Origin of the sequence: Agrobacterium sp. GD03872, assembly GCF_029840625.1 — a bacterium.
GTDB lineage: Bacteria > Pseudomonadota > Alphaproteobacteria > Rhizobiales > Rhizobiaceae > Agrobacterium > Agrobacterium fabrum_A.
Window position 1 is genome coordinate 114,840 of sequence record NZ_JAOCCY010000007.1, and the last position, 57,671, is coordinate 172,510.

A 57,671-nucleotide genomic window follows, 5' to 3' on the forward strand; every position below is an offset into this window, starting at 1 on the left:
GCAACATACGGATCGCGGTCGTCTCATCGGGCTCGCGCACATGCACGGGCTGGAAACGACGCGTCAGCGCCGCATCCTTTTCGAAATATTTCTTGTATTCGCTCCAGGTCGTCGCCGCGACGGTGCGCACTTCTCCGCGTGCGAGAGCGGGCTTGAGAATATTGGCCGCATCGCCCTGTCCGGCGGCACCGCCCGCGCCGACAAGGCCATGCGCCTCGTCGATGAACAGGATGACCGGTTCGGCCGAGCGTTTTACCGCATCGATCACGCCATGAAGGCGGCGCTCGAACTCGCCCTTCACGCCGGCGCCGGCCTGCAGCAGCGAAATATCGAGGTTCAGAAGGCGGACGTTGCGCAATTTTTCCGGCACGTTGCCGGAAGCGATTTCCAGCGCCAGCGCTTCGGCGACCGCCGTTTTGCCGACCCCGGCTTCGCCCACCAGAATAGGGTTGTTCTGGCGGCGGCGCGTCAGAATATCAACGAGTTGGCGCAGTTCATCGTCGCGCCCGATCACCGGATCGACCTTGCCATTGCGGGCGTCGGCGGTCATGTCCTGGGTGTAAAGGCGCAGAAAATCGTTCTGGCCGGCGCCTGCCGCCGCGGAAGGAACCTCTTTTCCGCCGCTATCCTCGACGGAACTGCGAAGCCGTTCGAGCGCCGCACGATCCATCGCCTTCAGCGACGGAAATGCGGAGCGGACGAAAGAACGGAGCGAGGTTTCCTCATCCATCGCCAGAAGCAGGTCGCAAAGCGTCACACGGTCGCGACCGGCCTCCAGCGACGCAAGAACCCATGCCTCGCGACCCGCCGTCAGAACGTTCTGGGAGAGCGACAAGGCCTCGCCGTCACCGATCACGGCCTCTTCGAGGCTACGGCTGATTTCCGCCTGCAATACCGGAAGTGGAATTTTTAATTCTTCGAATGTTTTCGCATAGATGCCGGCATCTGCAACCGCCAGCAGCCAATGCGGGATATCCACGTACCTGTGCCCCATACGCACCGCGACGGAAGCCGCAGCTTCAAGGGTGACGCGCAGGTCAGGCTCAAGCGCTTCAATGAGGCGATTGAGATCGATATGCGACATGCAATGAGCCTCCTGCCCCGGGTTCATTCCACAACGTGACGTGGAATAACTATGATGATGAAACCGGGTTGTCCACCCCGAAGTTTATTTTTTATCGGGTTAGATTAGACAATAGACGCCACAATTTAGACACATTTTGAATAAGTCTGTCTGATCAATAGCCTCACGTAAGGGAAGTAACTACGAAAAATCCATTACAATTTTCTGGGGATAGACTACTCTTGGATACGCAGCATGTTAAAAGAGATATAGAAATTTTGGGGAATTGCGGAGATAATATCCGCAACGATTCAAGAACCCGTGAAATATACTATAGAATTAAGGATGAAAGAAACCAGGCGCGCACAGAAGAGCGCGCCGCATCCCCCCAGGATAACTTAAGGATCTCCAGTAGCTGGGACAGTGTCAGCAATCTTGGATTGCAGATTATATATTCCGAAAGCAAGGACATAGAAATATTGGCGTGGCTTGCCGAAGCAAGCCTGCGGCTGCGCGGCTTTCCTGGACTGCGCGAAATCTATGAGCTTTGTAATGATCTTTTTTACAACCACTGGGACTCATTGCGCTCAATCAGCGGCGACAATGATGAGGAAAAATTTGCACCTTTTGCGGGATTGAACGGCATCGGCACCGAGGGAACGCTTGTACAGCCGCTCCGGCTTGCGCCGCTGATCCCCGGAGGGAAATTTGGAGAGCACAGCCTCTGGGATTTCCAGCTGGCGCAGCGACCGAACGAGAGCAAGCGGCGCGAAGAACTGTATCGGCTGGCATCCGAAGCGGGCGTTGCCGCCATGTCTTCCCATCTGGCCGAGGTAAACGCCTGTCTCTCCAGCTTCGACGCCATCATGGCGGTTCTTTCCGAACGCTGCGGCCAGTCCGCGCCCCCCAGTTCAAACATCCGCAACACGCTCATCGAAGCCGCCGCCGCCATCCGCACGCTCGGCGGACGCGAGCAGGAGCCGGCCCCGGTTGAGCAGCCGGCAACGGCTGTTGCGGGCACTGATGAGGGCCGGCAGCCGTCCGTTCGGGCCTCCGCAGCCGCGCCGGAGGGCATATCTTCACGCGATGAAGCGTTTGAAACTCTTCTTTCGGTTGCGCGTTACTTTCGCCGGACCGAACCGCATTCGCCGATATCGCTCTCCATCGAAACGCTGGTTCGCAGGGGGCGCATGGATTTTTCCGAACTGCTGGCGGAGCTTCTGCCCGAAACGCAGGCCCGCAACGCAGTTCTGACGGCCGCCGGGATCAAGCCCGGCGGAGACAACAACGGAAAATAACGAGGCAAGGGACGGAGACGCCGTCCCCTAACAGTCAGCCATGCCAAGGGGCATCAAGGAGGTTGAAATGGCAAGTGTACACGAAAAGCTGGAACGGGTTCGCAAGCCCCGCGTCCACATCAAATACGAAGTCGAAACCGAAGGCGCGATGGTGGTCAAGGAACTGCCCTTCGTCGTCGGCGTTCTCGGCGATTTCTCGGGCAATCCGACCCAGCCGCTGAAACCGTTCGGCGAACGCAAATTCGTTCAGATCGACCGTGACAATTTCGACGAGGTGATGCGCCGCATGACGCCTGGCCTCAACATTTCCGTTGCCAACACGCTGCAGAAAGACGGCACGGACATGCAGGTCAACCTGAAATTCGAAAGCATGGACGATTTCGAACCCGGCGCCGTCGTGCAGCAGGTTCCTGCCCTCAAGGCGCTTCTGGACGCCCGCAACGAGCTGCGCGACCTGCTTTCCAAGGCCGACCGTTCGGAAGATCTGGAACGGATGCTGGAAGATATTCTGCAGAACAAGACCGATCTCGCAACGCTGGTTTCCGAACTGAAGGAAAAGAACGGCGCGAGCGAATAATCGCCTGTGCGGAGGAACACCTCCCCGAACGGCCCCGCTGCGGGGCTTCAACTGTTCAAGCGGCATTTAAAAGCCGCATGTGGAAGGACTGAAACATGAGCGCTGAAAGCCTGCTGAAAAGCGAAGCACAGGCAACGACCGCCGAAGACCAGGGACTGCTGTCCAAGGTGGTTGCCGCAACCCGCCAGACCGAACCGGACCGCGCGCAAAATCTTCTGCGCACGCTGACCGACCAGGCGCTGAAGGGAACGGTCAAATATGACCGCAACCTCACCGTCACCCTCAACCATGCGATTGCCGAACTGGACCGGACGATTTCCGAACAGCTCGCCGCCATCATGCAGGCTCCGGAATTCGCCAAACTCGAAGGCACCTGGCGCGGTCTCAACTATCTCGTCAAGAATTCCGAAACCAGCGTCAACCTGAAGATCCGCGTCATGAACGCCGGCAAGCGGGAACTGGCGCGCGATCTCGAAAAGGCCGTGGAATTCGACCAGTCCCGCCTGTTCAAGGCAATCTACGAAGACGAATTCGGCACCCCCGGCGGCGAACCGCTCGGCGCGATCATCGGCGATTACGAATTCGACAATTCCTTCGATGACGTGCAGCTGCTGCAGGGCGTCTCGTCGATTGCGGCGGCGGCTTTCGCGCCGTTCATCTCGGCGGCAAGCCCGCATATGTTCGGTTTCGAGGATTATCGCGATCTCGCCCGTCCGCGCGATCTGGAGAAGATCTTCGATACGGTGGAATATGCCAAGTGGCGCAGCTTCCGCGAAAGCGACGATTCCCGTTTCGTCACGCTCGCTTTGCCGCGTGTTCTCGCGCGCATGCCCTATGGTCCGAAAACCAACCCCATCGACGATTTCGCCTATGACGAAACCAGGGGTGCGGTGAATGGCGACCTGCAGCATGACGAATATTGCTGGATGAACGCCGCCTATGTCATGGGAACGAAGCTGACCGACGCTTTTGCAAAGAGCGGCTGGTGCACGGCGATCCGTGGTGCGGAAAATGGCGGCCGGGTGGAAAATCTGCCCATGCACGTCTTCTCCAGCGATGACGGCGATCTCGATCTCAAATGCCCGACGGAAGTGGGCATTACCGACCGCCGCGACGCCGAACTCGGCAAGCTCGGCTTCCTGCCGCTCTGCCACTACAAGAACACTGACTATGCGGTGTTCTTCGGCGCCCAGACCGCGCACAAGCCGAAGCTTTACGACAAGCCCGAAGCCACGGCCAACGCCGCCGTTTCGGCTCGCCTGCCCTATATCATGGCCACGTCGCGCTTCGCGCATTATCTCAAGGTCATGGGCCGCGACAAGATCGGCTCCTTCATGGAGGCGTCCGATTGCGAAGTCTGGCTCAACCGCTGGATCGCCAACTACGTCAACGCCAATGACGAGGCGGGCGAAGAAAGCCGCGCCAAATATCCGCTGCGCGACGCCAAGGTGACCGTGCAGGAAGTGCCGGGCAAACCCGGCGCCTACAATGCGGTCGCATGGATGCGGCCCTGGTTGCAGATGGAAGAACTGACGACCTCGCTGCGCATGGTCGCCCGTATTCCGTCCAAGAACTGAACCCGGACCGGGGTGGTCCGCCACCCCGGCCCCGTTCGTCACCCGGAGCCCGCTCATGGCGCATCAGTCCTTTCCGGACGCCCGCATTTTTGCCGACCAGCTCATCGCCCTCATCGACGATGCTCTGACCGGCCAGGTGAACGCCATTCTCCATCACCCTGATTTTCAGGCGATGGAAGCGAGATGGCGCGGGCTGGCCATGGTCGTTCGCGAGGCTGGCCGGGGTGCAGACGTCAAGGTGAAGCTGCTGAATGCCAGCTGGCACGATCTTGCCCGCAACACGGAACGCGCCACCGACTTTGACCAGAGCCATCTTTTCGAAGTCGTCTATAATCGCGAATTCGGCATGCCGGGCGGCGAGCCGGTCGGCCTGTTGATCGGCGACTACGCCTTTTCCCCCGATGATCTTCAGGGCGCCGATTCCATCACCACGCTGTCGCAGATCGGCATGGTGGCTGCGGCCGCCTTCTGCCCCTTCGTGGCGGCGGCCTCGCCTTCCACCGTCGGCCTGCAGGATTTCGCCGAACTCAGCCGGGTCCACGACTTTTCCTGGCTGAAACAGGAGAAATCACGGCTGCGGTGGAACGCGCTTCGTGCACGCGACGATTCCCGCTTTGTCGGCCTTGTCGCGCCGCGCGTTTTGCTGCGCTCTCCCTACAGGCCCTATGCGCGCGGACGCGATGACGGTTTTCCATTCCGCGAGCATGTGGCGGAAAGCGGCGAGACCCTGCTGTGGGGCAACGCCGCCTTCGCCTTTGCAACGGTGGTGGTGCGCAACTTCGTCGATTCCGGCTGGTTTGCGGATCTGCGCGGTGTGACACAGGACGCCGTGGATGGCGGCATGCTCTCTTCCCGGCAATTGCCGCCGCTCGATCTAGGTATCGAAAGCAACGGTCTTTCCGCGCAGCCACCCGTCGAAGTGCAGCTGACGACCGGGCAGGAACAGCAATTTTCCGATCTCGGCATCGTGCCCGTCTCCACCACTTACCTCTCCGGCATGGCGATCTTCAACGCCAACCAGTCCCTGCATGCGCCCGGCCATTATTCCAGCGAAGCGGCAAGACAGAACGCCCGCCTCGCGGCCATGCTGCAATATGTGCTGTGCGCCTCCCGGTTCTCGCATTACCTCAAGGTCATCATGCGCGACGATATCGGCCAGCTGAGCGACGCCTCGACGATAGAGCGCAAGCTGGAAGGCTGGCTTTCCTCCTACACGCTCGGCAATGACGATGCGGAAGCGGCGCTGCGCACGCGCTACCCGCTGCGCTCCGCCGGGATCAACGTCTTCGAGGTTCCCGGCAAGCCCGGAACATTCTCCTGCACCGTGCGCCTTCAGCCGCATTTCCAGCTCGATGACGTCTCCACAAGCTTCCACCTCATTGCCGAAACCATGATGCCGCCCGCCGCCGCATCCCGGTCTTCGGCCGAGCCGCAAAGGATACCCGCATGACGCTGCGCGACGATATTTCCCGCCTTCTCGACGATGACCGGCTGCAGGACGCGGTCGGGCTTGCGCGCGAACACGTCAAGACGAAGCCTACCGACAAGGATGGCCGCCATTTCTACATCGACCTGCTGGTCCTTGCCGGCGACTACGAGAAGGCCGATGCGCAATGCAATCTGGCCGCAACATTCTCGCCGCAGGAAAGCGTCGGCTTTTCCCTCTTTCGCCATCAGCTGCGCGCCATGGCCGCACGCAATGCGTGGTTCGAAACCGGCGCGGTGCCGGATTTTCCCGGCGGTCCGTCCGAATTCGATCAGCTGGCCATCCGGGCGAATATCGCCGCACGCAGCGGCGACGCGGATGCCGCCAGAACCGTACTGGCTGAACTCGATGATAAACGCGGCAATGTGCCAATTGGCCATAATGGCGCGACCGCCGCCGACATTCGCGATCTGGACGACCGGGTTCCCCACGCGCTGGAGGTGCTGACCAATGGCGGTCGCTACCTCTGGATCGATTACGGTCGCATAGAAAGCCTCACCATCGACCCGATGAGCCGCCCGCGCGACCTCGCTTTCCGCGGGGCTGAGCTGACGTTGCGCGATGGCGCGGTCGCATCCGTGCTGCTTCCGGCGATCTATCACGGTGCGAAGGACGATGTCAGCCTCCTTCTCGGTCGGGAAACCAGATGGAGCGAGGATGACCAGCCTCTGGCAACCGGGCAAGGCCAGCGCTGCCTGCTGATCGGCGACGATGTGGTGCCGTTCCACGAGATCGGTTCCCTTTCCGCCGCCTCCGACGATGAAAGGCAGATCGCCCGTGGTTGATCCGCTCGAGCAATATCGCGCGCGGCAGAGAACGCTGTCGCGCTCCGTTCTGGACCGGCTGCTCGATGACGCGCCGGATGCGGAAACGGATATGCTCGTCAGCCTGAAGGATCAGGCGCGCGAGATGCGCGAGGTGATCCGCCGCGATCTCGAGGCATTGCTCAATACCCGCCGTAACCCCGCCGGCCCGCCGGCGGCGCTGAAAGAGCTTACCGATGCGCTGGTGAGCTATGGCGTGGACGGTATTCTCTCGGCCAATCTGGTGACCGACGCCTCCAAGACGCATCTTGCGCGCAGCATCGAACGGCGGATTTCCCTGTTCGAAACCCGCCTTGCCGACGTGCAGGTGACGATCCTGAAAAACCGCACGGATGGCGACCGGGCGCTGCGCATGCGCATACAGGCAAGCTTCCGCCTTCAGGAAGGCATGCCGCCGATCAGCTTCGAATCCCGGATCGATCCGTCCACGCAGCGTTTCCTGGTGGAGGCGACGAATGGCTGACGGCTTTCTCGAAAAATACAATGACGAACTCTTCGCGCTCCGAAAACGAGCATCGCGTTTTGCGGCGGCGTTTCCGAAGATCGCCGGCAGGCTGCGCATGACGGGCGATGTCGCCGACGATCCGCATGTCGAACGGCTGATCCAGAGCTTCGCCTATTCCGCCGCCCGTGTGCGCCAGAAGCTGGACGACGAATTTCCGGAACTGTCGGACAGCCTGCTGGAAACGCTCTACCCGCATTATCTTGCGCCGATCCCGTCCATGAGCGTGGTTCAGTTCACCCCAAGCACGGCGCTGGCAACCGTGCAGACGCTTCCACGACACAGCGAAATCCTTGCCGAGCCGGTGGGCGGTGAAAGCTGCCGTTTTCGCACCACGCAGGCGGTGGAGATCGCGCCGCTGCAAATCGCAGCCGCAACGCTGTCCGGCCAGCCGATCGACGCGCCTTTTTCGGCCTCGTTTGCCGGCGCCGCCAGCTGCCTGCGGCTTTCACTGCGCAGCACGGCGCCGCGCGGCGGCACTTTCCCGGAAATGGGCCTGACGAAGCTTCAGATTTTTCTGTCCGCCGCATGGCAGCAGGCCACGGCGCTTTACGAGCTTTTGACCAATCATTGCGTGGGCATGGCGCTTGCGCGGCACGCCGAGGACAGGGAAGCCGTTTTCCTGCCCGCCGGCAATCTCACGCCATCCGGCTATACGCGCGATCAGGCCATGTTGCCCTATCCGGCCAACAGTTTTGACGGATACCGGCTTCTCACCGAATTCTTCGCCTTGCCGCAGAAATTTCTCTTTCTCGATATCGACGGGCTACAAAAATGGAGCGGCGGCGATTGCGAACTTTACATCTATCTGGATGCGGCGGACACGCAGCTTGAGCGCATGGTATCGGTCCGGGATTTCGTGCTGAACGCCTCGCCGGTCATCAACCTGTTCAAACAAAGCTGCGAACCACTGAGCCTCGATGGCACGCGCACGGAATACCGGCTGCTGCCGGATGCACGACGGCAGCGGACCCGCGAAATCTATGCCGTCGAAAACGTTCAACTGACCAGCCGTTCCGGGCAGACCGAAAAGACCTCCCCGTTCTTCGGCCGCACCCAGCGCAACAACGGTGCAAACGTGTTCTGGCAGATACAGCGCCGTTTCGATGACGACGGTTCTTCCGATACGGACATTGCCTTCGTCGATCAGAAGCGCGGACCGCTGGGACCGCTCGACATGGTGGCGAGCATCGATACGCTGTGCATCAATCGCGAATTGCCAAGCCAGCTTCCCTTTGGCGGCGGCCACCCCTTCCTGCAGCTTTCGACCGGTAACGAGGCGGTGAAATCCATCCATGCGCTGATGCCGCCGACGGCGGCGATCCGCGTCAACGAACGCTCGGCGCGTGAATGGCGGCTGATCTCGCATCTCCTCCTCAACCATCTCTCCCTCACCGACAGCGGCGGCGCGCCGCTGAAGGACATTCTCTCGCTCTATTCCTTCAGAGACAGCCCGGAAACCCGGCAGCTCGTGGAGGCGATCAGCAATGTCGAGGCGCAGAATTCCCATGCCCGGATCGGCTCGGCCATGGTGCCGGGAACTGACATCACCGTGGAATTCGACCCTGCGCTGATCGCGCGGCCTGCCGCATTTGTTTTCGCCAATGTCCTCAATCATTTCTTCGGGCTCTACACCTCGATCAACAGTTTCACGCGGCTGACGGCGACGATGCGCGGCCACTCCAAACCGATTGCCCGCTGGCCTGCCCGCGCGGCCGACCGGCCGCTGCTCTAGGAGACCGGGATGGAACAGCAGACGCCAACCATGAAAGACCGGCAGGCGGCGCTTCTCAGCGACGATCCCGGCCGTTTTGAGCCCGCCACCGCGTTTCGCGTCGCCCAGCTCGTTTCGGCGGATGACGGGATTGTCGTCGGCGCCCATGGCGGAACACAGCCAACCTCGCTGGCGATCAGCGGTTTCAACCGCAAACGCGGCCAGGCCGAACTGAAATCGGCCTTCGCGCCCATCGTCGGGCCGCTCGGTTCGCTGCCGCCGGCCTATGGCGAATTGCTGCAGCGGGAGGAGCGCAATCGTTCCGGCGCGCTGGCGAGCTTCTTCAATCTGTTCGCGGCAAGGTTCAGCGAGTTGTTTGTATCCGCGACGGAAAAATACCGCCTCGCAAGGGGATTACGCTGGTCGGCCGAGCGGCAGGAGAACGGTTTTCGCAAAACCCTGCTCGCACTCACCGGGTTCCGCACTGCCGGTCTGGTGGAAAAGGCAGGCGTGAGCGAAGATGCGCTCCTGCGTTTCAGCGGTCTTCTGGCCGGCCGCAACCGCAATGTTTCGGCCCTGACCTCGATGCTTTGCGAATTCACGGGACTTCCGGTGAATGTCGAACAGTTTCGCCGGCGATGGGTGGCTTTGCCGCTTCACGAACAAAGCCAGCTCGGACAGGCATCCGGGTTGAGGCTCGGACAGAACACAACGGCGGGAAGCGCTGTTGAAGATATGAGCGGCGGCTTCCGGATCGTGATCGGTCCCGTCGACTATGCGGATTATCTGGCCCTGACGCCAGGATCGAAGCGACTTGCGGAGATATTTTCGCTGACACGCCTGTTCGCCGGAAGCGCCTTGCATTTCGATGTGCAGGTGATCCTGAAAAAGGAGGACATTCCCTTTTGCCGCCTCGGCCAGTCCGATGCCCCTGCCCGCCTCGGCTGGAACAGCTGGGCTCGCGTGGCGCCCGCAGAAAAAGACAGCGCCGATGCTGTGGTGACCGAGCGGGAAGGCTCGGCGATTTCCGCGTGAGGGCATGGATATGAAGCTTGCACTCAAGGACACACGAAATATCGGAGCCGCAAGAGCCAGTCAGTGGAGCTTCGAGCGCGGCCGCCGCGTCATCGGCCGGTCACGCGATTGCGACTGGCAGATAGACGACAATGAGCGGCGCGTTTCCAAGCTGCACTGCACGCTCAGCCGCGATGGTGAAGGTTTTACGATCCTCGACCAGAGCGCGAACGGCACGCTGGTCGATGGCCGCCTGCTGCTGGAAGGCGAAAGCGCGCGTCTCCGCGACGGTTCGCAGATCGATATTGGCGGGCAGGTTTTTCAGGTCGCCATCAGCGGCGATGCCGAGCTGGATTTTTCCGATCCCGATGCTTCCCTGCGCATGAGTGACGAGCCGCTGACCATTTCTGCGATCCTTGCCGACATCGCCCCGAACGGCCGCTCGGCCGGCGGCGTGATGGGCAACACCGCCGCCGCCGACGACTGGTCCGAAACATGGCGCGAGGGCGCGAAGCGGAAGGCAAAATCCATTTCGCGAAATGTCGAGATCGGCTGGAGCGAACCGCCCGCGGCGCGCGGAATAGGTGCCGTTCTGCCTGATAACTGGGACGAGGAGCCGGTTGCAAGCAGCGAGCACGAACATACCGACGCACTGAACACGCCGGTGATGATCTCTCGTCCGGTTCCGGCCTCAGGTAACGAGGATTTCGACAGCGTTTTCCCGGAAGCAGGCGAAGACCTGACCCTGGAGAACGCATCAACTGCCGATGCTTCGACCGCGCAGGAGATCGGCGATCTTCTGACCGCGCTGGAGCAGGAAAGCGCCGATTGTCTGGCCATTCTCGACATTGAAGGCGAGCGCGCCGGCCACGGTTCGTCGGCCTCCCTGAGCGAGCGGGTGGAAACGCTCATCCGCCAGCAGCGGCGGCTCGCCGCCTCTCTCGAAACCCTGATCCATGGCTGCACGCAAAAGCTTGAGCCGAGGCTTCTCGAAGCCTCCGTCGATGCCGGCAACGATCTCCGTGCCAAAATCGAGCGCCGCGACTGGCAGGGACTGATCATGAAGACCGATTATTGGTCCACTTACAAAAAGCAATTTGAGGAAAACGGCCGTCCATTGCCGATCAGGCAGTTCCTGCAGCGGGCAGCGCGGGGTGAGGCCGCGCCCACGCAGGAACCTGACGCGATAACGGCCGATGCAAAAGGGGTAAACAACCACGATGAGACATGAGAACCGTGTTGCCTGGAGCGAGGGCATGTTTCTTCGCGTTCAGCATTTTCAGCAATCCGACCGCTGGACCGAACGGCTGGTGCGCAACACCACGCGCAACCTCTCACCTTACCCGTGGGGCATCGCCGAAATCGGCGTGGACCGCAGCGCGCTGTCGATAGGGCAATTCGCCCTGTCGAACCTGCGCGGCGTTCTTCCCGATGGAACACCTTTCGAAGCGCCTGAAGATTCCGACCTGCCGCCGCCGCTCGATCTCGACGAAAGCGTCAAGAACGCCGTTATCTATCTCGCCCTGCCGGCCCGGCAGCCCGGCAAGGCCGACATGTCCGCCAGCGGCCGCAACGATGCGAACAATGTGCGCTTCACCGCCTCCAGCTATGAGGTCTCCGACACGAATATCGAGACGGATTTCGTGGCCCCCATCGATGTCGGCCGTCTCAGCCTGAAATTCCTGAAAACCGGCGACGATCTTTCCGGTTACGATCTCATCGGGCTGGCACGGGTCATCGAGGTCCGCTCGGACCGCGCGGTCATTCTGGACCCGGATTTCATTCCTCCGAGCCTCAGCTGCGCGGCGGCGCCCCGCCTCAACGAATTGCTGACGGAGCTTCTGGGGATCGTGCGCCACCGCGCCCAGGCGATTGCCGAACGCATCGGCGATCCGACGATCAGGGGAACGGCGGAAGTGGGCGATTATTTCCTGCTGCAAATCCTCAACCGGGCCGATCCGCTGCTGGCGCATCGCTGCGCCAACGCCACGCGTTTTCACCCCATCCGTTTTTACGAAGACTGCATCCAGCTTGCCGGCGAGCTTGCAACCTTCACCACGGACAAAAAACGCGCGACGGATTTCCCGCCCTATCGGCACGAGGACTTGAAAGCCACCTTCGGGGCGGTTTTCGACGATCTGCGCACATCGCTGTCAGCGGTTCTGGAACAGGCAGCCGTGGCGATCGAGCTGGTGGAACGCCGCCACGGCGTCCGCGTCGGCACCATCCACGACCGCACGCTGCTGCGCGATGCCGGCTTCGTGCTTGCCGTGCGCGCGGATATGGCCGCCGAAGACATTCGCCGCCGCCTGCCTGCACAGATCAAGGTCGGGCCGGTGGAGCGGATTTCCGAACTGGTCAATGTGGCTCTGCCCGGCATTCCCGTGCGCTCCCTGCCGGTCCTGCCGCGGCAATTGCCCTATCGGTCCGGAACCGTCTATTTCGAGATCGACACGCAATCACCCCTCTGGAAGCAGCTTGAGACATCAGGCGCGATTGCCCTGCATCTGGCGGGCGAGTTCCCCGGGCTTGAGATGGAAATGTGGGCGTTACGCGAATGAGCAACGAAAACCCCTCTTCCTGGCAGGATTTGCCGACGGTGGTCGAAATCACCGAGGAAAGCCGCAGACGCAACCAGAACGCCCGCAACATGGCGGCGATCCTCGAAGACATTGTCGAGACCGACGCCCCGGCATGGCGGCCGAAGGCAGGCGCGGCCGCCATGCCGGTCGATCAGCTGCTCTCCGGTTTCCATTTCGGCGGCGGCGATGTGCCGACGCTCGTGCAATCGGCCGCTCCCCTTCTCAACCTCGCGCATCTCCTGCGCTTCAGCGATGCGGAGCCTGATACCGATCAGCTTCGCCGCGCCTGCATTGAGGCGATCACCCGCTACGAGCGCGACCTTGCTTCCGCCCGCATCAGCCCCGAGCGGGCAAGAGCGGCGCATTATGTCGTCTGCGCCACGGTGGATGATGTTGTTCTCAGCAAGCCCTGGGGCGTGCGAGCAGGCTGGGCGCGCTCCGGCCTTGTCTCCACCTTCCACAATGATGTTACCGGCGGCGACCGGGTTTTCGACATTCTCGACCATTTCCATCAGTCGCCCGGCGCCAGCAAGGATCTGCTGCTGCTGATCTATCTGTGCCTGTCGCTGGCTTTCGAAGGGCGCACCCGCGTTTCGCCGAAGGGTGCGCTGGAGCTTTCGCGCATCCGCGACAGCCTCTACAAGACGCTGATCGGCCAATACGGCACATTCGAACGGGAGCTTTCGCCGCACTGGAAAGGCGTGGAAGCCCGTCATACACCATTGCGGACGATGGCTGCACTGTGGACCCTGCTGTCCCTGATGGCGCTTGCCTTCGCGCTTGGTTATCTCTTCTTCACGCTGTCGCTCAACAACGCATCCGATGTCACCTTCGAGAGGCTCGCCCATTTGCCGCCGAACGAGACGCCGAGCGTGCTGATCGCAAGCCCGCCCCAGCCACCGACGCAGGTCGAAACGCCCAAGGTCGTGGAACCGCCGAAGCCGGTGGAGCCACGGCAACCCTCCCGGCTTGAAAAGCTGATGGCCTTCCTTCAGCCGGAAGTCGAAAAGAAACTCGTCACGCTGGCGGATGTAAACGGGCGGCTGCGCATTCGCATCAACAATTCGGGCCTGTTCTCCACCGGCAGCGCCGATGTCAGCCCGCAGTTCCGCGATCTCATCCAGCGTATCGGCGGTGCGCTTGCGGCTGAGAAATTCCGCGCCGTCGTCATCGGCTATACCGATACCGTACCGATCAAGACGGTGGAATTTCCGTCCAACTGGCACCTTTCCGAAGCCCGCGCCAAGGCGGTCGGGGACATTCTTTCACAATTCACCGGCCCGGAAGCGATCCTGACGGAAGGCCGTGCCGACAGCGACCCGATCGCCGACAACAAAACGGAGGAAGGCCGCCAGATCAACCGCAGAACGGAAATCATGGTCCTGACCAATCCCGATGAAAAACTGAGCGACGCCGGCATTCTCTCGCCGACCATAGAGAACAGTTCGGGACAGCAGCCGCAAGAGGCACAGCCATGAATCCATTGAGCTATTTTTATACGATCCGATCCTATGTCGAGAGCTATGCCGCTCTCATCGGCCGCCGTTTCCTGTCGCTATTATGGGTGGTCGCGCTCTGCATCGTCATCTGGTTTTACGGCTATCTGATCGCGCTGGGCGATTTCAAGCCCTTGGGAACGACGCAGGCCCGGCTCATCGCCATCGGCATCGTTCTCGCCATATGGCTGATTTATATCGCCGTCACCATCTATCGCGGGCGCAAGCAGGACAAGGAACTCGTCGACAGTATCGAGCGCGAAGCCCTGGCCAACCGCCAGGCCGAAGTCGGCGAAATCCAGATGCGTCTCAAGGAAGCGCTGGCGCTGCTGCGGCGGGTCACGAAAAAACGTTTCGGTTATATTTACGACCTTCCCTGGTACGTGATCTTCGGCGCACCCGGCTCAGGCAAGACGACGGCGCTCACCAATTCCGGCCTGCAATTTCCACTTGGCGATGCGCTCGGCGAAAATGCGGTGAAGGGCATCGGCGGCACGCGCAACTGCAACTGGTGGTTCGCCGATGAGGCGATCCTGATCGACACGGCAGGGCGCTACACGACCCAGGATGATCTCGACGGCTCGTCGAAAGCCGGATGGGAAGGCTTTCTCGGCCTTCTGAGGCGGTATCGCCGTTCGCAGCCGATCAACGGCGCATTGGTCACCCTGTCCATTCCCGATCTCCTCAGCCGCGATCCCGAGGAACAGCGGCAGGAACTGCGTTCCATACGTCAGCGGCTGTCGGAACTCGATGAATATCTGCATGTGCGCGTTCCGGTTTATATCGTGCTGACCAAGGCCGATCTGCTGCATGGTTTCGTGGAATTCTTCGACGGTTTCAACAAGACCGACCGCCAGCAGGTATGGGGCACCACCTTCAAACTGGATGAGAGCTATACCGCCGAGAACCTGCCGCAACGCCTGACGGAAGAGTTCGAACTGCTGCAACAGCGGGTCGATGCGATGCTGATCGAGCGCCTGCAGCAGGAACAGAATGCCGAGACGCGCGGCCGCATCTTCCGTTTCCCCGCCGAACTCGCGCGGCTGAAAGACCGGCTCCATGAGGCCCTGACCGAACTTTGCGCAAGCTCTCCGCTGATCGAAGCGCCGCTTTTGCGTGGCGTTTATCTCGCTTCGGGAACGCAGCCGGAAACGGAAAGGTCTCCCGCAGCGGCCAGAACTCGCCGAAGCTACTTCCTGTCGCGGCTGTTCAAGGATGTCATCTTCCCCGAAGCCGCGCTGGTGATGCGCGACAAGCGCCTTTCCGGACGGCAATTGCTGGTGCGGCGCATCGCCTATGGCATATCGGCCGCCGCGGTCGCCATCGTCTTCACCGGCTGGATTTTCACCTATTTCGCCAATACGCAGGCGCTTGCCGAAGCGGATCGCAAACTTGGCGCTTATGAACAGCTCGTTCAGGGCATTCCCGTGCGCGATGTTTCCGACGCCGATTTTCTCCGCATCCTTCCGGCGCTCGACAATCTGCGCGACGTCAATTCCGGCTTTGCCCGCGAGAGAGTGTGGAATGTCAGCTTCGGGCTCGATCAGGAAGACAAGATCGCCGGACGGCAGCGTGACGCCTATCAGCGCGCGCTCAACGCCCTGCTCCTGCCGCGCATGATCGTGCAGCTCCAGAAACAGCTCAAGGACGAAAAGGATATCACGCGCACCTTCAATTCGCTGAAGCTCTATGGAATGCTTGGCGGCATGGGTGCGCTGGACCCCGATTTCCTGACCGTGCAGACACACCAGATGTTCGCATCCCTCTATCCCGGCGATGGAAGGGCGGCGGCGAGAGAAGCGCTCGACCAGCATGCGAAAGCGCTGGCGGACGGCGTGCTCGCCCCGATTGAGCTCGATGCGCGGCTCATCGCAACTGCCCGTGAAACCATCCGCAATCAGGCTGTCGGCACGCGCGCCTATGATATTCTCGCCGGTCTTCCGCAGGCGCGGGAACTGATGGAATGGACACCAGCCACAGCCTTCGGCCCGCTGGGAGAGCGCGCCTTCGAGCGGCGCAGCAAAGCGCCGATGGCGGCGGAAGGCATCGAAGGTCTTTTCACGGCGGAGGGATATCGCAGCGTCGTCATTCCGCAGGTCGCCCATGCGGCCCGTATCGCACTTTCCGAAGGATGGGTGCGCGGTTCCGATGATGCCATAAGGGGTGCCACGGTCGAGCAGGTGGCGCAGGCCGCGCTGCAAATCTATTTCGACCGTTTCGAGAAAAAATGGGCCGATACGCTGGCCGACCTTCGGGTCAAGCCGTCCCAGACCCTTGGCGACGCGGTGGAGACAACCCGCGCGCTTGCCAATGAACGCAATATCGTGGTGGAGGCTGCCAGATCGATTGCGGAAGCGACCGATCTGCGCCCCGGAGCAAACCCCGCCGCACTCGCCTCCGCCGCTGAAGGCGACGCGACGGCAGCCGTTCTGGCCGCCACGGTGAACGCAGCCGATCCCTATGCGAGACTGCAGGACATGCTGGCGGCGAAAGGCGCGGCCACCACGGGCGAGCAGGCCAATGGCGGCAAGGCCGGAGGCTCGCCATCGGAACAGTTGCTTGCGCATTTCAAGATGCTGAACGAGCAGCTTGCCCGCTCGGCGACCACCTCCGATGAAGTCGCCAGAGTGTTCGACGTGGATAGTCAACTCACCAAGGCCAATCAGGATCTGTTGCAGCAGGCCCGTGAGTTGCCGGCACCCCTCGATGTCTGGGTGGCGGGTGTGGCGGCGGATGTCGGCTCGCTTGCGGTCAAATCCGCCCGCAGCCGCATTGCCGAACTCTGGGCGGCCGATGCGGCATCCCTGTGCTCTTCCATCGTGACCGGGCGTTATCCTTTCGACAGGTCGTCTTCCCGCGATGTCGCCATCGCGGATTTCACCCGTCTCTTTGGGCCAGCAGGGGTTTTCCAGTCCTTCTTCAAACAGCGAATGGAAGCCTTTGTCGACAAGACGACCAACCCCTGGGGCTGGAAAGGCACCTTCGGCGCCGCCGGCATTCCAAGCAGCGCCGTCGCCCAGTTCGAAAATGCCGACAAGATTTCGCGCGCCTTTTTCCCGAATGGCAGCGAGACGCCGGCGGTGTCGATCAATGTCAAACCCGTTTCGCTCACCAATGCCTCCAGCGCGGTGATGCTGGAAATCGAAGGCGAGCGGGTGGTTTATTATCACGGCCCCATTCAGGCGAAATCGATCACCTGGCCGTCGCGTGAAAACACGGCGAGCCTGTCGCGCATCGCTTTCCAGCCGGGCGGCTGGCAGCAGGCGAAAACCGAAAACGGCGACTGGTCGCCATTCCGGCTGTTCGACGGCGCCGATATCGAAAACCAGTCGGGTGACCTGCTGCGGGTGCGATTTGCGAATGGCGGGCAGGCTGCCGAATTCGATATCCAGTTCGGCTCGGTTCTCAACCCGTTCCGGCTGGACGCCATCGCCAGCTTTGCCTGCCCCGCACAATTTTAGCGGCGGGGCGGCGCACCGTTTTTTTAAGGAGGGGATCTATGATGAAAGCAACGACGAAAAGCACCGTGGTCAATAACGACTGATGGCCAATCAGGCATCGAGGCCCGCGGAAACCGCAACGGAAAGCGATCGCATCGGTTTCTTCGGCAAGGTCCCCAGCCATGGCGACTTCATCTCCGACGGGCTTGAACGGGAGCTGATCGGGACCTTTGACGACTGGCTGCGATCCGGCCTACACGCCTGCGCGGACCTGTTTTCAGGCCGATGGCCCGCAATATTTACGTCATCGCCGCCCATACGCTTTATCATCGAAAGCGGCATATGGGGCAACAGCGCCTATGCCGGCGTGCTGGTGCCCAGTGCAGACCGGGTGGGACGCAAATATCCGCTTGCCATCATTGCCCAGCTCAATAGCTTCCGGAAACATCCGAGAACGCTCTATCTCGACGACACCTGGTTCATGGCCGCCGAGGCGCTGGCCGAGACATCCATGACGGGCGATTTCGACATGTCCCGGTTTAACACCGCCGTCAAAAAACTGCGCCTGCCGAAACCGCGGGAAGAGGATGACGCGCCGGAAATGGTGCGCAGCCGCGTGCCGACCAGCCTCTGGTGGCGCATCGATCCTGTCAGCCGCCGCGCCCGCGGCCTCAAATTCGACGGCAAACCGAAAGCTTCCGATTTCCTGCGCCTCTTCAGCGACATGGCAGGCAAGGGCGATGAGGACGGCTCGATACCCGTACAGGCGCAGGAAAGTGCAAAACACAAAACTCCGCCCGTGATGACGCCCGCGCCCGCGCCGGCAACCGAACAGCCGTCATCGGTCGTCTACAGCTATGCCACGCACCCCGGAACACGGCTTTCCCTGAACGCGGATTCGCTTTTCGTTTCCCAGACCCCTGCCCTCTTCGCCATAGCAGATGGACAGGGCGACACGCACAGCGCCGTGGAAGCCGCACGTCTGGCCACAAATATTCTTGCCGAGACGCCCGATGCCGAAAACCCCGAGGTGATGGCGCAGCAGATCAGGGGAAAACTCGGCACCGTCAACAGCCTGCTTCTTTCCCGGCAAACCATGGGCGCCGACGGCAGGCCGATGGCAAGCGTCATCATTGCCTCCATTATCGGTCGCAGGTTGAGCGTCCTGTGGTCCGGCGACGCGCGCGCCTATCTCCTGAAAAACGGAACCATGCATCAGCTTTCGCGCGATCACGTCGTTGTCGGCATGAAAAGGCAGCTCTCGCAATGTGTCGGCCTTTCCCAGCAGTTCCGGCCGGATATCGTCGGGGAAGACTGGGGGTCGCAGGACAGGCTGCTCCTGTGCAGCTATCCGCTGGTGCAAATCCTGAAGGAACGGGCCATTGCCGAGATCGTCGGCAACACCCCGATCAAGGATTGCGCCAGCGCCCTGATCCAGGAAGCGCTGATCGAGGACGCACGCGAGAATGTCAGCGCCATCGTGATTGGAAACCGGCTTGAGCAAGGGTAAACAACCGGGCGATGGGCCTGCCTACCCGCAGGTCGCCGAGCGCTTTTACGATCTGTGGCAAAGCATTCGCCATGACGGCACGCGGGAAAGGCCTGCCAAAGAACAGAAAGACCTGATCGATCAGGTCCGAAATGCGCTGGACCGGAAAATCTCGCATTTTTCCGATGCGAAACCCGGCTGGATCGCTGACAGTTTTGCCCTTGAACGGATTGCCTACGAAAGCGAAAACACGCTGCTGCTGCAGGTGCGGCACCGCGATCTTGGCTCCCTTCACGCCCTGAAAACCACGCCGCCGGCGTTGAGAAACGACGCGGCGCTGCTGCAAAGATTACGCGAGGAGGCGCAGCTCGGCCTGACATTGCGCCATCCTTGCCTGGTGGAAACATCGGCGCTGCTGAGACTGGCCGATGGCCGACCGGGACTGTTACAGCCGTGGTTCCAGCAATCATTGGCATCGCTTGCATCGCAGCCGCCGGTTAGCGCGCCGCAGGCGATCACAATCCTTCGCCGCCTGCTGGAAGGGCTGAGCGCCATGCATGCACGGGGGTATGTCCACTGTGATGTCACGCCAGCCAATATTCTGCTGGAGGATGGCGATTTCGAAACGGGCAGGCTTGGCGATTTCGGCATTGCGCTGGAGATCGGCCGAAAACACGCGGACCGGGGCATGAGCTTTGCCGCCTCGCGCGAATTTGCAGCACCGGAACGGATGCGGGACGCAACCGCAAAGCCGGATCAGGATATATTCTCCGTGGGGCGGCTTGCCCGGCGGCTTATCGCTACGGATGAGATGCGAACAACGCAAAGGCTGGCGGATTTTGCGGACGCCTGTTCCCACGACGAACCCGCGTCGCGGCCGCAATCGGCAATGGAAGCGCTACAGCTTCTGTAGCGCCTCATGGGTCAGTTGCCGCTGCCGGGAAGCGGTGCTGCCGCCGTCGGCACGCTCTTCTGGAACACGGTCAGGAGCTTGGCCGAATCCACCAGCGGCGCGTTGCTGGCATAAAGCACATCGCCCTTCTGCATCTGGAAGAGCTGCATGAGGGCAATGCTGGAAGCATCGCGCATATTGACGTGATAAATCACCGGCCGCATGGTCGTGGCGGTCGCAGCCGGGCCTTTCGCGCCCGATACGGTTGCGGCGGGAACCTGAACGATCTCGTTGCGGAAGACATAGACATTGCGCGCGTCCGCACGGTCATCCAGCAATCCGCCGGCGCGGCCGACAGCCTGCGCCAGGGTGAGTTTTCCGGCTTCGAACTGGAATTCGCCGGCGCTCTTGAAGGCGCCGAGCGCGGTGTAGCTCGCCGCATCGCCATCGATCATGATCTGATCATCAGGCGACAGGCGGATATTCTGGCGGTCTTCCCGCATGACGCGGTCAAGCGGCGCGCTTGCCCTTTGCGAGCCGCGAACGACGGTAACCGTGGCGGCGCCCGCAGCGACGGTCGGGCCGCCGGCCTGATTGAGCGCATCGAGCACCCGCTCCTGACGGGCAGTGAGCGTTATTTTTCCGGGATTTTTCACCGCACCGCTCAGCATGACGGCGCTCGTCGGCTTGTCGACGACGGTGACGACCGCCTGCGGGTTCACGGCCGATCCCTTCAGCCCGGCAACGACCTGCGATTGCAGCCCCTCGGGCGTCGAATCCACCACCCGCTGCTTGCCGACGAAGGGGATATTCACCGAGCCGCTCTGATCAACGGTGAAGCGCCCGAGATTAAGCGTCTTGCTTTGCGTCGGGGAGAAAAGCCCGTCTTCGCCGGTATCGAGCACGGTGATGTCGATCACGTCGCCGCGCCGCAATCTCTGGGCGTTGTAGCCGGTGTTGCGAAGCGCGGTAAGGCCGGGGCCCGAGGCGCTTTGCGGGCTGCCGGCGGACACCGTGGAAGCCGGCGCATTCGCCAGCTCGATAACTGGGATTTTTTCGTTGGTTCGAGGGAAGGTCGCAGATCGGATATTGCCTGCGGTCGGTCCGTCAGATGGCTTTGCACATGCACTCAGGAGAGCCACCAGCAAAACCGCCCCCAACTTCTTCATCCCTCATCCCCTCGATGATTCAACCTGACGCAGAGATAACATCCCGACACGTCATCGCAACAACTTTAGCGGTTGCAATTTAGCGAAAACTTGTCTTCCAGAGAAAAGGTGTGACCATTCCGCAACCTTTTCCGAAGTGTTTCACCGGGAACCCCAACAATGTACCGATGAGAAATCAGCAGCCCGCGCCGGCCGATGACGACGACATTGGATGGAACGGTTTTGCGACGGGGGAGTTTGTTTTTTGCAAACCAAGACAGGAGCAAGAACAATGGATCACACCAATCACGTACGCCTGGTTGAAACGGAACTGACGCCGTCCGTTCTTGAAGGCGCCACCGTTTATGGTGCAGACGATCACAAGGTCGGCAAGGTCGACCATGTCCACGGCGTCGGGGCCGGCAGCACCGCCATCATCGATGTCGGCGGCTTTCTTGGTATCGGCGCAAAGCCGGTCGCAGTACCGCTCAGCGATCTTGATTTCATGCGGGATGAGGACGGCGATGTCCACGCGGTCACGTCATGGACCAAGGACCAGCTGAAGGACATGCCCAAGCATCGTCATTAACAGCATTGTCATTCATCAAGAGGAGCGCCCGGCTCTTTGCCGGGCGTTCTTTATTTTCGGGCAGACGTTTGCGCGTCAGACTTTCCCTACGCACATCAAACGGCGAGGAAACCGCCATCGACCGGCAATACGGCTCCGGAAATCATGCGGCTGTCATCCGACAGGAGCAGCGCGATGCTCTCAGCCACCTCTTCCGCTTCGGCGAACCGGTTGAGCGGATGGCGAACCATCATCGGCTGGCTTTTCGCCGGGTCGTTCCATGCTTCCGCAGCCAGTTCGGTAAGGGTGATGGTCGGCGCAACCGCGTTGACGCGAATGCCGTGCGGGCCAAGCTCCTTGGCAAGAACGCGGGTCGCCCCTTCAAGCCCGGCCTTGGACGCCGCGTAGCAGAGATGATCCTGAAAACCGCGGTGACCGGCGATGGAGGTGATGTTGACGATGGCGCCGCCGCCGCCCTTCGCAACGCGGGCACGGGCAAATTCCTGACATGTGACCAAAGCCGCGCGCAGGTTGACGCCGAGAACGGCTTCATAACCCGCATCGCTCATATCCAGCACACTTTCGAGCACGTTGATACCGGCGCTGTTGATCAGGAAATCGCAGGGGCCTGCTTCGGCCATGGCGGCGCGGGTGGCGGCGACATCGGCAAGATCGACGCGGATCGAACGGCCGCCGATCTCGCCTTTCAGGCTGTCGAGATCGGACTGGGTGCGGCTGATTGCCACCACTTCCGCACCGCGCGCGGCCATCAGGCGAGCGCAGGCGCGGCCGATGCCTTTGCCTGCGCCGGTGATGATGACGGATTTTCCGGAAAACTGCATGGAAACCTCGTTAATTGCGGCCAGTATGGCCGGACGGTCTAAGTGTCTGGTTCAGGAATGGCTGGCGGATCGAATGGCGCGCGCCGCATTCTGCAGCGCCAGAAACGCATCGTAACGCGACTGGTGAACCGTCTGAAAAGCGGGATCGGGCGTAGCACAGCTGGCGATCCGCGACATGGCGGGCATTGCCGCCATGAGATCCGGATAGATTCCGGCGGCAACCGCGCCGAGCATCGCAGACCCGAGAAGCACCGGCTCTTCGCACGCGGTCAATTCGACGGGAAGACCGGTCGCATCCGCCAGCAATTGCCGGGCGAGCGGATGAGCGCCCGCCCCGCCGCTGACGCTGATGGTTTCCACCGGCGCGCCATTGCGGGCCTGCGTCTCGATGATCTGGCGAAGCCCGTAACCGAGGCCAAGAAGCCCCGCCACATAAAGCGCGACGAGAGAATCCACGCCCGTCTCCATGCCGTAACCGGCAATGACCGCGCGGGCATGGGGATCGGCGAAGGGGGCACGGTTACCGAGAAACTCCGGCACCACATGAAAATCCTCGGCGATCTCCGCCGCAGCGGAAGCGGATCCGGCAAGGCCGAGCGCCCGGTCAGCGAGCCATACCGGCAAGGCTTTGCCTTCCTTGCCGGCAAGCGACTTCGCGTCCGCATATGCCGGGTGCAGCTGCACTAGGTAATCGATGGCAGCGCCGGCGGCGGACTGGCCGCCTTCATTGAGCCAGGCGCCGGGAACCATGGCGGAGTAATAGGGACCCCAGACACCGGGCACGAAGGCGGGTTCGGCGGTGGTCGTCATGGTGCAGGATGAGGTGCCGAAAACATAACCGAGGCATCGCGACGCATCGCCGCCCGCAGCCACGGTACCGACGCCGCCGGCATGGGCGTCGATCAGACCTGCCGCAACCGCGGTGCCCGCAACCAGACCCATGGCTTTTGCGGCGTCTTCCGTCAAACCGTTACCCAGCGCCGTGCCGGGATGGACGACGCTTTCACCGATGCGGCGAAAACCCTGTTCGGCGAGATCGCCAAGCCCGATGCGGGTGAAATATTCCGCATCCCAACGGTTTTCATGGGCCAGATAGGTCCATTTGCAGGTCACCGTGCAGGCGGAGCGATCAAGCGCGCCCGAAGCCTTCCATGTCAGAAAGTCCGTGAGGTCGAAGAAGTGCTCGGCCCGGGCATAGATCTCCGGCCTGTTTTCGCTGAGCCACAGCAGTTTCGGCGTCTGCATTTCCGGGGAAATACGGCCGCCGACATATTTCAGCACGGCGTGTTCGCCGGCATTTATGCGTTCCGCCTGTTCGACGGCGCGGTGATCCATCCAGACGATGATGTCGCGCTCGGGATGATCGGGTGCGCCCACCGGCAGGGTCTCATCTTCCGGTCCACGCACCACCAGCGAGCAGGTGGCATCGAAACCGATGCCGGCGACCTCGGCGGGATCGATGCCGGCGCGGGAAACGCTTTCCCGGACGCTATCGCAAACCGCCTGCCATACTTCGCCGCTCGATTGTTCGGCAATGCCGCCATCCTCGCGATGCATGCCGATCGGGCGTTTGGCGGTGGCGAGAAGCTTTCCCGCGACATCGAAGACACCGGCGCGCGCCGAGCCGGTCCCGACATCGACGCCAACAAGATAGGAAGCCATTTGCGATACTCCTCGGAGCGGATCATCCGGTGCTTGAACAGATTTTAAGCGGCGGGACCGTTTCCGGTCTTTCCGCCGCTCCAGAGATTTTTAAACGCGGTCGAAGTTGGTCGGCAAGACCAGCATGTCACGGATGGTGACCGTGCGCTTGCGCGTCAGCATGTAGATGACGGCATCGGCCACTTCGCTCGCATCGATGAGGCTGCCGGATTCCTTGGCCTTGCGGAGATTTTCCTCCGGCCAATCGGCGAGAAGCGCTGAGACGACCGGGCCGGGAGACACCTGCGCGACACGCACGCCGTGCGGGATCATCTGGCGGCGCATGCCCTGTACGAAGCTGGTGATCGCCCATTTCGAACCCGAATAGACCGGCTCCCAATAGGTCGGGAAATGACCGGCGATCGAGCAGGTGACGACGATATCGCCGGTCTTGCGCTCCGACATATGCGGCACGACGGCATGAACGTTCTTCATAACGGCGTTGACGTTGAGGTTCAGCATCTTGTCGATGGCTTCCGGCGTCGTTTCGGTGAGATCGCCGCCGATATAGGTGCCGGCATTGCAATAGAGAATGTCGATATGATCGACCTTCCCGAGGATTTCGGGGATCATCGCATTGCAGCTGTCGGCATCCAGAAGGTTCGTCACCTGCGGAATGGCGCGCTCGCCGAGCTTGGCAGCGAGTTCATTCAAGGCTTTCTCGTTCCAGTCGACCATGACCACGGTAGCGCCCTGTTCCAACAGCGCTTCCGTTGTGGCAAGCCCGATGCCGGATGCGGCGCCGGTGATGACCGCGATCTTGCCTTGCAGCGATTCAGACATTTAATTCTCCTGCGTTTATGAAGATGTTTCCGGGCCGGCTCAGCGCCATTCGCGCCCGATATAGATGGCCAACAGAATGATGCCGCCCTTGATGACATCCTGCAGATAGGGGTTGATGCCCATCAGGTTGAGGCCGTTATTGAGGATGCCGAGCAGCACAGCACCAATCAGCGTGCCGAGGATGAGACCCCTGCCGCCGGCAATCGCCGTGCCGCCGAGAACGACCGCCGCAATAGCGTCCAGCTCGAAACCGACGCCGGCATTCGGCTGACCGCTCATCAGGCGACCGGTAAGGATGAGGGCGGCAAGTGCTGCGGTGACACCCGAGATACCATAGACGGCAAGCTTGACACGCTGCGTCTTCACCCCCGAAAGGCGGGCCGCCAGTTCGTTTCCACCGAGCGCATAGACATGGCGACCGAAAGCCGTGCGCTGCAACAGCACCCAGGCTACCGCATAGATCACCACCATGATGACGACCGGCACCGGAACGACGCCGATACGGCCGACGCCGAACCAGGAAATCCAGCTCGGAATGCCGCTGACCGGATAACCGCCGGAATAGATGAGGCCAAGACCACGCGCCATGCCCATGGTGGCGAGCGTGACGATGATGGCGGGCATCTTGCCCCAGGCGACCAGCGCCCCGTTGAAGATGCCGATGCCGAGACCGATGAAGAGGCCGGCCGGCAGGGCGACCGCGGGCGACAGGCCGGTATTCACCATAAGCCCGGCCGACAGCGTGCCGACAAGCGCCATGACCGCACCGACCGACAGGTCGATGCCGCCGGTAAGGATGACGAAGGTCATGCCGACGGCGAGGATGCCGACGACGGAAACCTGCCGCAGCACGTTCATGATATTGTTGAGGTTGAAGAAATTGTCGCTCGCAAGCCCCATCAGGATCGATACGACGATGAGACCCGCCAGCGGCAGGGCGAGCGGCGAACGCAGCATGGCACTGAAGCTGAAACCGCCCATTTTCGCGGCAGTGCCGGTGTTTGCATCAAGCGACATGTTCAACCCTCCCGGTGGTGGCGTTTGTCATTATTGTTTCTGAATTGATGTCTTCGCCCTCGACCGTGGCGACGATGCCGCCGGAACGGAAGACGCAGACCCTGTCGGACATGCCGATCACTTCCGGCAGCTCCGAGGAGATCATGATGATCGAATGGCCTTTGGCGGCGAATTCGCGCATCAGCGAATAGATTTCCGCCTTTGCGCCGACATCGATGCCGCGTGTCGGCTCGTCGAAGATCAGCACGCGCATGTCATGGTTCAGCCAGCGGGCGATGACGATCTTCTGCTGGTTGCCGCCCGATAGCGTGTCGACGCGGGCAAAGGGACCCTGCGCCTTCACCTGCACCTGCGCCATGGCCTTCGTCGTGTGTTCCAGTTCCTTTTTGAGATCGAGGAACCAGTGGGCCTTGCGGTATTTGCGATAATTGTTCAGCGAAATATTCTGCAGGATGGAGAAGCTGGTAATCAGCCCCTCTTCCTTGCGGCTTTCAGGCAGCAGGCCGATGCCGCGCATCAGCGCCTCATCCGGGCCGGAAAACCGCGTACCCACGCCATCGACCTTGATCTTGCGGCGCGAGGCGGAATGCGCGCCCAGCATGGCGAGAACCGTTTCCGTGCGGCCCGAGCCGACAAGCCCGGCAAAGCCGAGGATTTCGCCCTTTCGCAGCGCAAAGCGCGAGACGGGACCGCCCTTCTTCAATTGCAGCTCTTCGACTTCGATCACCTTTGCGGCGGAAGGATCGAGCGGCGGCTTGGGCGGGAAGCTCGCTTCGATGCGCCGGCCGACCATCATCTCGACCAGACGGTCGTTGTCGACCTCCGACGTCAGGCAGGAGCCGATCAGTTCACCATCGCGCAGAACGGTGATGCGGTCGCAGATCTCGAATATTTCCTCGAGGTGATGCGAAATGAAGATGATCGCCACGCCCTGACGCCGCAGCTCGCGCATGACCTTGAAGAGATGCTCGGTCTCGGAGGGCGTGAGCGTTGCCGTCGGCTCGTCGAGCACGAGGATACGGGCATCCAGCGACAGCGCCTTGGCGATTTCGACGAATTGCTGCTGGGCAACGGAGAGGCGGTGCACCGGCACGTCGAGCGGTACATCCACCGCCAGACGGCTCATGATTTCAGCCGCACGCTTGCGCATCGCGCCCTTGTTCAAAAGGCGGAGCGGCCCGCGAATCTCGCGGGCAAGAAACATGTTTTCAACAGCATTGAGATAGGGGATCAGGCTGAACTCCTGAAACACGATGCCGACGCCGGCGGCAATCGCCTCATCATAATTGGCGAAGCGGCGATCCGTGCCATCGATGCGGATGGTTCCCTCCGAGGGCTGCAGAATGCCGCAAAGGATCTTCATCAAGGTCGACTTGCCCGCGCCGTTCTCGCCCAGAAGCGCATGCACCTCACCGGCGCGCGCCTCAAGGTCGACGCCGCGCAGGACTTCGATCTTGCCAAAGCTTTTTCTTATTCCATTCAGTTCCAGCATTTCACCCTCCTCGATGGTCGGGATTTAACCCCGCCCCCGTACAAGACGGGGACGGGGCCTGGGAGGAGTTCTTACCAGCTGAACTCGCCGGCGTTCTTGCTGTCAACGACCATGACGTCGATCGGGACTTCCTTCGGCACGACGCGTGCGCCCCACTTCTGGGCAAGCGCCATGGCAAGGCCGACACGCACCTGGTCACGCGGGAACTGCGCGGTGGTTTCGATGAAAGGGCCACCGTCGGCAATCGCCTTTACCGCTTCCGGAGCGCCGTCCACCGAGGTCAGTTTGATGTCCTTGCCGGAACCCTGGATCGCCGCGAGTGCGCCCATCGCACCGCCATCGTTGACCGAGAAAATACCGGCTAGGTTCGGGCGCGACTGGATCATGTTTTCAACGACGCCGAGAGCAACGGAGCGGTCCTGACGGCCGTTCTGCGTATCAACCAGCTTGATCTCGGGGAACTCGGCAAGCGCCGCCTTGCAGCCTTCAACGCGCTGCAGGATCGGCACGACCGGGATGCCGTCGAGGATCGCGACCTCACCCTTGCCGCCAAGGGCTTCGCCGAGATATTTGCACGACTGGTAACCCGCGTCGCGGTTCTTCGAACCGACGAAGGTGTCGACCGGGCCGTTGGCGTTGGCGTCAACGGCAACGACGGTCACGCCCGCAGCCTTGGCGGCATGCACGGCGGCTTCGATGCCGGCGCTGTCCGTCGGGTTCAGAAGCAGGATGTCGATCTTCTGCTGAAGCATGTCTTCAACGTCAGAAATCTGCTTTGCCACATCGTGGCCGGCATCGGTGACGATGACGTCGGCGCCGATGCTTGCGGCGGCTTCCTTCAGGGCTTCCTGCATCGATACGAAATAGGGGTTGTTCAGCTCCTGAAAGGTCATGCCGATCTTCAGCTTTTCCTGCGCCAGCGCCGGAGCGGCCATCATTGCAATTGCGGCTGTCGCCATCAGAAACTTGGATTTCATTTTCATCTCACTCTTCCTCCCGGTTGGAAAATTGGGGCAACAAGACCCCGTTTCCGGACAGCCCTCTGCCCGAATTCTTGGAAATCGGCGATGTGTCGCTGGTTTACTCCGCCATGACCGCTGCCTTCTGGGCTGCGAATATGGTGCGGAACCTCGACGGCGACATTCCCTTCAACTTCAGGAAATGCCGGTTGAAATTCGAAAGGTTGGAGAAGCCCACATCATAGCAGACCTCCGCCACCTTCACGTCCTGATCCGCCAGCAGCATCTGGCAGGCGAGATCGATGCGTAACTGATTGCGATAGCGCACCAGCGTCGTTCCCGTATGGCGTTTGAAGGCGCGGGAAAAGGCGCTCGGGCTCTGGCCCACCATGTCGGCCAGATCGATTTCCTCGACCTGTTCGGTCAGATGCTGGCGCAGATGCGACAGGGCGCGGTTGATGCCGCTGTCACCGATGCCGGTCAGATCAAGTTCGTAGCTCAGGCTCGCCAGCACTTCGGAAGACGGCGCGTTGACGAGGAGATCGAGAATTTCCCAGAAAAGCGCCAGACGCGTCAGCCCCTGCGCCTCGATCAGCCGAAGGATCAGCGGGCGAACGCGGTCGCTGGTCTCATCGTCGAACAGAATGCCACGGCGGCTGCGATCCAGCAGCGCACGCACCACATCCATCTCCGACATGGAAGCGCAGGCGTCCTCGATAAAGCTCTCCGGAAACTGGATCACGAGAGAGCGTGTCGGCACGATTTCGTCCGGCTCGATCTCGCTGATCCAGTTCTGGGGGAGATTGGGGCCGGTCATGATGAGCTGACCGGGGCCGAAGCGACCGACGAAATCACCAATATAGAAAGTGCCTGATGTCGCCACGACCAGATGGATTTCGTATTCGGGATGATAATGCCAGCGCACGGTACGGAACGGATAGCCATGCCGCCAGGCGGCGAAGGATTCGCCCTTGCGGATGTGCACCAGTTCCAGATCGGGCTGCATCATAATTCCTCCCATCGACACGTCCGCCGTATTTGCGGACAAGAGCCATTTCCTCTTTATGGCTCGTCCCAGGCGTTGATGAGGAGCATATGGCGGGCGGCGGCAGTACATCCACATCACGCCGAAGAAATTACCGATACTTTTTTGACTGTTTTTTGTCGAGAATTGAATAGTCGCCGGATGGGACTGCCGACAAACTCGGCGGTTGTGCCGATTTTTCCGCTCAATTTGGTGTGATGCGCCCAAACAATGCTCAGGGAGAGGCGAAGTCTGGTGATTTTTTGATGTGCGGCCTGCCTGATGCCGGCAGGCCGCACTCATACTTTTCCGCAATGTCTCTGCTGCTCAATCATCAGCGGCAGCCATCAGTGGCAAACATTCGATCCTATTTATTGCGGCATCACGATCTGCAGTTTCACATCCGTTTCCCGCGCCTCCACCGCACGGTCGAAGCCGGCGATGCTGTCTTCGAAGGGAATGGCTGCGGAAATCAGCCGCTTCAGATCAACCTTGCCGGAGGCGATCAGCGCAACTGCCCGGTCGTAAACATTAGCGTAGCGGAAAACCGTCTCCACCCGCAGTTCCTTCGCCTGCAGGCCGACGATGTCGACCGGAACCGGATCGACCGGCATGCCGACGAGCACGATGGCGCCGCCTGGCCGCGCCAGCTTCGCCATGCCAAGCACGGCGGGTGCTGCGCCCGAGCATTCGAAAACGATATCGCAGCCCCAGCCGTCCGTGGCCTCGGCAACCGCTTCGGCAAGGTTGCGTTCGCGGATATTGACGGTCTCGATACCATCATAGGACGCGATGATATCGAGCTTGGGCTGGGCCAGATCGGCAACGATGACCTTCGCGCAACCGCCGGCGAGCGCTGCCAGCGCCACCATCATGCCGATCGGGCCGGCGCCCGTGACCACAGCGATATCGCCCGGCTGGATACGCGCCCGGAGCGCCGCCTGCATGCCGATGGCGAAGGGTTCGACCATGGCGCCTTCGGCAAAGGACACGTTGTCGGGCAGCTTGTAAGTAAAGGCGGCGGGATGAATGACCTCAGGCGTCAGGCAGCCATGGATCGGCGGCGTCGCCCAGAAGCGGACAGCCGGATCGACATTGTAGATGCCGAGTTTCGATGCGCGCGATGTCGGATCGGGAATACCCGGCTCCATGCAGACGCGGTCACCCGCCTTGAGATGGGTTACCTCGGAACCGGTTTCGATCACCGTTCCGGAAGCTTCATGACCGAGCACCATGGGTGCGTTGACGATGAAATGACCGATCTTGCCATGGGTGTAATAATGGACGTCCGAGCCGCAGATGCCGACCGTATGGGTGCGGATGCGCACGTCCTTCGGTCCGAGTTCACCCGGAATGTCGAACTCCCTGAGCGAGAGCTTGCCTTTTTCTTCCAGCACCAGTGCCTTCATCTCATCCTCCATGTGGTTTGCGATACGCCCGGCAGCGAATTCAGTGAGCGTGAGATGGCGTGCAACTCCGGCAAAAGTAAACAGAAATCGGTCGGATCGGCCGGTTTTTCTTCGCGCCGGAAAAACTGTATCGGGCAGCCCGCGATTTCTCATCACCGGCGGCATGACGCGACCTTGGAGACGGGAGAAGGCGGCATGATTCGCCCGCCCATGCGGCGATCATCGCCCGGTTAGGGGCTACGGAACCAGCAAAGCACTCACATTTTTTCACCGGGCAATATGCTTGCCTGTCTCACCCAGTCCGCAAATTGTGTTTCGTCAAATGGCCCCTCATGGATATCGAGGTATCGGACGCTCGGATGTTTGGAGACGCCGGGCGGTAAAGGCGTCAAGGATGCCCCGTTCAGGAATGTCACCTTGATATATTTCGTAAAGCAGTGAAGGCTGAGAAACCACACGTCGTCTTCCATGCCATAGAAGGGGGAGTTCCACTTCACGGCCTTGCGCACGCCGGGCACGACCTCCGCGATCAAGCCATCGATACGGCCCCCGACCGCGCTTTTCCAGCCGGGCATGGCGGCAATATAGGCCTGCACCGGCGCATCGCCATATGCCTTTGCAATCTGGGGATTGCCGCCCGAAAGAAGTTTCGGTGCGGCAGCGGATGCCCCGGTCTGCTGGGATGCGGCAGTTTTATCCGGTTTCTTTTCGGCCATCTCAGTTTCCTCCCGCCATCATGCGGCTTGCCCTCTCCCCGAGCCAGGGCGTCAGCCTGCCACGAAAAGCGACGCAGTAAAAACCATATTTATGTGCGCCTTTCCTGCCCACCCGAAGCGTATGTCCGAGGCTAGGCTCTGCGGCGCACCCCGATGGTTTGGCTCTAAAAAACGGGCAGCAGCGTGCCGGGACCCGGTTGACCATCATTCGAGACATCGTAAGAGCATGAACTGCGGTTGCCTGAACTCAGGCCCGGAGGGCGGCGGCCGGAGACTGGCGATAGGCAAGCAGCGCCGGTATCGCCGCAAGAATGGCAGCAAAACCCAGCAGCAGGAATGCAAGGCGCAGATCCTCGCGGGTGAAGCCAACCGGCAGGATCACACCGCTTTTTGCGGTGAAGAGCTGCGCGCCGATATGGGCGGCGCCCAACCCCACCAGAAAACCGATGCCGACACCAAGCGCCACCAGAAAGAAAAGCTCCAGCCAGACAATGGCGAAAACCGAGCCGCGGGGCGCACCGAATGCCCGCAATGCGCCGATCTGCCGGCGCCGTTGCCCGACATGGATCACCGTCACCAGCACCAGCGCCGCCGCCACCAGCCCCTGCGAACCGGCGGCAACCGCGCTCAGCACCATCTTGGCGTCGCCGAGCGTGGCATAAAGGCCGGTCAATACCTCTCCCGGGAAAACACCCAATGTATTGCCGCTACGATATTCCTGTCGCAGGCGATAGGCATCGGCAATCGTCTTCGGCTTGACGAGAATGGCCGGCAGGCCGGGCAGGCCTTCGCCGAATGTCTCAACGATCGGCGCATCGGGATCGATATTGCCGTGATGCTCCGATTCCGCATGCGCCGCGGTAGCCGGGCCGAGGGCAAGAGCGTGCTCTTGCTCCGATGAGGCCGCGAGCTGAACGGCAGCTTCGGCACGGCCGGCCTCGCCTTCGGCATCCATTCCGCCATCCTCATGGCGCTCCGCGCCCTCATGGGCGTGATCGTGGCGGGCTTCCGGTTGCAGCGCATCGGCAAAGCCCTCATCGTGCCCTTCTTCATGATCATGACTGTCATCCTGGCCGAGGCCATGGACGTGCCAGATGGCCTGGATCGGCACGAGAATGGCGCGATCCCAGGGTGTGCCGGTCGGCTGCAGCTTTCCGACGACATTATAGGCGATTTCGGTATGGGTGCGGCCGCCGGTCTCGGCGGTGCCATGCATCGGCTTGATTTCAGCACCGACGGACAGGTTGACGGCGGCGCCGAGGACGGCTTCGCCTTCGAGCGCGAACATCCTGCCTTCGGCAAAGCCGGGCGTCGTGTTCCTGACAAGGTTCGTCGTTGTGCCGACGATGGGGTAGCCGGCGAAGGAATCGCCAAAGCCGACCGGCGCCGCCCAGGCGACGCGCGGATCGGCGGCAAGCCTGCTCAGGACCGCGCCATCCACCAGCGGCAGGGGCGCCGCCTGCAGAAAGATGGACGAGAGGATCAATTGTGTTTCGCTGCCGGCTGCGCCGATGACGAGGTCGAATTTATCGGCGGCGCGGGCGCTGCCGAGACGCAGCGACCGTTCCTGCAGCGTCACCGCAACGCCGAGCGCAGTGGCCAGCGCCACCAGCAGAACCACAACGATGCCACCGAGCCACAGGCGACGCAGGTCGGCAAGGATGAAGCCGATCATGCCGCTATCTCCTTCCGCTCGGTATCGGCGACGATACGGCCGCCGCTGAGGGTCAGACGCCGGTCGAGGCGACCGACGAGATGCTGGTCGTGGCTGGCGACAATCAGCGTGCTGCCGGTGCTGGCCGCAACGGAAAGCAACAGATCGCCGACCGCCTCGCCGCTTTCGAGATCGAGGCTTGCGGTCGGTTCATCGGCAATGATGACGCCGGGATTGCGCAGCAGCGCCCGGGCGATGGCGACACGCTGCATTTCACCCCGCGACATGGTCTCGACATGTTGGCCGGCGCGTTTGAGGCCGACGGTTGCAAACAGGGATTCCGCCCGTCTTATGAGGTCTGCATTGGCCACGCGCGACAGGCGCGCGGGCAGCAGGATATTGTCCAGCGCGGACAATCCGGGGAAAAGATGAAATTCCTGCATGACGAGGCCAATATTGGCCGCCCGCCAGCGGTCGCGACGGCCTTCGGGCAAATCCGCCATGTTCTGCTCGCCCCAGACAACCCGGCCGGCCTGCACACGCTCAAGGCCGGCGATGATGTTGATGAGGGTGCTCTTGCCCGAGCCGGAACCGCCCGTGAGCGCGACACGGCTGCCGGCGGCGATTTCCAGATGATCGACAACGAGAACCGGTGCCGAAAGACCGGGAAAGGATACGGCAAGATGATCTATCGTCAGGGGCAGCATGGTCTCAAACCGTCGCGTATTCAGCCCGGCGAATGCGCAGCAGGCTGACGAAGCCGGTATCCGGATCCGTCCAGGAGCCCGTTTCCAGCGTGCCGCGCACTTCGATCGTCTGGCTCGGCTGAGTAAAGGTCTGCTTCTCGCCGAGATAGACAACGACGATATTGTCCGGCCAGTCGGCATCGGTGGAGCAGAACGGGCAGATCGACATGGGGATCTCGGTCAGCACGAAAAACTGCGCTTCGGCCTTCAGCGGTGGCGCCATGAAACCGCGCATGGCGACTTCCCTGCCGTTCAGCTGTTTGACCTTGTCGGAAAACTCCAGCCCGAGGACGCTGACCTTGCCATAAAGTTCGTCAAAGGTGAGGTCGCTCTTCGCCTGCGCGCGCGTGCCGGCGGCCAGCAGCGGCAGACCGGCAATGAGGCCCAGGGCCTGGCGGCGGTTGAACCGCACCTGATCAGGCTTGCCCATGACCATTCTCCTTCTTGAAAGGCCTCTCATCATCACCAGCCATGGCCTGTGATGTGAGACGGGAATGCTGGTAAGGGCACGCCACGGCGCGCCCTTACCCCGTTCAGAGATTAATTGGTCTGCTTGACGCCGAGTGCGAGCGCTTCGGCAAGACCCTTGTAAACATCGCTCTGCTCCATATAGCCACGGAAGCCTTCGGCGCCGGGACCTTCAGCCTGCAGAACGACATCATCGACCGCATGCACACCGCTATCCGAGCTCTTCGGAATGATGCCAGGCACGAAGACGGCGCCGGGAACATCCTTGTACTGTTCGTTGGCGACGTATTCCTTCTTTTCGTTCTGAACCGCCGGCACGAAGGGGCCGTCGAGCTTCGGACGGAAGGTTTCGTAGTGGTCCGGGCCGTTATTGGCGTTCAGAAACAGGCGGCGCGAGACGTCGACCTTATCAGGATAACCGTCGCCGTCCTTGTCCTCGTAGTTCGGGAAACCGGCTTCGGCATAGGTACCGACCTTTTCACGCATTTCCGTGCCGGGCTTGTCGTCATCAACGGTGCCGATGATGGAAACGCCATGGGTATGGTCGCCGGTAACGATGATCAGCGTATCGGGGTTCTTCGCCGCGAATTCGCGGGCGACGCCGATGGTCTTGTCGAATTCGATCGTGTCGATGATGGCGCGATCCCAGTCGAGCGGATGGGACATCTTGTCGACATTGGCGGCTTCAACCATCAGGAAGAAGCCGTCCGGGTTCTTCGACAGCTCGTCGATAGCGACCTTGGTCATTTCAACGAGACCCGGCTGGTCCGGAAACTTGCCCGTGGTGCCCTTCTTGAGGAACTGGCGGTCAAGCGCGGTATCCATGTTGCCGGTGTGGAACAGGCCGAGAATCTTGCCGGTATTGGTGCCGGCAGCCGTGGCCAGTTCCGCCTTGCTGGTCGCCAGCGTGTAGCCAGCTTCCTTGAACAGGGCGATATAGTCCTTGTCGTCCTTGCGCTTGGAGCCGGCCGTGGCCTGCGGCAGGAAGTAGGCGGAGCCGCCGCCGAGAAGCACATCCGGCTTCACGTCGAGCAGCATGCCGTTGATCTCGGCCTTGTCGCCACGCTTGCGGGTGTGGGCAACGACGGCAGCCGGCGTCGCATCCTGCAGTTCAGCGGTGGAGATGATGCCGATCGACTTCTTGGTCTGGCGGCGCAGGGCTTCCGCCAGCGTTTCCACCTTCGGATCGTCCAGCGAAGCCGGCGTACGGTCGGCGTAGACGCCGATGGCGTTCACGGCGGTCTTGTGACCGGTCATGTAGGCCGACATGGTGTTGGCGCTGTCGGTGGCGACGGCATCGGTGGCGGAGGTGCCGATGAAGGCGACCGGCGGCACGTCATCCATGTTGAGGCGGCCATTGGCCTTGCCCTCGGTCATGCCCTTGGACATGATGCGGGCGGCAGTGCGGTGGGCGACCGACAGACCGTCGGCGATCAGGAAGATGACGTTCTTGGCCTTCGCCTGGTCAGGCGTGCCATAGGCGGTCCAGGTGACGCTCTTGGTTTCGGAGCCGGCCGAAACTTCAACCTTGTAGTCACCGGCATCGGCGAGCGAAATGCCACGCAGGATGACGGCCGAACCAAGGACCTTGTCCTTGTTCTTTTCTTCGGCGACGAATTCCACGTCCTTGCCGAGAACAGCCTTGTAGTCCTGGCCATTGACGGTGATCTTGACGTCTTCCGGCTTGACGACGGAATTGAATTCCGCTTTGAAATCGAACGGCGAACCGGTCAGGATCGTAGCACGATCAAGCGGATAGACCTCGGCAGCCTGAGCGGCGCCGGCAAGAATGGTCGTGGCGACCAAAGCAGCAACAATTTTGCGCATATTCCCCTCGCGAGACATGTGAAAACCACAATCTCTCCTAGACCCGCCACATGACAGTTGCATGACTTGCAGACGACCATGTCCCGAAAGCCGCTTTGAAGGGAAATCCGTCAGGACGCATCGAAGACGCCATCCTACGCCGGCCGAACGACGCCGGCATGAGCAAGCCCCGGATCATCCCTTCCGGATGCGCAGCCCCTCCAGAAAGGTCCGGAAACTTTCGACGGCCCGTTTCGAGGTCGTCTCGGGGTCGTCGGAATTCGCGATCCACTGAGCGGCGCTGCTGCTGGCGGCGTTGATGAAACGGGCGCCGGCCTGCGGATCGATATCGGCGATCGTTCCCTCTTCCTTGAGCGCCTCGAGGCTTCGTGCCACGGCGGAGATGCAGCCGTTGGCGTTCGGCCAGCGCGAGGGGTCGCCGAGCACCGCCGGTCCGTCGCGGAACATGATCCGCTGGATTTCCGGCTCGAGGGCCATACGGACATAACCGACATTTTCATCGACGAAGCCGTCCCACCGGGTCGCGGCTCGCGACGAAATCTCGCAAAGCCTTGTCGTCATCTCCGCGTCGATCTCGGCCACAACGGCCAGAAGCAGGCCCTTTTTATCGCCAAAATGGTGATAGAGCGCGCCACGGGTGAGGCCGGCCTCGGCGGTGAAGTCATCCATCGACGCTTCCGCATAACCGATGCTGCCAAAAGCCCTGCGGCCGGCAGTGAGCAGCTTCGCCCGCGTCTCGGCAATCATTTCGCTGCGAGGTTTGCGCATTTTTTCTCCACTTTCCACATACGACGCGTATATTAGTTGACATACGCGCCGTATGCAATTATCTCATTCACATACGCCACGTATGTATGTGGCGGACACCATCTGAACAAGGTGATCCCTATGGCCAATCCATACAGAGAAATTTTCCGGGCTCCAGGCGCTAAAGGTTTTTCCGCCGCCGGTTTCTTCGCCCGCCTCCCCATTGCCATGGCCCCGATCGGCATCGTCGCCATGCTTTCGCAAACCCATGGCGAATATTGGCTGGCCGGCGCGGTTTCGGCAACCTTCGCCTTGACCAACGCCGCCCTCTCCCCGCAAATCTCCCGGCTGGTGGATCGCAGGGGCCAGAGCAGCGTCCTCATCCCGGCCACCATCGTCTCGGTCATCGCCTTTGCGGCGCTGATTATCGCGACAAATCAGAGATGGCCGGTCTGGACGCTGTTCCTTTTCGCCTTCCTCGCCGCCACCATGCCGAGCATTCCCGCCATGATGCGTGCCCGCTGGACGGAAATCTTCCGCGACCGGCCGGAACTCAACACCGCATTCGCTTTTGAATCCGCCGCCGACGAGCTCGTCTACATCTCCGGCGCCTCGTTATCCGTCGGCCTTGCTGTTTCGCTCTTTCCGGAAGCGGGCATGATGATCAGCACCACCTTCCTGGCGCTCGGCACTTTCGCCTTTCTTCTGCAACGCTCGACCGAACCCAGGGTGCGTCCGGTTGAAAGCGGTCGCCGGCAGCGTTCTGCCATCTTTCTGCGTCCGGTCCAGATCATCACGCTCGCGCTGATCTTCGTCGGTTCGACTTTCGCCACTGCCGAGGTGAGCGCCGTCGCAATCACCAAGGCGCTGGGCCAGCCGGAGGCCGCCAGCCTCGTCATTGGCGTCTATGCCATCGGCTCCTTCGTGGTCGGCCTCATTCTCGGCGCGCTCAACCCGAAATTACCGCTGCAGCGCCAGTTGCTGATCGCCGTCAGCGTGCTGGCACTCACCGCCCTGCCGTTGCTCGTCGCCAACACCACGGTTGCACTGCTGGCTTTTGCCGTCTTCTTGAGCGGCGTGGCGATCTCGCCGATCTTCATCACCGCATTCGGCCTGATCGAACGCCGCGTGCCGGAATCGATGCTGACGGAAGGCGTGACCTGGGTGATGACCGGCATCGGTATCGGGATGGCGCTCGGCGCCTTCGTCTCCGGCTGGGTGATCGATAATTTCGGCCCGGGCAACGGTTTCTGGGTCTCGATTGTCGCCAGCCTTTCGACAGTCGCCATCATCGGTCTCGGCCAGCGCAGCCTCTCCGGAGATCGCGGGCGGTCCGGCACGGCGGCCATGGCCCAGCCCGCCGAATAACAATCTTCTCTCCGTGGTTCGTCCAGAACGGCGAGCCACGGAGAGAAGGGGCGCAAATCACGGTTTCGCAAGGAGCCCGAATTCAGCCCATGCGCTCGGAGACATGCTCTCCGGGAGACGCGGGAAAGACGACCGTCCTGTTCCCGTTCAGGAAGACCCGGTGGTGAATATGGGCGTGGATGGCCCGCGCAAGCACCTGGCTCTCCACATCCCGACCCAGGCTGACATAATCCATCGCGCTTTGGGCATGGGTCACACGGATCGTATCCTGCTCGATGATCGGCCCTTCATCGAGATCAGCGGTGACATAGTGCGCCGTCGCGCCGATCAGCCTCACCCCGCGTTCATAGGCCTGCTTGTAGGGGTTGGCGCCCTTGAAGGACGGCAGGAAGGAATGGTGGATATTGATGATACGGCCGGACATTTCCTGACACAGCCGGTCCGAGAGGACCTGCATGTAGCGCGCCAGCACCACAAGCTCCGCTCCGGTATCCTGCACCACCTGCAGTATCGCGGCTTCCGCCTCGGGCTTTGTTTCCGGCGTGACGCGAATGTGGTGAAAGGGAATATCATCGTTTACCACCTGCTTCTGGTAATCGAGATGGTTGGAAATCACCGCGACGATCTCGACCGGCAGCGCGCCGATGCGGGAGCGATACAGCAGATCGTTCAGGCAATGGCCGAAACGCGAGACCATGATCACGACTTTGGTTTTTCGCGAAAGATCGTGGACATCATAATCCATATCGAAATCGGCCGCGACGGGACGGAAGCCGTCGAGCAGCGCATCGCGTCCCGATCCCTGTTCGGAAACGAAGCTCAACCGCATGAAGAAGCGGCCCGTCTCCTGGTCGGTGAATTGCGAACTGTCGTTGATATTGCAGCCGGACCGGGCGAGATAACCGGAGACGGCGGCAACGATGCCGCTGCGCGCCGGGCACGAGACTGTCATGATATAGGTGGTCAAATCCTGCTCCCCTGACTGATTTACCGGCCGCCGCAAAACGCTTGCCGGGATAACCCTCGGCATATTGTTGGTCAGCACCGATCCTGAGCCGCCGGAACATCGGCGGAAACGGTGTTTTCCGAAGCGATCAGCTCGATCTGCGTCTTCTGGCGGTCGAGCATTGTTTCCTCCTCTTGAATCAAGCGATATCGGCCGCGAGTTCCTTGCAGCCGGTTTCCAGCAGATGGCCAAGATGCGACGCGAAACTGTTCCAGATATCCATGCGGAAACGGTTTTCCGCATCGCGCCACAACACCACGGTCACGCCGTCGAAAATCGTCCGGCGTCCCTCGCCGACGGCAATCGTGTCGATATCGCGGGCGCAGCCCAGCGTCAGCAATTCGGCGGCCTGCGGCCCCTCGATGAGCAGCGTCACTTCCCGTCCGGAAATATCGACAAGGCTGTGTGGATGGTTGGCATAGACAGTGCCACAGGCCGCAATCAACTTGTCGGCCTCCCCTACCGGAGCAAGGATCGTCCATTCGTCGGGACCGAGGCGAACGGTCTCGATTCCGCCTGCAGCAGAACGGGTGCCGATCCGGTCAGGCAAGGCAAGGCCAAGGGCGGCATTGAGCGCTGTGAGATCGCCGCGCGCCCGCAGCGACAACCGCGCTTGCGGCGCCAGAATGCTGACCCGGGCTGCCTTGCTCTCAGCCACCACGCCGGAAACGGGGGAGGAAACACGCATGTTCATTGTCATCTCCAGGGTCAGATTTTCAGGCGGGTGTTTTCGGGATCGACAAAGACCATCCCGGTGATTTTCGCGGCAATGGTGCGGTCCAGCATCGGAATGTAGACGGTCTCGCCCATCCGCTCATGACCGCCTTCGACCAGAGCCAGCGCAATCGGCTGGCCTGCGGCATCCGAGTGATAGGAGGAGGTGACGTGGCCGACCATTTTCATCGGGATCGGCTGTTTCGGATCGAAGACGATCTGCGCCCCCTCCTCCAGCTTCGAGCGGTCTTCCGTCAGAAGGCCGACGAGGTGACGGCGACCCTTGGCGACGAGATCGGGGCGGGCAAGGCCGCGCTTGCCGACGAAATCGGGCTTGTTCTCGCCCACGGCCCAGCCCATCGCCGCATCATAGGGCGTAACCGTGCCATCGGTGTCCTGGCCGACGATGATGTAACCCTTTTCGGCGCGCAGCACATGCATGGTTTCCGTGCCGTAAGGCGTGATGTCATATGGCTGGCCGGCTTCCCACAGGATTTCCCAGAGCCTGCGGCCGAGCGGCGCGGGCACATTGACCTCGAAGCCGATCTCCCCGGTGAAGCTGACGCGGAACAGCCGCGCCGGCATGCCGGCCACCGTGCATTCCACGCAGGACATATGCGGGAAGGCCTCTTCCGTCAGTTCGATACCTTCCACCAGCGGCGCGAGCAGCTTTGCCGCGTTCGGCCCGTTCAGCGCGATGGTGGACCACTGTTCGGTGGTCGAGGTCAGCCAGACATTGAGATCGGGCCATTCGGTCTGGAGGTAATCCTCCATCATGTTCAGCACCCGCGCCGCCCCACCTGTGGTGGTGGTGACGTGGAAACGGTCCTCGCTCATGCGGCCGATGACGCCATCGTCGCGGATAAAGCCGTCATCGCCAAGCAGCAGGCCATAACGGCAGCGGCCGGCGGCGAGTTTCGTCCAGGGATTGGTATACATGCGGTTCATGAACTCGACCGCATCAGGACCGACCACTTCGATCTTGCCGAGTGTCGAGGCATCGAAAATACCAACGCTCTGGCGCACCGCCCGGCATTCGCGGCTGACCGCCGCATCCATGTCTTCGCCTGGCTTCGGGAAATACCAGGCGCGACGCCATTGCCCGACCGGCTCATAGACCGCACCGTGCTCCTCAGCCCAACCGTCGATCTGCGTCTTGCGCGTCACCTCGAAATGCGCGCCGCGGTGATAACCCGCAAAGGCCCCGAAGGTCGTTGGCGTATAGGGCGGACGGAAGGTGGTCAGTCCCACCTGCGGCTGGCGCTTGCCCAGCGCTTCCGCCGCGATGTTGAGACCGTTGATGTTGGACATCTTGCCCTGATCGGTCGCCATGCCGTTGGTGGTGTAGCGCTTGACATGCTCGATGGAGCGCATGCCCTCGCGCACGGCTAGCCTCAGATCTTTGGCGGTCACATCGTTCTGGTAATCGACGAAGGCCTTGGCCTTGCCGGCATCGCGGTCGCTCGGCAGTTCGGTGTGCGAGACGCCGCTGCCGGTGCGGTCATGCTCCACCGCATAGCCGGAAGCATTGGCGGTCTTGCCAAGCGCTGCGGCAACTTCACGGCCCCGCTCCGCGCCGTCCTTAAGCGCCGCCTCGATGCCCCACAGCCCGCGACCGGCCCCGGCAATCACGCAATCCTCATTGGTGACGGCAGGCAGGAAGGTAGTGCGCTCGTCGTCCCATACGAGCTTGCCCTGCGTATGGGAAAAGAGATGCAGCGACGGCGTCCAGCCGCCCGACATCAGCACCGCGTCGCAGGCAATCTCCTGCCCCGCACCGACTGTGGAACCGTTGAGCGGGTTAACGCGGATCGATTTGACCCGCAGCCGCCCGGAGGTCGCCGTAACCGTATGCGACAGCTTGACCGGAATGCCGAGCGCACGCGCCTCGTTCACCAGTTCTTCCCGCACATGGGCACGGGTATCGACAATGGCCTGAATGCGGGCACCCGCACCGTGCAGATCGAAGGCCGCATACCAGGCGCTGTCATGGCTCGTCACCACCACCGGGCTGTTGCCGACCTTGACACCGTAGCGGTTCAGATAGGTCTGGGCAGCGCCCGCCAGCATCACACCCGGCCGGTCATTGCCGTGGAAGACCAGCGGCTTTTCCAGCGCGCCCTGCGCCAGCACCACCTGACGCGCCCGAACGCGCCACAGGCGCTCGCGCGGCGTATCCTTCGGCACGGTTTCGAGATGGTCGGTCAGTCTTTCGCAGAGACCGATCTTGTTCTGGTGGTAATAGGCAATCGCCGTCGTGCGGGTCATGACCCTGACGCCGCGCTCCTTCAGCGCCGTCAATTCATCCGCAAGCCAGGTCCATGCGGGCTTGCCGTCGATCTTCGCCTGCGGTTCGGATAGCAGCGTGCCGCCGGCTTCAGCATTTTCATCGACCAGCACAACCTTGAGGCCATCGACCGCCGCCGCACGCGCTGCCGCAAGACCCGCGGGACCGGCGCCGACGATCAGCACATCGCAATGCCGGTTGCGCGAGGCATAGGTATCGGGATCTTCCTCCGTCGGCGAAACGCCGAGACCCGCAGCCGCGCGGATAAAAGGCTCGTAGACCTTGTTCCAGAAGCTCTTCGGCCACATGAAGGTCTTGTAGTAGAAGCCCGCCGAAAACAGCATATAGGCCATGTCGTTGACCGCACCGATATCGAATTTCAGGCTCGGATATTTGTTCTGCGAGGTGGTTGTGAGCCCGTTCCAGATTTCCTGCACCGTGGCGCGGGTGTTCGGCTCGAAACGTCCGGCGCTGCGGCGGGTGCCGATCAGCGCATTCGGCTCCTCGGAACCCGCCGCCACCGGGCCGCGCGGGCGGTGATATTTGAACGAGCGGCCCATCAGATGCACGCCATTGGCGAGAAGTGCGGAGGCGACCGTATCGCCCTTCACACCGCGATAGGTCCTGCCGTCGAAAGTAAAGCTTATCGAGCGGGCGGCATCCACACGGCCACGGCCGGAAACGCGATAGGAGTTCATTTCGACACCTCGGGACTTGCTGGCGCTCGGGTCAGGGAAGAAAGTTCAGGACGCGGTTCGCCTGCCCAATAGGTCGTGAGGAAACGGTCGCTCACCGTGTCACGCACGGCGTTGAAGAAGCGGCCGCAGCCATGCAGGTGCCGCCAGCGCTCGAAATGCGGACCTTTCACATTTTCGCGGATGAACAGGAATTCTTCCCATTGCTCATCGGTCTGCGACGAGGGATCGGCGGCGCGGATAATATGGGCCTGCCCGGCATAGGTGAATTCGGCTTCGGGCAGCGTTTCATTGCAATAGGGGCAGCGGATCAGCAGCATGGTCTTGTCCTCAGTGCGCCACGGCGGCGGCGGCCGCTTCGTCGATCAGGCGGCCGGAACGGAAGCGTTCCAGCGTGAAGGGCGCGTTGATCGGGTGCGGTTCGTTTTTGGCGATGGTCCAGGCGAAGGTGTGGGCAGCGCCGGGCGTGGCCTTAAAACCGCCGGTACCCCAGCCGCAATTGACATAAAGACCGGCAACCGGCGTCTTGCCGAGAATGGCCGAGCGATCCGGCGTGACATCGACGATACCGCCCCATTTGCGCAGCATCCGCATGCGGTTGAAGATCGGGAAGATTTCAACGATGGCCGCGATCGTATGCTCGATCAGCGGCAGGCCGCCGCGCTGAGAATAGGAGGTATATTGGTCCGTGCCCGAACCGATCACCAGCTCGCCCTTGTCGGACTGGCTGATATAGGCGTGGACCGCATTCGACATGACCACGCAGGGGAAGATCGGCTTGACCGGTTCCGACACCAGCGCCTGCAAGGGATAGCTTTCGAGCGGCAGGCGCACGCCGGCCGTGTCCATGACAACAGAGGTGTGGCCGGCGGCGGAGACCGCGACCTTCTTCGCCTTGATGAAGCCCCTCGCCGTCTCGACGCCCGCGACCGAGCCGTCAGCATTGCGGCGAATGGCAGTGACCGGGCAGTTCTGGATGATATCGACCCCACGGGCGGCGGCCCCGCGCGCATAACCCCAGGCGACGGCATCATGACGGGCCGTGCCGGCCCGTTCCTGAAGCGCGCCGCCCATGACCGGATAGCGGGCATTCGGTGCAATGCTGAGCGGCGGGCAATAGTCCTTGCACTCTTCCGGTGTCAGCCAGCGATTGTCGACGCCGTTCAGACGGTTGGAATGGATGTGGCGCTTGAAGCTCTGCACATCGTGCACATTATGCGCCAGCATCAGCACGCCGCGCCTTGAATACATGACGTTGTAGTTCAACTCCTGACTGAGATTTTCCCAGAGATCGACGGCGTGATCGTAAAGCCGGGCGCTCTCGTCATAGAGATAGTTCGAGCGGATGATCGTGGTGTTGCGGCCGGTATTGCCGCCGCCGAGCCAGCCCTTGTCGATGACGGCGACATTGGTGATGCCGTGCTGGCTGGCCAGATAATAGGCAGCGCCCAGACCATGGCCGCCGGCGCCGACGATGACCACGTCATATTCGGCTTTCGGCTGGCTATCGGGCCATTGCTCGTCCCAGTTCTTGTGGCCGGTCAGGGCATTCCGCAAAAGATTGAAGGCACTAAAACGCGTCATGAGCGGACCCGATGGTTGGAAAATCTCGTGTCGCAAAAGCTAGGAGCATTTGCTGCGCCCCGGCTGGACAATCGCGTCTGTTTGCATGAATATTTGCGTCATGACCTCACACCGCGCCAGAAAACGCCTCAGCGTCGCCTTCCTGCTTGCCGACCGCTTCACGCTGTCGGCCTTCGCGAATTTCGTCGATGTGCTGCGTCTTGCCGCCGATGAGGCGGACCGCTCCCGGCCGATCCTGTGCGAATGGTCAGTGCTCTCGGCAACGCTCGGCAGCGTGCAGTCGAGCTGCGGCGTGAAGGTGCAGCCGGATACGCGGCTGATGGATGCCGGGCATTACGACTATATCGTCGTTGTCGGCGGCCTGATCAGCGATCACAGCGCCCTGCCGCCGGAAGCGCTGCGCTTCCTCAAAGACCGGGCGGCGGCGGGCATTCCCATTGTCGGGCTCTGCACCGGCGTTTTCATCCTGCACGAAGCGGGCCTGCTCGATGGTTATCGCTGTTGCGTGAGCTGGTTCCACCATCAGGATTTTCTCGACCGTTTCGATACGGTGCAGATGATCTCCGACCAGATTTTCGTCATCGACCGCGACCGGCTGACCTGTTCCGGCGGCCATGGCGCCGCGCATCTGGCGGCTTTCCTCGTCGAACGTCATGTCGGCCAGTCCGCCGCCATCAAGAGCCTCAACATCATGATGATCGACAGCGCGCTGAGCGGTGAAAAGCCCCAGCCCGGCCAGCAAAGCACGCGAAAGACCAATGATCCCCTCGTCAAAAAAGTGATCCTGCGGATGCAGCAGAATATCGAGGTTCCGAAAACCGTGCTGGAACTGGCGAGCGATCTCGGCCTTGGCCGCCGCAGCCTCGAACGGCGTTTCCTCACCGATCTGAATGCGACGCCGTCGAAGGTCTATCTGGAGCTACGGCTGGACCGTGCGCTTTCCCTGCTGCGTACCACGCATGACACGATCACCCAGATTGCGCTCGCCACCGGGTTTTGCGACGCGCCGCATCTTTCCCGCACGCTACGAGCCGAGCGCGGGTTCACGCCCAGCGAATACCGCAAGACCCAGGCCGGGCATACGGCGAGCGACGAGGAATTCGCTGTCGGCGTGCTGCTTCCACACTCCTGAATATCGCTGCAAGGGTTCTAGGGGCCTGCGCCCATGAAGGTCAGCCGGGTGAGAGCCGTATAGCTCGATTCCGAGGCCATCAGTGCCGCGAAGACGAGCACGAGGACCGGCGGAAGCATGATGGCATAGACCAAAATCAGCCGTTCCCAGGCCATGTGCATGAAAACCGCAACGATCAGCCCCGCCTTCAGGATCATGAACAGGATGATCAGCGACCATCGCGGATAACTCTGAATGCCGAGATAATCGACCAGATAGGAGAAGGTGCTGAGGACGAAAAGCAGTCCCCAGACCACCATGTAAAGCCTTATCGGATGCTGCTGTCCCTGTTGTGACTGCTGCTGTGCCATGATGCCATCCTCACTCACCACAGATAGAAAAATGCGAAGATGAAGACCCACACCAGATCGACAAAGTGCCAATAAAGACCGGTTATTTCGACGATCTCGTATTGCCCCTTGCGGCTGGTGAAGAACCCCCGCCTTTCCTCATCGAAATCTCCCCGCCACACCTTGCGTGCGACGATGAGAAGAAACAGGACGCCGATCGAGACATGGGTGCCGTGAAAGCCCGTGATCATGAAGAAAGCCGAACCGAACTGCGCCGCACCCCACGGGTTTCCCCAGGGACGGACACCCTCTGCGATCAGCTTGCTCCATTCGAATGCCTGCATTCCCACAAATGTCGCGCCAAGCGCTGCCGTCGCCACCATCAGCGCGGCAGTTTTGCGACGGTCGCGGCGATATGCGAAGTTGACGGCCATGGCCATCGTGCCGCTGCTGCTGATGAGAACGAAGGTCATGATGGCGATCAGGATCAGCGGAATCTGCCTGCCGCCAATCGTCAGCGCGAAAACCTCGCTCGGATTGGGCCAGGCCGCGGTGGCCGACATGCGCGCCGCCATGTAAGCCAGCAGGAAACAGCCGAAAATGAAGATATCGCTCAGGATGAAGATCCACATCATCGCCTTGCCCCAGGAGACGTTCTTGAACGCCCGCTGGTCCGATGACAGATCGGCGGCGACGCCGCGCAGTCCCGACGGCCGCAGATGCGGATCGCTTACCGGTCTTTCCTCCATGGTTGCGGTCATGATCGACACTCCTCAGGTGACCAGTTGACGGCAGAGATCGACGAAACTGTTCGCCCAGCCGGCAAAGAGCGCAAAAAGGATCAGCCAGACAACCAGCATGAAATGCCAGTAGATGGCGCACAGCTCCACACTGAGGCTGATCCTTGCCGACAAGGGCTCGCTGCGGGCGCGGAATGCGGTGCGTCCGAGCACGAATAGCCCGCCCAATACATGCAGGCCGTGCAGGCCGGTTATCATGTAGAAGAAGCTGTTCGATGGGTTATTCGCCAGAACATAACCTGCGGAAAGGAGCTGCCGCCAGGCCAGAAACTGCCCGGAGACGAAGAGAACAGCCGTCACAAAGCCTGCCGCAAGAGCCGCATTCAGCCTTTCACGGTGATCGGTCCCGGCTTCGGTTTTCGCCCATTGCAGCGCCAGACTGCTGGCGGCAAGCGCCGCCGTATTCACCCATAACAGCCCGGGGATGGGAATGCTCCACCAGTCGGCGCCGCCCATGCGGCCGAGATAGGCGCTGATGAGCAAAGTGAAAAGCGCGCCCACGACCGCCAGAAATATCCCAAGTCCGACTTTCGCAATTGTCGCCGACGACCCTTGCATCTCCGGCACATCGCCTATCACGCCGACTTCCAGCCAGGGCTTCGAGGCCAACCGCTGCCGCGCCATCCACCAGACGATGATGCCGGCAATCCCGACCAGGAAGATGAGAATGGCGGTCATGACAACGCCCTCTCGGACGGCCCGGCCGCAGCCGGCTGGTTTTGCGGCAGGAAGTCCTCAGCCGCGCCGGGCACGCTGTAATCATAGGGCCAGCGATAAACGACAGGCAGTTCCTTGCCCCAGTTGCCATGAACCGGCGGCGTCTGCGGCGTCTGCCATTCCAGTGTCGTGGCCCGCCACGGATTGCCGACCGCCTTTTTGCCCCAGCGCAGGCTCCACTCGAGATTGAACAGGAACAGCAATTGCGCCGCACCGACGACGAGCGCAGCCACGGTGATGAACATGTTCAACGTGTGCGCCGAATCTGGAATGAAAGCGGTTTCGCCCAGCTCGTAGTAGCGGCGCGGCACGCCCATCAGGCCGAGATAATGCATTGGGAAGAAGATGGCATAGGCGCCAAGGAAGGTGATCCAGAAATGGACGTGCCCCATTGCCTCGTTCAGCATCCGGCCGGTGACTTTCGGATACCAGTGGTGAATCGCTCCGAAGATCACCATGATCGGCGCGACCCCCATCACCATATGAAAATGGGCGACAACGAACATGGTATCGGACAGCGGCACATCGACGACGACGTTGCCGAGGAAGAGGCCCGTCAATCCGCCATTGATGAATGTGACGATGAAGGCGAGCGCAAACAGCATCGGCAGGGTGAGATGGATATCGCCGCGCCAGAGCGTGAGCACCCAGTTATAGACCTTGATCGCCGTCGGCACGGCGATGATCAGCGTCGTGGTTGCGAAAAAGAACCCGAAATTCGGGTTCATGCCGCTGACATACATATGGTGCGCCCAGACGATGAAGCTCAGCGCCGCGATGATGACGATCGCCCAGACCATCATGCGGTAGCCGAAGATATTCTTGCGCGCATGGGTGCTGATCAGATCCGAGACGATACCGAAGGCGGGAAGTGCGACGATATAGACTTCCGGATGGCCGAAGAACCAGAACAGATGCTGGAACAGGATGGGGCTGCCGCCCTCCTGCTTCAATTGTTCGCCCATCTCCACGATGGCCGGCATGAAGAAGCTGGTGCCGAGCAGCCGGTCGAACAGCATCATGACGGCGGCGACGAAGAGCGCCGGGAAGGCGAGCAGCGCCATGGCGGTCGCCGTGAATATGCCCCATATCGTCAATGGCATACGCATCAGCGTCATGCCCCGCGTACGCCCCTGCAGCACGGTGACGACATAGTTCAGCCCGCCCAAAGTAAAGCCGATGATGAACAGGATCAGCGAGGACAGCATCAGGATGATGCCCCAGTCGCGCCCTCCCGGCGTTCCCGAAAGAAGTGACTGCGGCGGATAGAGCGTCCAGCCGGCGCCCGTCGGCCCGCCGGGCGCGAAGAAACCGGCCACCAGCACGAGGACAGCGCAGAGATAAAGCCAGTAGCTCAGCATATTGGCATAGGGAAACACCATGTCGCGCGCGCCGAGCATCAGCGGAATCAGGTAGTTGCCGAAACCGCCGAGAAACAGCGCGGTGAGCAGGTAGATCACCATGATCATGCCGTGCATGGTGATGAACTGATAATAATGTTCCGCATCGATGAAAGAGAAATAGCCGGGAAAACCGAGCTGCAGCCGCATCAGCCAGGACAGCACCAGCGCCACCATGCCGATGGCGACGGCTGTCAGAAAATATTGAATGGCGATGATCTTGGCGTCCTGGCTGAAGACATATTTCGTCCACCAGCTTTTCGGGTGATAAAGCTCGACATCCTCGACCTCAGCGGGCTGGACGACCTGCCCTGCGCCGGATCCCATCTCGACCATGTTCCATCCTCCCTCTTCCCTCCGGTGCGGTTTTCCCTTCCAAGACGTGTTTATCGAGCCGCCGACATTTCCGCCGAGGCGAGCAGTTTCGAGAAAGTCGGCTGCTGCTGCAGCCAGGCTTGATAATCGGTCTCGGTATCGACGACGACGGTGCCGCGCATCTGCGGATGGCCCACACCGCACAGTTCCGCGCAGAGAACCTCGAAGGTTCCCGTCCGGGTCGGCGTGAACCAGTAATAGGTGACCGAGCCGGGGATCATGTCCATCTTGGCCCGGAATTCCGGCACGTAGAAATCATGCACGACGTCGACCGCGCGCAGCAGCATTTTCACCGGCCTGCCGGCTGGCAGATGCAACTCGCCGCCTTCAACGATGACGTCGTCCATTCCGGCAGGGTCGTTCCGGTTCAGACCAAGCGGATTATCGGACGCAATTGCGCGTGTATCCGCCCGTCCGAGCCTCCCGTCCGCGCCCGGCAGCCGGAAACTCCACTGCCATTGCTGGCCGACGACCTCCACCTCGCTCGCACCGTCCGGGACGGTTACGAACTGGTTCCATACGAACAGGCCCGGCAGAAGCATGGCGGCCACGCCAACCCCGGTCCCGCCCGCCAGCCACCATTCCAGGCGCTTGTTTTCGGGCTGGTATGCCGCCCGGCTTCCGGCGCGGTGCCTGAAGCGGAACACACAATAGGCCACGAACAGCACGACGGCCGAGAAAACGAAGCCGGTGATCCAGAACGTGATGATGATTGTGTTGTCGATATAGCTCCAGTTCGAGGCTATCGGCGTCCACCACCACGGGCTCAAGAGGTGGAACAGGATGGATCCCACCACCAGCAGAACGAGAACTACAACGACAGCCATCGTCTCCTCCCGTGACCCGGCTACAAATAGTTTTACAACCTTCTCGCGAAGCGTATTAGCATTATCTCATGTATGGATCGGGCGGGCAATTGCAGTGACTGTAGCGGCCCATCCCTTCCTCTCCTCCGACTACTTGGAATATTGCTTCAGATAGGCGATCAGATTGGTAATGTCGGTGTCATCCTTCACGCCGACAAAGGCCATCTTCGTGCCCTTCACCTTCGCCTTGGGGTCGTGCAGATAGTCGCGGAGCGATGTCTCGTCCCAAACAAGGCCGCCCTTCCCGACATCCTGCATCGCCTGTGAATAGGCGAAATTCGGGTGCGTGCCGGCGGTTCTGCCGAACAGCCCGTTCAGCGAGGGACCGACCTTGTTCTGGTCCGTTTCGGCGACATGACAGATGGCGCATTTTTTGAAAACCGTGGCGCCGGCGGCGGGGTCCCCCTCCTGCGCACCGATGTCGATCGGGAAGACGAGCGTGAAAAGCAGACAGATCGGGAAAAAACGATACCACATGGCATCCTCGCACTCTCCATCGCCATCCCGGCCACGGCGACGCGACGCCATGGCTAGGAGAAGTATCTACGGATAGATTTCCTTTATGAATTCAGGGCGTACGGCCTGGATAATCGGAGACGATCAATTTCCGATAAAGATGCCAGGTCGAATGTCCGAGGACAGGCATGATAACCGCGAGGCCGACAAAAACCGGGATCGTGCCGACAACGAGCAGCGCCGCGACGATCAATCCCCAAAGCGCAACCGGAACCGGATTGGCAAGCGTGGCGCGTATGCTCGCATCCACGGCCGCCACTGCGCCGACATCCCGATCGAGCAGCAGCGGGAACGCCACCACCGTTGTCGCCAGCACGATGACCGCAAAAACGAAACCGGCCAGATTGCCCCAGATGATGAGGGAGAGACCCTGCGGGGTCGTCAGCACGTCCGACATGAAGGTTGAGAGCAAGACCGGAGCGGCCGGATCGAAAGTGCTGGTATAGATGCGCTGCGCAACGACAAGCCAGACGACGAAAAGCACGAACAGCATGACGGCGACAGCGATGATCGACGGCAGGGCCGGAGAATGACGAACTTCCAGCGCGTGCCGCCACGAAGTGTCCAGCCCCTGTTCGCGCCGCCGGCTGATTTCATAAAGCCCGATGGCGGCGATCGGCCCGATCAGCGCAAAGCCGGACATCAGGGGATAAATCATCGGCAGAAGATTCGCGCCCGAACTCCACATCACCAGGAAAACCCCGGCAATCGGGTACATGAGACAGAGAAAAACATAGTGGGAGGGCTTTTCTTTAAAGTCCTCCAGTCCAAGCTTCAACGCATCCACAATATCCGGGATGCCAATCTTGCGGACTTCCGGTCGAGCAAACTCACCACTCGCCCCGGCCATGACATGGAATGCCGTCATAGCACTTCTCCTCCTGCGCCATGATCCGGTTGGCGGCATAGGAACGCCCGGTGATTTTTTGTCTGCGCGTCAAACCGCAACCAGCTGACTTGCAATTTATCAAATTCCGCCGCCTTTGTCGCCTGTTCTTTGGATTGCAGAGAATGGTGCGATTTCTGCGTCGAAAGGAAGCCTGTCGCGAGCATGCTTCAAGACATGGCTCTTCCCCTCCCAGGGAGAGCGGTCCGCCCCCCCAAATTGTCATCTCTTGTCCCGGATCACCGCACCTGCCGGCGTTCATGGAAAAGCTATCTGCTTCATCCAGACCATGACGGCCATGGCGCCGCCATCTGCATGCCCCTTCGCGCGGTCGCCGAGATAGCTTGCACGCCCCAGGCGCGGCGTCATGTCCTTTGTCGCCTCAGCGCCCGCCTGACCGGCTGAGACTGCCTCACGCCATGCAATCTCCACCGGCTGCCCTTCAGCCAGCCTGTCCCGGAAGGTAGTTGCAGCGGGATGAAGGGCATCGACCATCGTTCTGTCGCCCGGCTTTGCACCGCCAAGATCGGACACCGCCCCAACTGCGGCGACGAAAGCATCCGCCAGTTCCTTTGCGGTCGGCTCCCCGGAACCGTTGAGATGGCGGGCGGCGCGCATGAGGCCGGTGGCGTAGAATGGGCCCGAGCTACCGCCAATCGCCTTTCTCATCGCATCGCCCATGGCCGACAGTCCGCTCGAGACATCCGCAAACGCCTGGGCCGGAAGGGCAAGGACCGCTTCGGCGCCGCGCTTCATGCTGGTGCCGAGGTCGCCGTCACCTGTGATGCTGTCGAGGTCCGTCAGCTGCTCTTCGGCGGCGATCAAAGCCTTTGCAACATTCTCTGCCACCTGCCGCAGACGCGCGCCCGCAGCGGTGATCTTTCGATCCGGCGGCGCATTCTGCGGCAGCGCCGAAGAAGGCAGGATGCGATGCCTGTTCACCGCGCCGCCACGTGGCCAGGCGACCGCATCCGTTGTCGCATCGATAAGTTCGAGCCTCCAATCATCGACATGCAAGACGGAAAGCGAAAAGCCCGGCATATCAAGCGCAGACAGGAACGTGCCTGCCCATGCACGCTCGACGGCCACCCCTTTCGCTTCGAGAATGCCGAGCGCTGAACGGGCGACAATCGATAGTTCCATGGGCGGCGTCGAGCCCAGACCGTTGACGAGCAGCACGACGCGGTCGCCGCTCTTGAGCTTTCCATCGGCTTCGATGGTATTCAGCACGAGCAATGTGAGGTCCTCCGCCGAAGCGATCTCCATTCTGCGGACACCCTGCTCGCCGTGAATGCCGAGGCCAACCTCGATTTCTCTCTCTCCAAGAGTGAAACCGGGCTTCCCAACGGCCGGCAAGGTGCACGAACCGAGCGAAATTCCCATCGACGACAATCCGGCCGCCGCCTCGCGCGCCACCCGCGCGACGTCAGCCAGAGGCAGGCCGAATTCCGCGGCGGCGCCGGCCACCTTGTGTATCAGCACCGTTCCGGCAATGCCGCGGTGGCGGTCAGCCGGCACGGTATCCTTCAAGGCGACATCGTCGGCGACGACGACGATTTCCACGGGAATGCCCTCCGCCCTGGCCAACTCAGCCGCAAGGCCAAAATTGAGCCGGTCGCCAGTGTAGTTCTTGACGATAACCAGCGCTCCCGCTGGTCCCGCAGCGGCCCTGATCCCCGCCAGCACGGCATCGGTGCTCGGTGAGGTGAAAACGTCTCCAGCCACCGCAGCCGTCAACATGCCCGGCCCGACATAGCCGGCATGCGCCGGCTCGTGCCCGCTGCCGCCACCCGAAAGCACCGCGACCTTCCGCTGATCCGCTTCCGGGAGACCCGATCGTATCACCACATTCTCATCGGCGAGAAGAATGCTGGCCGGGCTTAGAGCCACCGCGCCCTCCAGCATGTGGCGGACGACGGCGGATGGATCGTTGATCAGCTTCTTCATTTTTCTCTCCCGAAAGACGCTCAGTTTGCGAGCGCGAGGATAAAGAGCTGTTCCGCAGTGTCAAAGGCATGAATGGCGTTTGTGGTGACGGTTGCGCGCCGGCGGCCGGCTCAGAGACCGGGGCGTTCCCCATTTTTCATGCGTTGCTCGATATCGTCGATAACCGGCTGAAGATCGGCCACCGTGTCGATGATGTAGTCCGGACGGTGCCTGCGCAGAACGATCGAGGCCTTTTCGCGCAACGCCTCCCTTTCGGAAACGCTCATGGCGGCCAGTTCCTGGGGCGTCACGCCGGCTTCATTGCCGCTGAGCGACACACCGACGGTCCATGTTCCCGCCTCGCGGCCCTCGTCGATCCCAACCCCCGTATCATCGACCTTCACGACGGTGCTCGCCGGCCAGACATCGAGATCGAGGAAACATTTGTACATGTTCATCGGTGTCGGGCGTCCATGCGGCAGATCACCGGCGCAGACGAGATTGTCGGCCTCATAACCCTGCGCCTTTGCCAGGGGCAGAACGCGGGCCATGATGGAGCGGGTGTAACCGGTCGTCGAGCCGATCTTCAGGCCGCGCTCGCGCAGGCCCTTTGCCATGTTCGCGGCACCCGGCACGAGATCGGCATATTGATCCACGACCTCCTCGTTCAGCGGCACGAAGACATCGTAAACCGCCTGAATATCCTCCTGTCGCGGCGCATGACCATGCTTTTCCTGCCATGCGGCCTTGATGCGGGGCTGGGCCATCATTGCTTCGATGTGATCCCATTTGGGCCTGCCCATCGGCTCGCGGGCCTCCGCGATCGAAACCTCGATGCCGAAGCGGGAGAATGCCTCGACGAAAACGCCCATCGGTGCGAATGAACCGAAATCGATGACCGTGCCTGCCCAATCGAACACGACTGCCTTGAGATGTGCCATGTGCCTCATCCTATGCGTAAAGAGAATTGATGACCTGCTCGCCCAGTGCGAAACCCGTGGATGCGCCGGTGCCGCCCGTGACCATGACAAGGCGGATATTGTCAGCGGGTTCGTCGACCATGACGACCCGATCGCCTGACGAAGCATAGCTGCCGCACCAGCGGCCGATGATTTCGCGCCCCGGCAGATCGAATATCTGGTCGAATGCTTCCATGATCAGCGCATCGATGCGATCCTGCGCAAACGGCTCCTGCGCATTGCCGTAGACATGGCTGTCGCCCACGACCAGCGAGCCATCTGCCGAACGCACCGCGATCAGGTGGATACCCTCGCGGCGCATGTCGCCAAGTTCCGCGTCCAGCCGGTCGCAGAGCGCTTTCGCCACAGGCAGGTCCGCAAAACCCTCATAACGCCCGAAGCTCAGATCCGACATGACGGCGGCATCGAACTTGATCGGCCCGGCCGGCATGACCCGCAGCATCTGCAGCGTGCAGACGCGAAGCTTGTAAGGTGCGATACGATCGGGAAAGAGCGTGGAGAAATCATCGCCCGGGCAGACGACGCAGGCCTCCGCCTCGATCACACCGCGGCTGGTCGTCACCCGCGTGCCCGCCACCGCGGTCACCGCCGTGCTCCAGCGGAAAGTCACGCCATGGCGGGCCTCGAGCCAGGCGGCAATCTTCGGGATGGCGTCACGCGATTCGACCCGGAGCTCATGCGGGCTATAGAGCGCGCCGCGCATGCCCTCGGCCCGGATCGACGGAACCTGCTCCAGAGCCTCCGCCGCCGAAATTCGCCGGCAATCCGCCCCCATATCGGTCTGCAGAAAGGCGTCGAGCACCGCTTCGGCCTCTTCGCGATAGGCCGGCATGACAAGGCCACGATGCAGCACTTCAATACCGGCTTCCTGCGCCACCTCGGCCCAGACATCGCGGGCGCGGCGGGCGCGGGCCCAGTGGTCACCCTCTTTCTGGCCGGAAATGGTGATGAAACCGAAGTTGCGGATCGAAGCGCCGATGGCCTTGGCGTTGCGCTCGATGACGACGACTTTCTTGCCTTTCCTGGCGGCAGCCAGCGCCACCGAAAGGCCGACAATGCCGGCGCCCACCACGGCAAGATCAAACTGTTCGCTCATGATCCCTACTTTCTCCAATTCATGCCCGTGCAGACCTGTCTACAGGCAAAGCATGACAGCACTTCTCTTCAGTGACGCCGCGCGCCGGAAACCCGTGTCTCAGGCGGCCGAGGCAAGAACCGCATCGCGACTGCCGATGAAGTTGCGGCCGCGCTCGCCAAGCAGCGCATCATCGATGGCCTTCAGCCAGTTTTCCCGCGTTACACCGTAATCCGTCGCTGTGGTCGAGACGCCGAGGCGGTGCAGGAATGATTCCAGCATGTCGGCGCCGGCAGCGAGATCGTCGCCGAAAATGCGGCGCAGAGAGGCGTCGCAATCGGCGTCATGGCCGGTTACGCTTCGCATGATCGCCGGCAGGCTGAACGAGCAGGCAATGCCGTGAACCGTGCCGTGATGCAGCGTCAGATAATAGGAAAGGGAATGTGCAAGAGCCGTCTTGGTGTTCGAAAATGCAAGGCCCGCCGACAGGCTCGCCCGCATCATGCGCTCACGCAGGCCGATATCGCCGAGATTGTCGACCAGCAGCGGCAGCACCCCGATAATTTCCAGCGCCGCAGCAACCGCATGGTTGGCGGATACCGGATTGGCGTTGACGTTCCAGATGCTTTCCAGGGCGTGAGACAGGGCGTCGAGCCCGGTGGAAAGCGCAAGCGCCCGCGGGACGCCAAGCGTCAGTTCCGGGTCCAGAATGGCGTATTGCGGGTAATATCGCGCATCGGCGAGCGAATATTTCTTCTTTGCGGCCGTATCCCAGACGGTCGCCCAGCAGGTGACTTCGCTGCCCGTTCCCGCCGTCGTCGGCACGGCTATGATCGGAAGATCGAGCAATGTCTCCGCTGCCGTCCGCCCCTCGAGAAAATTCTGGACTCGACTGAAATCGTCCCCGCCGGCCGAGAGAACCTTGGCCGTATCGATCACCGAACCGCCGCCAATCGCCAGAATGACTTCAGGCGTCCTTGAGGTCGCACCGAAGGAGCGGCAGGCGGCCTTCAGGCCATCAAAGCTGGGGTTTGGTTCGACATCGCGCACGATGACGGCGGGTTCGCCAATTTCTTGCGAGACACGGGCGACAAGCTGATCGAAAAACGGATGGTCATTGTAGGTCAAAAGACAATAGGCCCGGCTGCCAACGGCCTTCCTGGCCTCGGCGAGGGCGCCGGCCCCGAAAACGATCTTCACAGGATTGGAATAGGTCCAGACACGCATCGGCCGCTCCTTGGTTGCGGCGACTGAATGACCCGGCCCGGACAATAAATCCAATCCATATTTCTGTTGCGATCCATTGATAGTATCTATGGATGAGACCGCGCTGCAATCGGCGAGACGGACACAGGGAGTTTGCATGGCCATCGTCTTCACCCATCTGAGAGCTTTTCAGGCGGTTGCCACCCATCGCGGCTTCTCCGCCGCGGCGCGGGCACTCAGGGTCAGCCAGCCGACTTTGACAACCCAGGTCCGCGAACTGGAGGAGCGTTACGGTATCGAGCTTTTTCTCCGCCAGGGACGCCAGATCGAGCTGACCGAGGCGGGTCGTTCGCTGCTTGCCATCAGTGCGAGGCTGTTCAAGCTTCATGACGAGGCCGAAGAACTGCTCCTCAATTTCGGCGAACTGAAAACCGGCGCGCTCAAGATTGCCGCTGTCAGCCCCTTCCATGCCACGGATATGATCGCCCGCTTCATCGAGCGCTATCCCTCCTTCAAGGTCAACATGCTTCTCGGCAACTCCGACCGCACATTGAAGCGCATTCTGGAGCTTGAGGCGGATATTGCGGTCCTCGCGCACACGATCGATGACCCGCGCATCAAGACGGTCAGTTTCAGCACGCAGGAGATCGTTGCCTTCGTGAGCGAAGACCATGTCTGGTGGCAGAGGGACGAAATCGAGCTGGCCGAGCTGGCAGGCGAGCCCCTTATCCTCAGGGAGGAGGGATCGACCACC

General features: G+C 61.4%; 50 protein-coding genes and 1 pseudogene (2 of these 51 cut by a window edge). 18 read left to right on the top strand and 33 right to left on the bottom strand.

The window, feature by feature from the left end; all coding sequences use genetic code 11:
• On the bottom strand, positions 1-1,084 hold the beginning of the coding sequence (tssH, locus tag N5D22_RS17250) for a type VI secretion system ATPase TssH (RefSeq protein WP_279657082.1). It extends 1,559 nt beyond the left edge of the window; the window shows 1,084 of its 2,643 coding nt (coding positions 1-1,084); it begins with the start codon at positions 1,082-1,084; its stop codon lies beyond the left edge, outside the window.
• Between the two features lie 221 nt (positions 1,085-1,305).
• Here tssH and tssA point away from each other — a divergent pair, with 221 nt between their 5' ends.
• The 14 genes from tssA to N5D22_RS17320 all read left to right on the top strand — a co-directional run bounded on the left by tssA (position 1,306) and on the right by N5D22_RS17320 (position 19,975).
• Entirely contained in the window at positions 1,306-2,361 is a 1,056-nt protein-coding gene (gene tssA, locus N5D22_RS17255; protein ID WP_279657083.1) for a type VI secretion system protein TssA, read from the top strand.
• 67 nt (positions 2,362-2,428) lie between these two features.
• Positions 2,429-2,938, top strand: coding sequence for a type VI secretion system contractile sheath small subunit (gene tssB, locus N5D22_RS17260; protein WP_010973761.1), 510 nt, complete (start codon positions 2,429-2,431; stop codon positions 2,936-2,938).
• Between the two features lie 95 nt (positions 2,939-3,033).
• Complete coding sequence (gene tssC, locus N5D22_RS17265) at positions 3,034-4,515, top strand: type VI secretion system contractile sheath large subunit (RefSeq protein ID WP_269345116.1); 1,482 nt, start codon at positions 3,034-3,036, stop codon at positions 4,513-4,515.
• 55 nt (positions 4,516-4,570) lie between these two features.
• Positions 4,571-5,965, top strand: a complete 1,395-nt coding sequence (tssC, locus tag N5D22_RS17270; RefSeq protein WP_279657085.1) for a type VI secretion system contractile sheath large subunit — start codon at positions 4,571-4,573, stop codon at positions 5,963-5,965.
• Positions 5,962-6,786 (top strand): type VI secretion system accessory protein TagJ, encoded by an 825-nt coding sequence (locus tag N5D22_RS17275; RefSeq protein WP_279657086.1) that lies wholly within the window; start codon positions 5,962-5,964, stop codon positions 6,784-6,786. The genes tssC (N5D22_RS17270) and N5D22_RS17275 overlap by 4 nt, the downstream gene beginning before the upstream one ends.
• A complete protein-coding gene (gene tssE / locus N5D22_RS17280; RefSeq protein WP_279657087.1) occupies positions 6,779-7,288 on the top strand; it encodes a type VI secretion system baseplate subunit TssE in 510 nt (169 codons plus the stop codon). Before N5D22_RS17275 ends, tssE begins: the two co-directional genes overlap by 8 nt.
• The gene (gene tssF, locus N5D22_RS17285) at positions 7,281-9,062 is read left to right on the top strand and encodes a type VI secretion system baseplate subunit TssF (protein WP_279657088.1); all 1,782 of its coding nucleotides are present in this window, start codon (positions 7,281-7,283) and stop codon (positions 9,060-9,062) included. The genes tssE and tssF overlap by 8 nt, the downstream gene beginning before the upstream one ends.
• A 9-nt stretch (positions 9,063-9,071) precedes the next feature.
• Positions 9,072-10,076 carry a type VI secretion system baseplate subunit TssG gene (tssG, locus tag N5D22_RS17290; RefSeq protein WP_279657089.1) on the top strand — a complete coding sequence of 335 codons (1,005 nt, stop codon included), beginning with the start codon at positions 9,072-9,074 and terminating at the stop codon, positions 10,074-10,076.
• A gap of 4 nt (positions 10,077-10,080) precedes the next feature.
• Positions 10,081-11,286 (top strand): FHA domain-containing protein, encoded by a 1,206-nt coding sequence (locus N5D22_RS17295; RefSeq protein WP_347881151.1) that lies wholly within the window; start codon positions 10,081-10,083, stop codon positions 11,284-11,286.
• Positions 11,276-12,616, top strand: a complete 1,341-nt coding sequence (gene tssK / locus N5D22_RS17300; RefSeq protein WP_059761087.1) for a type VI secretion system baseplate subunit TssK — start codon at positions 11,276-11,278, stop codon at positions 12,614-12,616. The genes N5D22_RS17295 and tssK overlap by 11 nt, the downstream gene beginning before the upstream one ends.
• A complete protein-coding gene (gene tssL / locus N5D22_RS17305; RefSeq protein ID WP_279657091.1) occupies positions 12,613-14,115 on the top strand; it encodes a type VI secretion system protein TssL, long form in 1,503 nt (500 codons plus the stop codon). Before tssK ends, tssL begins: the two co-directional genes overlap by 4 nt.
• The gene (gene tssM / locus N5D22_RS17310) at positions 14,112-17,594 is read left to right on the top strand and encodes a type VI secretion system membrane subunit TssM (RefSeq protein ID WP_279657093.1); all 3,483 of its coding nucleotides are present in this window, start codon (positions 14,112-14,114) and stop codon (positions 17,592-17,594) included. Before tssL ends, tssM begins: the two co-directional genes overlap by 4 nt.
• An 82-nt stretch (positions 17,595-17,676) precedes the next feature.
• Positions 17,677-19,083 carry a type VI secretion system-associated protein TagF gene (tagF, locus tag N5D22_RS17315; RefSeq protein ID WP_279657094.1) on the top strand — a complete coding sequence of 469 codons (1,407 nt, stop codon included), beginning with the start codon at positions 17,677-17,679 and terminating at the stop codon, positions 19,081-19,083.
• Positions 19,070-19,975, top strand: a complete 906-nt coding sequence (locus N5D22_RS17320; protein WP_279657095.1) for a protein kinase — start codon at positions 19,070-19,072, stop codon at positions 19,973-19,975. The genes tagF and N5D22_RS17320 overlap by 14 nt, the downstream gene beginning before the upstream one ends.
• Positions 19,976-19,986: 11 nt before the next feature.
• Here N5D22_RS17320 and N5D22_RS17325 read toward each other — a convergent pair whose 3' ends face one another.
• Positions 19,987-21,123 carry a polysaccharide biosynthesis/export family protein gene (locus N5D22_RS17325; protein ID WP_347881152.1) on the bottom strand — a complete coding sequence of 379 codons (1,137 nt, stop codon included), beginning with the start codon at positions 21,121-21,123 and terminating at the stop codon, positions 19,987-19,989.
• A gap of 271 nt (positions 21,124-21,394) precedes the next feature.
• Here N5D22_RS17325 and N5D22_RS17330 point away from each other — a divergent pair, with 271 nt between their 5' ends.
• Positions 21,395-21,691, top strand: coding sequence for a PRC-barrel domain-containing protein (locus tag N5D22_RS17330; RefSeq protein ID WP_279657097.1), 297 nt, complete (start codon positions 21,395-21,397; stop codon positions 21,689-21,691).
• 95 nt (positions 21,692-21,786) lie between these two features.
• Here N5D22_RS17330 and N5D22_RS17335 read toward each other — a convergent pair whose 3' ends face one another.
• The 14 genes from N5D22_RS17335 to N5D22_RS17400 form a co-directional block, all read right to left on the bottom strand.
• Positions 21,787-22,512, bottom strand: a complete 726-nt coding sequence (locus N5D22_RS17335; RefSeq protein WP_279657098.1) for an SDR family oxidoreductase — start codon at positions 22,510-22,512, stop codon at positions 21,787-21,789.
• Positions 22,513-22,563: 51 nt separating this feature from the next.
• Positions 22,564-24,174 carry an FGGY-family carbohydrate kinase gene (locus N5D22_RS17340; protein ID WP_279657099.1) on the bottom strand — a complete coding sequence of 537 codons (1,611 nt, stop codon included), beginning with the start codon at positions 24,172-24,174 and terminating at the stop codon, positions 22,564-22,566.
• Positions 24,175-24,264: 90 nt separating this feature from the next.
• Positions 24,265-24,996, bottom strand: a complete 732-nt coding sequence (locus N5D22_RS17345; RefSeq protein ID WP_279657100.1) for an SDR family oxidoreductase — start codon at positions 24,994-24,996, stop codon at positions 24,265-24,267.
• Between the two features lie 39 nt (positions 24,997-25,035).
• Positions 25,036-26,013 carry a ribose ABC transporter permease gene (locus tag N5D22_RS17350; protein ID WP_279657101.1) on the bottom strand — a complete coding sequence of 326 codons (978 nt, stop codon included), beginning with the start codon at positions 26,011-26,013 and terminating at the stop codon, positions 25,036-25,038.
• Complete coding sequence (locus N5D22_RS17355) at positions 26,003-27,505, bottom strand: sugar ABC transporter ATP-binding protein (protein WP_279657102.1); 1,503 nt, start codon at positions 27,503-27,505, stop codon at positions 26,003-26,005. The genes N5D22_RS17350 and N5D22_RS17355 overlap by 11 nt, the downstream gene beginning before the upstream one ends.
• 71 nt (positions 27,506-27,576) lie before the next feature.
• On the bottom strand, positions 27,577-28,488 hold the full coding sequence (locus N5D22_RS17360; RefSeq protein WP_279657103.1) for an ABC transporter substrate-binding protein: 912 nt from the start codon (positions 28,486-28,488) through the stop codon (positions 27,577-27,579).
• A 97-nt stretch (positions 28,489-28,585) separates the two neighbouring features.
• Positions 28,586-29,470, bottom strand: coding sequence for a helix-turn-helix domain-containing protein (locus N5D22_RS17365; RefSeq protein WP_279657140.1), 885 nt, complete (start codon positions 29,468-29,470; stop codon positions 28,586-28,588).
• Positions 29,471-29,859: 389 nt separating this feature from the next.
• Positions 29,860-30,897, bottom strand: coding sequence for an NAD(P)-dependent alcohol dehydrogenase (locus N5D22_RS17370; RefSeq protein ID WP_279657104.1), 1,038 nt, complete (start codon positions 30,895-30,897; stop codon positions 29,860-29,862).
• 257 nt (positions 30,898-31,154) lie between these two features.
• Positions 31,155-31,613, bottom strand: a complete 459-nt coding sequence (locus tag N5D22_RS17375; protein WP_279657105.1) for a DUF1801 domain-containing protein — start codon at positions 31,611-31,613, stop codon at positions 31,155-31,157.
• Positions 31,614-31,860: 247 nt separating this feature from the next.
• A complete protein-coding gene (locus tag N5D22_RS17380; RefSeq protein WP_279657106.1) occupies positions 31,861-33,288 on the bottom strand; it encodes an ABC transporter permease in 1,428 nt (475 codons plus the stop codon).
• The gene (locus N5D22_RS17385; RefSeq protein WP_279657107.1) at positions 33,285-33,974 is read right to left on the bottom strand and encodes an ATP-binding cassette domain-containing protein; all 690 of its coding nucleotides are present in this window, start codon (positions 33,972-33,974) and stop codon (positions 33,285-33,287) included. Before N5D22_RS17385 ends, N5D22_RS17380 begins: the two co-directional genes overlap by 4 nt.
• Before the next feature lie 4 nt (positions 33,975-33,978).
• Positions 33,979-34,443 (bottom strand): hypothetical protein, encoded by a 465-nt coding sequence (locus tag N5D22_RS17390; RefSeq protein WP_279657108.1) that lies wholly within the window; start codon positions 34,441-34,443, stop codon positions 33,979-33,981.
• 110 nt (positions 34,444-34,553) lie between these two features.
• A complete protein-coding gene (locus N5D22_RS17395) occupies positions 34,554-36,308 on the bottom strand; it encodes an alkaline phosphatase (RefSeq protein WP_279657109.1) in 1,755 nt (584 codons plus the stop codon).
• Positions 36,309-36,482: 174 nt separating this feature from the next.
• Positions 36,483-37,076, bottom strand: coding sequence for a TetR/AcrR family transcriptional regulator (locus N5D22_RS17400; RefSeq protein WP_279657110.1), 594 nt, complete (start codon positions 37,074-37,076; stop codon positions 36,483-36,485).
• 120 nt (positions 37,077-37,196) lie between these two features.
• On the opposite strand from N5D22_RS17400, the gene N5D22_RS17405 reads away from it, so the two are divergent.
• Positions 37,197-38,423 (top strand): MFS transporter, encoded by a 1,227-nt coding sequence (locus N5D22_RS17405; RefSeq protein ID WP_279657111.1) that lies wholly within the window; start codon positions 37,197-37,199, stop codon positions 38,421-38,423.
• A gap of 82 nt (positions 38,424-38,505) precedes the next feature.
• On the opposite strand, the gene purU is transcribed toward N5D22_RS17405, so the two are convergent.
• The 6 genes and pseudogenes from purU to N5D22_RS17430 form a co-directional block, all read right to left on the bottom strand.
• Positions 38,506-39,390 (bottom strand): formyltetrahydrofolate deformylase, encoded by an 885-nt coding sequence (gene purU, locus N5D22_RS17410; RefSeq protein WP_279657112.1) that lies wholly within the window; start codon positions 39,388-39,390, stop codon positions 38,506-38,508.
• Between the two features lie 34 nt (positions 39,391-39,424).
• Positions 39,425-39,599, bottom strand: a pseudogene (gene glyA / locus N5D22_RS27155) (serine hydroxymethyltransferase); the annotation flags it as partial.
• The gene (locus N5D22_RS17415) at positions 39,569-40,123 is read right to left on the bottom strand and encodes a sarcosine oxidase subunit gamma (protein WP_279657113.1); all 555 of its coding nucleotides are present in this window, start codon (positions 40,121-40,123) and stop codon (positions 39,569-39,571) included. The gene N5D22_RS17415 and the pseudogene glyA, both read right to left, overlap by 31 nt.
• A 14-nt stretch (positions 40,124-40,137) precedes the next feature.
• A complete protein-coding gene (locus N5D22_RS17420) occupies positions 40,138-43,128 on the bottom strand; it encodes a sarcosine oxidase subunit alpha (protein WP_279657114.1) in 2,991 nt (996 codons plus the stop codon).
• Positions 43,125-43,445: a sarcosine oxidase subunit delta gene (locus N5D22_RS17425; RefSeq protein WP_279657115.1), complete on the bottom strand. Its 321-nt coding sequence runs from the start codon at positions 43,443-43,445 to the stop codon at positions 43,125-43,127. The genes N5D22_RS17420 and N5D22_RS17425 overlap by 4 nt, the downstream gene beginning before the upstream one ends.
• A gap of 10 nt (positions 43,446-43,455) precedes the next feature.
• Positions 43,456-44,709 carry a sarcosine oxidase subunit beta family protein gene (locus N5D22_RS17430; RefSeq protein ID WP_279657116.1) on the bottom strand — a complete coding sequence of 418 codons (1,254 nt, stop codon included), beginning with the start codon at positions 44,707-44,709 and terminating at the stop codon, positions 43,456-43,458.
• Positions 44,710-44,794: 85 nt separating this feature from the next.
• On the opposite strand from N5D22_RS17430, the gene N5D22_RS17435 reads away from it, so the two are divergent.
• Entirely contained in the window at positions 44,795-45,841 is a 1,047-nt protein-coding gene (locus tag N5D22_RS17435; RefSeq protein ID WP_279657117.1) for a GlxA family transcriptional regulator, read from the top strand.
• 17 nt (positions 45,842-45,858) lie between these two features.
• Here N5D22_RS17435 and N5D22_RS17440 read toward each other — a convergent pair whose 3' ends face one another.
• From N5D22_RS17440 to psrA, 11 genes are all read right to left on the bottom strand, one after another.
• Positions 45,859-46,191: a cytochrome C oxidase subunit IV family protein gene (locus N5D22_RS17440; RefSeq protein WP_279657118.1), complete on the bottom strand. Its 333-nt coding sequence runs from the start codon at positions 46,189-46,191 to the stop codon at positions 45,859-45,861.
• Between the two features lie 14 nt (positions 46,192-46,205).
• On the bottom strand, positions 46,206-46,931 hold the full coding sequence (locus tag N5D22_RS17445) for a heme-copper oxidase subunit III family protein (protein WP_279657119.1): 726 nt from the start codon (positions 46,929-46,931) through the stop codon (positions 46,206-46,208).
• A 12-nt stretch (positions 46,932-46,943) separates the two neighbouring features.
• On the bottom strand, positions 46,944-47,648 hold the full coding sequence (locus N5D22_RS17450; protein WP_279657120.1) for a cytochrome c oxidase subunit 3: 705 nt from the start codon (positions 47,646-47,648) through the stop codon (positions 46,944-46,946).
• Positions 47,645-49,423 (bottom strand): cytochrome c oxidase subunit I, encoded by a 1,779-nt coding sequence (locus N5D22_RS17455; RefSeq protein ID WP_279657121.1) that lies wholly within the window; start codon positions 49,421-49,423, stop codon positions 47,645-47,647. The genes N5D22_RS17450 and N5D22_RS17455 overlap by 4 nt, the downstream gene beginning before the upstream one ends.
• A 50-nt stretch (positions 49,424-49,473) precedes the next feature.
• The gene (locus N5D22_RS17460; protein WP_279657122.1) at positions 49,474-50,289 is read right to left on the bottom strand and encodes a cytochrome c oxidase subunit II; all 816 of its coding nucleotides are present in this window, start codon (positions 50,287-50,289) and stop codon (positions 49,474-49,476) included.
• A gap of 129 nt (positions 50,290-50,418) precedes the next feature.
• A complete protein-coding gene (locus tag N5D22_RS17465; protein ID WP_279657123.1) occupies positions 50,419-50,805 on the bottom strand; it encodes a cytochrome c family protein in 387 nt (128 codons plus the stop codon).
• 91 nt (positions 50,806-50,896) lie between these two features.
• Positions 50,897-51,712, bottom strand: a complete 816-nt coding sequence (locus N5D22_RS17470) for a DUF2189 domain-containing protein (protein WP_279657124.1) — start codon at positions 51,710-51,712, stop codon at positions 50,897-50,899.
• A gap of 276 nt (positions 51,713-51,988) precedes the next feature.
• Positions 51,989-53,677 (bottom strand): dihydroxyacetone kinase family protein, encoded by a 1,689-nt coding sequence (locus N5D22_RS17475; RefSeq protein WP_279657125.1) that lies wholly within the window; start codon positions 53,675-53,677, stop codon positions 51,989-51,991.
• 110 nt (positions 53,678-53,787) lie between these two features.
• On the bottom strand, positions 53,788-54,597 hold the full coding sequence (phnX, locus tag N5D22_RS17480) for a phosphonoacetaldehyde hydrolase (RefSeq protein ID WP_279657126.1): 810 nt from the start codon (positions 54,595-54,597) through the stop codon (positions 53,788-53,790).
• 10 nt (positions 54,598-54,607) lie between these two features.
• Positions 54,608-55,732: a TIGR03364 family FAD-dependent oxidoreductase gene (locus tag N5D22_RS17485; protein ID WP_279657127.1), complete on the bottom strand. Its 1,125-nt coding sequence runs from the start codon at positions 55,730-55,732 to the stop codon at positions 54,608-54,610.
• Between the two features lie 99 nt (positions 55,733-55,831).
• Positions 55,832-56,938: an iron-containing alcohol dehydrogenase PsrA gene (gene psrA / locus N5D22_RS17490; RefSeq protein WP_279657128.1), complete on the bottom strand. Its 1,107-nt coding sequence runs from the start codon at positions 56,936-56,938 to the stop codon at positions 55,832-55,834.
• A gap of 136 nt (positions 56,939-57,074) precedes the next feature.
• On the opposite strand from psrA, the gene N5D22_RS17495 reads away from it, so the two are divergent.
• Positions 57,075-57,671 carry the 5' portion of a LysR substrate-binding domain-containing protein gene (locus tag N5D22_RS17495; protein ID WP_279657129.1) on the top strand. Its footprint extends 264 nt past the window's final position, so only the first 597 of its 861 coding nucleotides appear in the window; it begins with the start codon at positions 57,075-57,077; its stop codon lies off the right edge, out of view.

Excerpts from the sequence above, each read along its gene's own strand:
- tssB (WP_010973761.1), top strand. The coding sequence starts at position 2,429 with ATGGCAAGTGTACACGAAAAGCTGGAACGGGTTCGCAAGCCCCGCGTC.
- tssC (WP_269345116.1), top strand. The coding sequence starts at position 3,034 with ATGAGCGCTGAAAGCCTGCTGAAAAGCGAAGCACAGGCAACGACCGCC.
- tssC (WP_279657085.1), top strand. The coding sequence starts at position 4,571 with ATGGCGCATCAGTCCTTTCCGGACGCCCGCATTTTTGCCGACCAGCTC.
- N5D22_RS17275 (WP_279657086.1), top strand. The coding sequence starts at position 5,962 with ATGACGCTGCGCGACGATATTTCCCGCCTTCTCGACGATGACCGGCTG.
- tssF (WP_279657088.1), top strand. The coding sequence starts at position 7,281 with ATGGCTGACGGCTTTCTCGAAAAATACAATGACGAACTCTTCGCGCTC.
- tssG (WP_279657089.1), top strand. The coding sequence starts at position 9,072 with ATGGAACAGCAGACGCCAACCATGAAAGACCGGCAGGCGGCGCTTCTC.
- N5D22_RS17295 (WP_347881151.1), top strand. The coding sequence starts at position 10,081 with ATGGATATGAAGCTTGCACTCAAGGACACACGAAATATCGGAGCCGCA.
- tssK (WP_059761087.1), top strand. The coding sequence starts at position 11,276 with ATGAGACATGAGAACCGTGTTGCCTGGAGCGAGGGCATGTTTCTTCGC.
- tssL (WP_279657091.1), top strand. The coding sequence starts at position 12,613 with ATGAGCAACGAAAACCCCTCTTCCTGGCAGGATTTGCCGACGGTGGTC.
- tssM (WP_279657093.1), top strand. The coding sequence starts at position 14,112 with ATGAATCCATTGAGCTATTTTTATACGATCCGATCCTATGTCGAGAGC.
- tagF (WP_279657094.1), top strand. The coding sequence starts at position 17,677 with ATGGCCAATCAGGCATCGAGGCCCGCGGAAACCGCAACGGAAAGCGAT.
- N5D22_RS17325 (WP_347881152.1), bottom strand. The coding sequence starts at position 21,123 with ATGAAGAAGTTGGGGGCGGTTTTGCTGGTGGCTCTCCTGAGTGCATGT.
- N5D22_RS17330 (WP_279657097.1), top strand. The coding sequence starts at position 21,395 with ATGGATCACACCAATCACGTACGCCTGGTTGAAACGGAACTGACGCCG.
- N5D22_RS17335 (WP_279657098.1), bottom strand. The coding sequence starts at position 22,512 with ATGCAGTTTTCCGGAAAATCCGTCATCATCACCGGCGCAGGCAAAGGC.
- N5D22_RS17340 (WP_279657099.1), bottom strand. The coding sequence starts at position 24,174 with ATGGCTTCCTATCTTGTTGGCGTCGATGTCGGGACCGGCTCGGCGCGC.
- N5D22_RS17345 (WP_279657100.1), bottom strand. The coding sequence starts at position 24,996 with ATGTCTGAATCGCTGCAAGGCAAGATCGCGGTCATCACCGGCGCCGCA.
- N5D22_RS17350 (WP_279657101.1), bottom strand. The coding sequence starts at position 26,013 with ATGTCGCTTGATGCAAACACCGGCACTGCCGCGAAAATGGGCGGTTTC.
- N5D22_RS17355 (WP_279657102.1), bottom strand. The coding sequence starts at position 27,505 with ATGCTGGAACTGAATGGAATAAGAAAAAGCTTTGGCAAGATCGAAGTC.
- N5D22_RS17360 (WP_279657103.1), bottom strand. The coding sequence starts at position 28,488 with ATGAAAATGAAATCCAAGTTTCTGATGGCGACAGCCGCAATTGCAATG.
- N5D22_RS17365 (WP_279657140.1), bottom strand. The coding sequence starts at position 29,470 with ATGCAGCCCGATCTGGAACTGGTGCACATCCGCAAGGGCGAATCCTTC.
- N5D22_RS17370 (WP_279657104.1), bottom strand. The coding sequence starts at position 30,897 with ATGAAGGCACTGGTGCTGGAAGAAAAAGGCAAGCTCTCGCTCAGGGAG.
- N5D22_RS17375 (WP_279657105.1), bottom strand. The coding sequence starts at position 31,613 with ATGGCCGAAAAGAAACCGGATAAAACTGCCGCATCCCAGCAGACCGGG.
- N5D22_RS17380 (WP_279657106.1), bottom strand. The coding sequence starts at position 33,288 with ATGATCGGCTTCATCCTTGCCGACCTGCGTCGCCTGTGGCTCGGTGGC.
- N5D22_RS17385 (WP_279657107.1), bottom strand. The coding sequence starts at position 33,974 with ATGCTGCCCCTGACGATAGATCATCTTGCCGTATCCTTTCCCGGTCTT.
- N5D22_RS17390 (WP_279657108.1), bottom strand. The coding sequence starts at position 34,443 with ATGGGCAAGCCTGATCAGGTGCGGTTCAACCGCCGCCAGGCCCTGGGC.
- N5D22_RS17395 (WP_279657109.1), bottom strand. The coding sequence starts at position 36,308 with ATGCGCAAAATTGTTGCTGCTTTGGTCGCCACGACCATTCTTGCCGGC.
- N5D22_RS17400 (WP_279657110.1), bottom strand. The coding sequence starts at position 37,076 with ATGCGCAAACCTCGCAGCGAAATGATTGCCGAGACGCGGGCGAAGCTG.
- N5D22_RS17405 (WP_279657111.1), top strand. The coding sequence starts at position 37,197 with ATGGCCAATCCATACAGAGAAATTTTCCGGGCTCCAGGCGCTAAAGGT.
- N5D22_RS17415 (WP_279657113.1), bottom strand. The coding sequence starts at position 40,123 with ATGAACATGCGTGTTTCCTCCCCCGTTTCCGGCGTGGTGGCTGAGAGC.
- N5D22_RS17420 (WP_279657114.1), bottom strand. The coding sequence starts at position 43,128 with ATGAACTCCTATCGCGTTTCCGGCCGTGGCCGTGTGGATGCCGCCCGC.
- N5D22_RS17425 (WP_279657115.1), bottom strand. The coding sequence starts at position 43,445 with ATGCTGCTGATCCGCTGCCCCTATTGCAATGAAACGCTGCCCGAAGCC.
- N5D22_RS17430 (WP_279657116.1), bottom strand. The coding sequence starts at position 44,709 with ATGACGCGTTTTAGTGCCTTCAATCTTTTGCGGAATGCCCTGACCGGC.
- N5D22_RS17435 (WP_279657117.1), top strand. The coding sequence starts at position 44,795 with ATGAATATTTGCGTCATGACCTCACACCGCGCCAGAAAACGCCTCAGC.
- N5D22_RS17440 (WP_279657118.1), bottom strand. The coding sequence starts at position 46,191 with ATGGCACAGCAGCAGTCACAACAGGGACAGCAGCATCCGATAAGGCTT.
- N5D22_RS17445 (WP_279657119.1), bottom strand. The coding sequence starts at position 46,931 with ATGACCGCAACCATGGAGGAAAGACCGGTAAGCGATCCGCATCTGCGG.
- N5D22_RS17450 (WP_279657120.1), bottom strand. The coding sequence starts at position 47,648 with ATGACCGCCATTCTCATCTTCCTGGTCGGGATTGCCGGCATCATCGTC.
- N5D22_RS17455 (WP_279657121.1), bottom strand. The coding sequence starts at position 49,423 with ATGGTCGAGATGGGATCCGGCGCAGGGCAGGTCGTCCAGCCCGCTGAG.
- N5D22_RS17460 (WP_279657122.1), bottom strand. The coding sequence starts at position 50,289 with ATGGCTGTCGTTGTAGTTCTCGTTCTGCTGGTGGTGGGATCCATCCTG.
- N5D22_RS17465 (WP_279657123.1), bottom strand. The coding sequence starts at position 50,805 with ATGTGGTATCGTTTTTTCCCGATCTGTCTGCTTTTCACGCTCGTCTTC.
- N5D22_RS17470 (WP_279657124.1), bottom strand. The coding sequence starts at position 51,712 with ATGACGGCATTCCATGTCATGGCCGGGGCGAGTGGTGAGTTTGCTCGA.
- N5D22_RS17475 (WP_279657125.1), bottom strand. The coding sequence starts at position 53,677 with ATGAAGAAGCTGATCAACGATCCATCCGCCGTCGTCCGCCACATGCTG.
- phnX (WP_279657126.1), bottom strand. The coding sequence starts at position 54,597 with ATGGCACATCTCAAGGCAGTCGTGTTCGATTGGGCAGGCACGGTCATC.
- N5D22_RS17485 (WP_279657127.1), bottom strand. The coding sequence starts at position 55,732 with ATGAGCGAACAGTTTGATCTTGCCGTGGTGGGCGCCGGCATTGTCGGC.
- psrA (WP_279657128.1), bottom strand. The coding sequence starts at position 56,938 with ATGCGTGTCTGGACCTATTCCAATCCTGTGAAGATCGTTTTCGGGGCC.